Origin of the sequence: Colwellia psychrerythraea, from assembly GCF_000764185.1 — a bacterium.
Classification (GTDB): Bacteria; Pseudomonadota; Gammaproteobacteria; order Enterobacterales; family Alteromonadaceae; genus Colwellia; species Colwellia psychrerythraea_B.
Genome location: NZ_JQEC01000057.1, coordinates 230,686 through 287,500, shown reverse-complemented (window position 1 = coordinate 287,500; position 56,815 = coordinate 230,686). Strand labels below are relative to the sequence as shown.

Below are 56,815 nucleotides of genomic sequence, written 5' to 3'. Positions count from 1 at the left end.
CTGGGCCGTGTCTCAGTCCCAGTGTGGCTGATCATCCTCTCAAACCAGCTAGAGATCGTCGCCTTGGTAAGCCTTTACCTTACCAACTAGCTAATCTCACTTGGGCTAATCAAATGGCGAGAGGTCCGAAGATCCCCCCCTTTGGTCCGTAGACGTTATGCGGTATTAGCAGTCGTTTCCAACTGTTGTCCCCCACCATAAGGCATATTCCCAAGCATTACTCACCCGTCCGCCGCTCGTCAGCAGATAGCAAGCTATCTCTGTTACCGCTCGACTTGCATGTGTTAAGCCTGCCGCCAGCGTTCAATCTGAGCCATGATCAAACTCTTCAATTAAAAATCGTTTGTGTAACCTCATCACAAGTGATGTGTTACTGCTCAATGAATTCTGTCGTGCTACCTACCTAAGTAAATAGCGCATTACATAGTCGCTACCTAACCGAAGTTAAGTAACTATATTTATTTGCATGAACATCATTCATTAAGCGTTTTTGTTCTCCCAAAGGAAAACTATGTAAAACAACATTAATGTGAGTGCTCACACAAATTGCATGATAACTAATTGTTAAAGAAGAACTCCTAAGTAATCGCTAAGATTAAGTTGAAGTAGATGAGAGTCGCATTCGCTCTTCACCTGAACTGAAAACCGTGTGGTTAATCAGTATTGCTCGTTGCTGTTACCCCGAAGCAGGAGGCGTATAATACGCTTCCGAGTTTCGATGTCAACGTTTTTTTCTATTTAAAGTAAAGTATTTTAAAACACTTTAAAACGAGACGTTAAGTTAACTGGTTTAGCTTAAAAGCAAGTAGATAACTTATCAAAACGTCCAATTGGTAAAGGTTTTTGCCTGAACCCCTTGGAACTGGAGCGCATTGTAGAGAGTTTTGAGTTCAGTACAAGGGTTAATTTCACTTTTGTGTTTGTTCGCTTACAATTCAAACAAATCGCACCAAAAACCAACAACAAGAAAATAGTGTCAGCTTTTTTTACACACTAATGCATAACTACCCATACACACCAAAACAGTACAATTCCACATAAAAACAACTAGATACATAAAAAATATACAATATACCAAAGGGTTTTATGACTATAATTGCATCCTAAGCAAATAACTATGTAAATAAACTTTACATATTTTACAAAGTATCAACCTTATAACCCTTTGTACCTTCTCTCAACGTACCAGTACACAACTAATCATTAACATTTATGTAACAAAGGCACTATTATTGCTTATATATCTCACTCGCTATTTTTCATTGAGCAACAGCCAATGAAGATAATGAAAGTGTAATAAATATGCACAGCGAAGATATAACAATAAATCGGAGATACACATGCATTTCAAGAAATCTATAGTAGGGAGCCTGATTACATTAGCAATTGCCGCTACTGCAACCAGCACTGTCTTTGCTAATGAAGTTACAGGGGATATCAGTAAATTCAAATCTGTAGGTAGTGAAGTTAGTAGCAAACAAAAAACTACTGGTTATATTGTTCAATTAAAAGGTAATACTGCAATAGCTCAAGCGCAAGATATTGGTGAACTTTTACCTTCCAATCAGTTGGTAGCAAATACTGGTAATCGTTACAACGCGTATACCCCTGCGATGAAAGCTTATACTCAAGCACTTGAAAGTAAGCAAAATAAAGTGGCAAGTTCTATAGACTCATTAGAAATATTGCACTCTTTTAAACATACATATAATGGCTTTTCAGCGAAACTTAACGCAAAACAAAAAACGCAATTAGAATCTCACCCTGACGTTATTGGCGTATGGGAAGATAGATTAGAAATTATCAATACATCTAATACCCCTGAATTTCTTGGCTTAACGGGTCCTGGTGGTCAACACACCATGAACATCAAAGGTGAAGGCGTAATTATTGGTATTATCGATACAGGTGTATGGCCTGAAAATGATAGCTTCGCTGATGACGGCTCTTATACTGATCCTGCTGATCTAGGTTGGCAAGGTGCCTGTGATACAGGTACTGATGAAGACTTCAGCTGTAATAACAAATTAATTGGTGCACGTTATTTTGATGCGAGTTTCAGTAGTCAATATGAAGTTCAATACGCCTTAGGTGAATTTGATTCCCCTCGTGATGCTGATGGTCATGGTAGTCATACGGCTAGTACGGCAGGTGGTAACGAAGGTGTTTCCGCTATGCTTTCTGGTGCTAACGCAGGTACAGTTTCAGGTATGGCACCTCGTGCACGTATTGCTGCTTATAAAGCTTGTTGGAACAGTGATTACAAAAACCCTGAAGGTGGTGATGAAGCAGGTTGTTTCTACGGTGATACTATGGCGGCGATCGATGCTGCTGTAACTGATGGTGTTGATGTTATCAACTACTCTATTGGTGGAGATAGAGCGGATTTAACTATCCCATCTACCGCGGCAATGCTTAATGCTTCTGCTGCAGGTGTTTTTGTAGCTGTTTCTGCTGGTAATAGTGGTCCTGATAAAGAAACTGTTGGTACTCCTGCTCCTTGGGTAACTAGTGTTGCTGCATCAACTTATAATGGTACTTCTATTGTAATAGGTAAAGCACTTGATATTACTAGTGGTGCTTTAGCTGGTACATCTCTTATGTCAGTTCCTGCTGGTTTTTCTCCGGCAACAGTTGGCCTAACCGGTGAACTTGCTTTAGCTGAGCCAGTTGAAGCCTGTAATGACGCACCTTTGACTAATGCAGATGAATTAGTTGGTAAAATTGCACTTATTGCTCGTGGTTCTTGTGCTTTTACTGAGAAATTCCTTAATGCGCAAAATGCTGGTGCAATTGGTGCACTTGTTTATACCTACGATGGTACCTCACCATTTTCTATGGGCGGTAGTGATCCAGCAGTAACTATTACTGGTTCAATGATATCTTTTGCTGATGGTCAAGCATTAACAGCAAGTGTTCTTGCTGAAAGTACTTCAGTGATCTTTACTGACACAGCAGCTTCTGGTGAAGCGGTTGAAGTGGGTAATACCATTGCGTCGTTCTCATCACGTGGTCCAAACTTAAATACTTACGATATTATCAAACCAGATATTACTGCTCCTGGTGTTAAAATATTAGCGGCAACTACATCTGCACCAATGTTTGGTACACAAGGTGAAACATTTAAGTACCTTCAAGGTACATCTATGTCTAGCCCACACATTGCAGGTATGGCAGCATTATTTAAAGAATCTAATAGTTCTTGGAGTCCTGCACAAATCAAATCTGCGATGATGACAACTGCTCGTCAAAACTTAACTAAAGAAGATGGTTCAACGCAAGCTGACCCATATGACTTCGGTTCTGGCCATATCGCTCCAGTTTCTGCTTTAGACCCAGGTCTACTATTTGATACTAACCTTGCTGATTACCTAGCCTTCCTTTGTGGTCAAGACAAAGAAAGCTTTGTTGAGGGGTATGATACGAGTTGTGCTGAGTTAACAAGTAATGGTTTTAGTACTGATGCAAGCCAGTTAAACCTTCCTTCGATCGCTATTGCTGAGTTACTTGAACCTGAAACTATTTTCAGAACAGTATCTAATGCAACAAATGCTGCTTCTACTTATACAGCAAGTATTGAAGTACCCGCTGGTATAGAAGTAAGTGTGCAAACTTTTGATGTGAATGGTGATGAAACACCTGAAGCTACCTTAGAAATAGATGCAGATGGTAAAGCAAGCTTTGCTTTAACTTTCACTAAAACTGAAGCTGCGGATGTTGATACTTGGAACTTTGGCGCTATTACATGGACAGATACTGCTGGTCACTCTGTACGTTTACCATTAGCAATTAAAGCTATACCAACAGTTAAAATTGTTGTGCCTGAATTAATCTCAGGTGATCTTAACCGTGGTCGCTTCCGCTTCCCTGTTAAGATGCTTTACTCTGGTACAACAAGCATTAAACATGCTGGTTTAGTTGCACCATTTGGTACTGCTGGTAACGTAGAAGCTGATCCTGCACAAGAGTTTGAATTCTTAGGTGCCGGTACAAACTACCATATATTCCATATCCCTGAAGGTACACAGGTTGCTCGCTTTAGTCTATCTGATGCACTTGTAACTGAAGACGGAGCGGATCTTGATCTATACGTTTATCGTTGTGATAAATGGTCATGTGCTCAAGTTGCGAATTCACTTACCAGTGGTTCAAATGAGAATGTTATATTAACTAACCCTGAACCAAGAGCTGATGTGAACGTTGGTGATGTCTATGTAACTATGATTCATGGTTACTCAACAGGTGACGCTCCTGCCACAGATTACACTATGGTAGGTTGGATTGCAGATCAAGCTGAAAGTAGCACACGTGTAATGTCTAGCCGTAGAGCTATCAATGGTCGTTTTAATTACACTACTATTATGACAAGAGGTTTACCTACTGGCTCTACTTATATGGGCGCTGTAACTTACTTCAACGCCGATGGTGAAGCTGAAGGAACTACAGTACTTGAATTGAAAAACTAGTAGTACATACTATTATTCACTAGCTAACTTATTTAGTTAACTAGCTAGCTTAGTAACATAAATAAAGCCCTCTTAAAGCTGTTTAAGAGGGCTTTTTATTACTTGTAAATCCAATGCCTTAATATATTATTCGCGTACTTAGAGCGCAATAACACAACCATAGCTAATTCCATCTCAATAAAGCGTTGCAGCTTATTCTAAGTCAACTGCCACTTATTCAACTATACTTTCAGCCGCATCTCGAACTAAAACAAGCTTATGGGGATGTAACCTTAGCTATTCTTACAGAATTGTTACCCGTAATAAGCCCTGCTAAAAATTGAGTTCTTGTACTGTGAACAGTTTACTTAACCTGAACCCTGGACAATAAACACTTAATATTACTGTAAAAACAATAACTTAGGTAATTAAGAACAAAACTCACAAGATTAAGTAGAGATAGACTCTATCAATGTTTCAATTTATTTGGTTATCAAGGTAAAACATTTATGAATGACGGGTTCTTTATCGACGTTTAACGCTGAGAACCGGATAAAGGGGAGTATTTAGCAAGTACTGCTTGTCCAGAGTTCTGGTTACTTATTGTGTGAATAACAAAATGAAACTATACACAAATGACTTAATTATCTGCAATCGTTTGAACTAGCTTGTATGAGTTTACATATATTTGAAGTGACTTTTATCAAATTAGATTTAGATAATTAAGTTCTAGTAAATAGATGTAAATACAGGATATATAATGTTGACCGGGGATTTACTACAAGAGTATAAATGTATAGAAGCACAGAGAAGATTAAATACGATTGAGTCTAATTAAATATAACGAACCCTATGTGATAAATGTTATATGACAAACATCAAGGCATAAAAAAGGCCTTACCAAGGTAAAGCCTTTATCTACAAATTTACACCCTAGACCACGTAAATTGCCCAGTATAAAAATATATCGTTATAGTTTAGTTATTTTACGACGTGCCGCTAAACCAGCAACAGCAGTTAAAAACAATACTAAAGTAGCAGGAGTAGGAACAACAGTTGCTTGACCAAATGTTACGTCACCCCAAAAGGTAACTAAATCGTTAGATGCAACATCAAAAATATCAACAGTGCCGCCAAAACCGGCTTCAACAGAGCCATTGTATGCCCATTCACAGCCAGTACAGGTATCATTTACGTCAAAATTTAACGATTGAATTCCCGCGTAAAAATCCATAGTATCGATTACAGCTTCAAAAAATATTGGTGGTTGACTCATAGCATAACCACCAATTTCAAAAGATACCCAGTCCGTTACGATATCCCAGTCATCAGCCATTGCAGTATCAATAGAAACTGAACCAATAACACCGTCAGTGCCGGATATAAGGTCTTGTGTTATTAATGCAGCATTCGCTGCACCGGTAAAACTAAGAGCTAAAGTGATTGAAAAAAAAGCGCGTAAAATTAATTTATTTAACATGTTACTTCCTATTTATAATATGGCTATTTTATTTTTATAGTATTAATAGCGGCAGAGCTAAATTAATTCAATTGAACCAATTAAGCTAAAACCGACATTGCATAGCAGTAAAGCAATAATCACGCCTAAATAACATTTACCTTAAAGTACATATACTTACCACAATAGATACGACGCATTAACCTTAGATTAACAACCGAGTATTAAAGTGTAAAAAAAACTGACACTATTAGGTGTTAGCTCAACAGTACTAAGCATTTGTTATTCGAATAAGAATTTGCTAGCTTATGGTCACAAAAATAAATCTATACTAAAAACCGTAGGCTTACTTTCTAAACTGATGTATCAGTTGTATTATTATTTATAAGTTACAGAATAAGGTTTAACTATGAGCATTAAAAAAATATCTTTCACTGCCGCTTTATTAGCTACAACGCTAATCGCCCCATTACTATTCAACAGCGCTAACGCAAAAGATATCGCAATCTATCGTTGGATTGATAAGGATAATATTGTTCATTTTAGCCAAAACCTACCTCAAGGGTTTGATTATACCGAACTAAGTACAGTATCTTCATTTAAAGCTTTATCTAAAGCTGAGAGACAAGCACTTGCCGATGAAGATAAAGCTACACAAGCAGTTGCTGAGATGGAAAAACAACAAGATGATATTACAGCAAAGAACAAAGCTACCTTCGAGAAAAACTGTAAAGCAGCACGCCTTAATATAAAAATGCTGAACTCTTTAGATGATATACATATAAATGAAGAACAAAGCGATGGCAGTATAGGTAGCCGTCCACTAACTGCTGCTGAAAAAGAAGATAAGCTAACGTTAAGTAAAAAACATGAAGGACTTTACTGTAGTAAATAGAAAGATTTAATCTACGTAATCCTATTTTACAATGTTAATAGGATTACGTATTAAAGCTCAACGAATTATCTGCTTAGCCCCTGAATAGGTGGACTGTAAGTTACCAGATAAACTACTAGCAAGTGAAGGTCAATCCCTCCTCAACAACACTCACTTTAATAGTACTACCTTTCGCGAACTCGTTAGCGAGTATCTTTTGTGCTAATGGATTTTCAATTCCTTGTTGGATAGCTCGCTTCAGTGGTCTTGCACCAAATATAGGGTCAAACCCTGCTGCAGAAATTAACGAAAGTGCTTCATCACTGATATCTAAATGGAGTTCTTGCTCGGCTAACCGCTGTGCTAAAGCTTGAATTTGTATCTCAGCAATTTGCTTAATTTGCTCTTCAAGCAGTGGGTGGAAAACAACTGACTCATCGACACGGTTAATAAACTCTGGTTTAAAGTGCTGACCGAGTACGCTCATCACTTGGTCTTTCATTTGTTGATATTGACTATCACCAGCAAACTCTTGAATAATTTCAGAGCCAATATTTGAGGTCATAATAATCACGGTATTTTTAAAATCAACAGTACGACCTTGACCATCAGTTAACCTACCGTCATCAAGTACTTGTAATAAAATATTAAAAACATCTGGATGAGCTTTTTCAATTTCATCCAGTAATATTACTGAATAAGGTTTTCTACGTACAGCTTCTGTTAAATACCCCCCCTCTTCGTATCCTACATAACCCGGTGGCGCGCCAACTAAACGGGCCACCGAGTGTTTTTCCATAAACTCAGACATATCAACACGAACTAAGGCATCTTGAGAGTCAAATAAAAACTCAGCAAGCGCTTTAGTTAATTCAGTTTTACCTACCCCTGTAGGGCCTAAAAATAAAAAAGAGCCAATGGGCTGATTAGGATCACTTAAACCTGCACGAGATCGTCTGATAGCATTAGATACTGAAGTTACTGCCTCATGTTGACCAATAACACTCTGGTGTAAGTTATCTTCCATTTTTAATAACTTATCACGCTCTTGCTCTAACATTTTGGCGACAGGAATACCTGTGGCGCGGCTAAGAACATCAGCAATTTCAACATCAGTAACTTTATTTGCTAATAAGGTCATCTCTTGCATTTCTGCTTGGCTTGCTAAGTCTAACTGTTTCTCTAATTCAGGTAATTTTCCGTATTGTAATTCCGACATACGATTTAAATCACCCGTCCTTCTAGCGGCTTCCAATTCAAGACGAGCTTGTTCAAGCTCTTCTTTTATCGTGTGAGCGCCATAAAGTGCTGCTTTTTCAGTGGTCCATACTTCATCTAGTTCATCATACCTTTGCTGTTTGTCGGTAATTTGCGATGAAATGATAGCAAGACGTTTGATAGAAGCTTCATCTTCATCTTTCTCTAAGGCTCTTTGCTCAAGTTTTAGCTGAATTAATCGCCGTTCGAGTCTATCAAGGTCTTCAGGTTTAGAGTCCATTTGTAAACGAATACTCGATGCAGCCTCATCAATAAGATCAATAGCTTTATCAGGTAATTGTCGGTCACTTATATATCGGTGAGATAAAGTTGCTGCGGCAACAATGGCAGGATCGGTAATATTTACCGAGTGATGCAACTCATAACGCTCTTTTAATCCCCGCAAAATAGCAATGGTATCTTCAACACTTGGCTCTTCTATTAATACCTTTTGAAAACGACGTTCGAGGGCTGCATCTTTTTCGATATATTTACGGTATTCATCGAGCGTAGTGGCGCCAACGCAATGTAAATCACCGCGAGCTAACGCTGGTTTTAACATATTACCTGCATCCATTGCGCCGTCTGACTTGCCAGCACCAACCATGGTATGAAGTTCATCGATAAAAAGAATGACTTGCCCTTCTTCTTTCGACAATTCATTTAACACGGCTTTTAAACGCTCTTCAAATTCACCACGGTATTTGGCACCTGCAACAAGCGCGCCCATATCCAATGATAATACTCGTTTATTCTTTAAACCTTCAGGTACTTCATGATTAACAATACGTTGGGCTAAACCTTCAACAATGGCGGTTTTACCAACACCAGGTTGACCTATTAATACAGGGTTATTCTTGGTACGACGTTGTAAAACTTGTAATGTGCGACGAATTTCATCATCACGACCAATAACGGGATCAAGCTTGCCTTGCTCAGCAAGCTCAGTTAAATCGATGGTGTATTTATTTAAGGCTTGACGAACATCTTCAGCATTTTGTTCTTCGACATTTTGACCACCACGAATGTGGTCTATTGCCGATTTAATACGTTGTTGATTTGCGCCTAGCTCCGCAAGAATCTTTCCTAAAATACCTTTATCATCGATAGCAGCAAGTAAAAACATTTCCGAGGAAATATATTTATCTGACATTTTTTGCGTATGTTTATCACAAAGATTTAAAATTCTTCCAGAGGCTGATGATAATTGTACATCGCCGCTACTGTCCTGTACTTGCGCTAGTGAAGATAACGCTTCATTGATTTTCTGGCGCAAAGAACGTACATCAACCCCTGCACTCTTCAATAACGCGATAACAGAGTTACCGTTTTGATTTAGCAAAGCTAACATTAAATGAATGGGTTCAATAAACTGATGATCTTTGCCAAGGGCCAATGACTGTGCATCGGCAATAGATTCTTGAAATGATTGGGTAAAACGATCTAAGCGCATTTTATCTCCTTGTTACAAGTGGAGTAATAAACTAGTCCAATTGGGATAACTAAATTCTTTAATACATAACCTGAGATCTGGATAAGCAGCATTTGCTCAATCTTCCCCTTTATCCGATTCTCAGCGATAAAACGTCGATAAATAACCCATTATTCATAAACGTTTTGCCTTGATAATTGAAACATTGATAGAGCATATATCTACTTAATCTTGCAAATTTTGTTCTTAACAACATTAAGTTGTTGTTTTTTACTTAAACATGAAGCACTCATTATCTATGAGTTCAGGTTACCTAGTTAAGTTATAAGGCTAAAAGATTATTTTTCAATGTATTATCAAATATATGATTGATATAAAACAATAAGGGCTCAGTTTTTTAGAAAACTATTAACGTCGACAAATAAGACTCGCCATTCGACCCGTTTTTTGTTCTTTTCGATATGAATAATATTTCTTAGTTTCATGATAGGTACATTCTGCCAGAGTAGAGGTTTTACTCACGCCCAACATTTGTAATTGTAATAGTGCTATTTGATGTAAATCAGCAAAGTATTTGCCACTTTCTTGCTTTAAAAAAGCATTATTGAAAACAATATTCTGCTGAGTAAAAGCTTCTTTAACCTCACTGCCTACTTCGAAAGAATTTTTACCAATACAAGGGCCAAGCCAAGCAACAATATCTTCAGGCTTGCTGTGCATTTTCTCTAAGGTTTTTGTAATTATATTCGCTGCCAATGAACGCCAACCGCCATGAATAGCAGCAATCTCAGTGCCGTCTTTATGACTTAGTAAGATGGGTAGACAATCAGCTGTCATTATTGCTAAAGCAATATTTTTCTGACGAGTAATACTAGCATCAGCTGTGATAGCTAGCTCATCTACGGTTGTAACCTCCACAACTTCATTACCATGAACTTGCTCAAGCCACTGAATTTCAATGTTTTTACTTGCCTTATTCTCTGGCGATGGTGTGTTGGCTTGCAGCTGCTGATTAATGAAATATTTTAAAGTTTTACGGTTACAGATAACTTTTTTAACACTATCTCCAACATGTAGACCTAAATTAAAAGCACCAAATGCTGACTCTTCATTTTTTAAGCTTTCTCTTGTCAATGATTGTTCTAGTGAAGTTTGTTGATCTAGCACTGACTTTAAGGGTAACTGGGGGGCAAGGCGAGTTGATTGTAGCGCGAGAACCTTATCATTGATTTGATGTAAAGTGGCAGGTGTGTATTTAGATGTTGATAGGGATGGCCAATTAACCAACTCAAAAGTAGAGTTGGTCAATTGAAGCGACTCATTTTCAACATGAGCCGGTTTACTATTACAAATAATCGTCTTGGGCATTAAGCTTATTATCTTCTTGCAGCAGTTCAATTAGCTCAACAAAATCTTCTGGCAAGTCTGCATGCCAAGTCATTTCTTCGCCGGTTATTGGGTGAAATAAAGATAACATAGCCGCATGCAATGCTTGGCGCTTAAAGCTACGTAATTTCATTAATAACGCTTCAGTTGAGTTTTTTGGTGGACGAGGACGACCACCATAAACAGGGTCACCTACCAGCGGATGGGTAATATGAGACATATGAACACGAATTTGATGCGTTCTACCCGTTTCTAAACGTAAACGTAAACGTGTGTGTAAACGATATTTCTCCATAACTCGATAATGGGTAACAGAAGGACGTCCAATAAAAGAAACGGCCATTTGTGTACGCTTAGTAGAATGACGACCAATAGGCTCATCAACCAAACCACCTGCTGTCATAACACCACAGGCAATCGCTTCATACTCACGAGTAATTTCACGTAATTGCATCGCTTCAACCAAGTTAGTTTGCGCGGCAATAGTTTTAGCTATAACCATTAAACCGGTAGTATCTTTATCAAGACGATGTACGATACCAGCTCTTGGCACTACACCGATTTGTGGGTAATGATGTAACAAAGCATTAAGCAAAGTCCCATCAGGATTACCTGCACCTGGATGAACAACTAAACCTACTGGTTTATTTATTACTAAAATATATTCATCTTCATAAACGATATTTAACGGAATGTTTTGTGCTTCAAAACGTATCTCGGCTTCAACTTTGGCATTAATTTCAACAACTTCACCGCCATACATTTTCTCACGAGGACGGGTAAGTACTTCGCTATTAACCTGCACTTGTCCGTCTAAAATCCACTCTTTTATCCGTGAACGTGAATAATCAGGAAACATTATCGCTAATGATTGGTCAAAACGTTTACCTAAACATGACTCAGGCACTGTATCTTTATGTTGAATGATTTCTGACATTAAATTCTCTTTAAACTGGTTTAAACCTAGCGAATTAATCAAATTACTATTTGCACTGTGCAAGGTAAGGTTGCTAGGGTAGAATGCTTATACCAATTAAATTGGTATTGTTCTTAAATATAGAAACATTTTACCCGTTTACGCGGTGGTTTGATATTTATTTTAATTAAAACAAAGTAGCGATAATAAATTTCATGGAAAAATTGACAGTAAAAATTATTTTAACCGTTTTAGCATTAGCCTTAACAGGTTGTTCTTCATCTGAAGATGAGATTGATAAGGTTCCAGATAAGTCGGCACAAGCTTTATTTGTTGATGCCCGAACTGCACTTGATAATGGTGTATATCAAAAAGCTATTCAAATACTTAGTGCCATTGATTCGCGCTTTCCTTTTGGCCCTATCTCTCATCAAGTACAGCTAGACTTAATATACGCCTACTATAAAAGTGGTAATGCTGCTCAAGGTATTGCTTTAGCCGATAGGTTTTTACGCCTAAACCCCAATAACTCAAATATTGATTATGTCTATTATATGCGAGCTCTCATCAACCTTTCTACCGAAGAGAACTTATTTCAGGACATGGCAGGTATAGACCGCGCCGATCGCGATCCTGAAGCATCACGAAGCGCCTTTAATGATTTTAAAAGCATAGTCACTGATTTCCCTGACAGTAAATACGCTGCCGATGCGCGTAAACGCATGATTTCAATAAAATCACGTCTGGCGCAATACGAAATTGCCGTAGCTAAATACTATATTAAACGTGAGGCTTATGCTTCTGCAGCTAACCGTGGTCGTTATGTAATTGAATATTTCGCCCCTAGTCCTGAAATAGAACAAGCATTAGAAGTTATGATTGAAAGTTACGATAAGTTAGGGCTAAAAGATTTAAAGAAAAATGCTTTGCAAGTTCTTGCTGCTAATTATCCAAACAACCGTTTAGTGAGATAATAAGCTAAATTAGAAAGCTAAAAGATAAAAACGCTGAATCACCTAGGTAATTCAGCGTTTTTTTATTAAGTTAATTACACTGTTACTTCAAATAATCTCAACTCAAATTAACTTCACCTTGTTTGAAACCTATTACATCTATCATCAGTTAAACCTTATTAGAAACATGTGTACTTTTATAACGTAATACAAACAAGCCTAAAGCAAATAACGTTAACATTGTTGATTTTGGCTCTGGCATTTCAGTAATGATACTTGCAGGGTCCCTCGCTAAAACAGAGATATGAGAGATACCATGACCGTGGAAAGTATTAAACAAATCAAATCTTCCGCCTAAATTATAGGGGGATTGTAAGGCTTCTTCAGCATCACCACCTGGAAAACTATTAAATATATCTGCAAAATTAAAATCATAGATAGAAAATTGAGGCCCTGAAAATTCATCTATACAATCTTTCTTACCTTTTACCTCTTCTCCCTCTACTGAAGCTGGATGACAAACATTACCGGTTTTAAAAATGATTGCTAGGTGATCAAACACTCCTTCTCCAAATAGCTCATCTAATTTATCAACAATATCTACATCAGGCATAAGTGACCATGAACCTTGAGTACAACTTCTTTCATCACCAATATCATCACCTTCAGTAACAGTATCACCTAAATCAAAAGAACCACCTTCATCAATGCAAGTAAAATTTATGTTTAATAGGTTTTCAATAGCGATGCCAGTCAAGTTATCATAATTTTCATCTTCTGGATCCTCAATGAGATTATTAACAATACCAACACCAGTATCAGAATATTGAAAACCATCGCCCTCGCCATCCTTATTAGCATCAGCATCATCTTTACCTAAAAAAACCCACCCAGGATCTGTTTTGTTGGTATTACCATCAGTATCATCTAAGTCTTGTAAATCTGTTTCTGAATTAATAAATAAAATGTTGTTGTATCCATCACTTCCATCTTGTGCAAGCGGACCTTCTGAATCATAAAAAGGGTCAAATAAGGTATTAAATTCACTTAATCTAGAATCCGGACTTGGAAGCCATACTTGGCCATTAAGTAAACCGTCTTGATATTCTCCAATATTATGTCCTGTAGGCAGAGGCTGATCATTGCCTAATAAAAGTACACAATTAGTTGCTGGTATAAAAAAGTAATCTTCGGGATCTGGGGCGGGTGAAATTATTGGATCATCTGATAAATCAGCCAGTTGAACAAAATCTAATTTTACGTCATTAGGACTACACATGGCTGTAGCTTTAACAGGTGAGCTAATAGAAAGCATAATAACTAAAAGCATTAATTGAATAATATATTTCATAACGTTTCCTCATATTATTGAATAACCATTCAACTGCTTTGGTTTTATTCAAAATAAAAATTCGTTACTTAAAAAACTGCATAAACTGTACCATCGTACAACTTAACAAACTTATCAACCAGTTATAAAAAGATGAAATATCGTTAGGTATAAAAGTGTATAAAAAACTGACATATTTTACGGTTTACTGCAATTTGGGTTTTATTTCAAGTGTAGAAACATGGAGTAATGACTATGCAGTTAGCTTTATAAGTTTAGAAGGAAAGTAAAAGAAAAGCATTGTTTGACGAACAAATAATAGGGGGGGGGGTAGCTAGTAAACTTGAATAAAACGACTGCAAAAAACTTACAGTCGTATTTGAACTATTGCTATAGCTAAGGCTAAATTGCTTCGCGGTTTTCTTCACCCGTCCTGATACGAATAACACGCTCAACATCAGTAATGAAAATTTTACCATCACCAATTTTACCTGTTTGCGCAGTTTCTAAAATGGCATTAACACAACGTTCAACATCTTCCTTGGCAATAACTATTTCTAATTTCACTTTTGGTAGAAAATCAACCATGTATTCAGCGCCGCGATACAATTCAGTGTGACCTTTTTGACGACCAAAACCTTTAACCTCTGACACAGTCATACCAGTAACACCTATTTCGCCAAGGGCTTCTCTTACATCGTCCATTTTGAATGGCTTAATAATAGCTTCTATCTTTTTCATCTGCGTTGCTCGTCAGTTAATGTTGTGATGATTTCACTAATTAAAGATATTACAGCGTGTTTAATGCGATTTAGCAATATCCAATTGGCTTTTAATTTTGTTAAACTAGTTAAAAAGCCTCACTTTACCCACTTGCCAGCTAGGAAGTCTTATGGATCAGCAAACCATCATTGCAGAAATGAAAGTTTTACCTGAAATTGATGTTCAATTTGAAATAAACCGACGTGTTAACTTTATCAAAAATCAATTAACTCAATCTGGATTAAGTAACTTAGTGCTCGGCATAAGCGGTGGCGTTGACTCTTCGACATGTGGTCGCTTAGCACAGCTTGCGGTAAATGAACTTAATGAAGCCCAATCAAAAGAAAGTAATAGCAAACATTATCAATTTATAGCGGTTCGTCTGCCATACGGAGTACAAGCAGATGAAGATGACGCCCAACAAGCTTTAGAGTTTATTCAGCCAAGTCATTGTTTAACAACTAATGTACTTGCCGGCGCTGACGGTATTCATCATGAAGTACTGCAAGCAATGAGCAAAGCTCAATTATTAACCGCCAGCGACGCTCAAATAGACTTTTCAAAAGGTAATGTTAAGGCCCGAGCAAGAATGGTAAGCCAATATCATATAGCAGGAATAATCGGCGCTTTGGTGATAGGGACTGATCACAGCGCAGAAAACATTACTGGATTTTTCACTAAATGGGGTGATGGTGCTTGCGATTTAGCGCCACTGTTTGGCTTATCAAAAAGACAAGTCAGAGAGTTGGCTAAATCCCTTGGCGCGCCAAGTATCTTAGTAGAAAAAGCGCCAACAGCAGACTTAGAAGAACTAGAGCCAGGTAAAACCGATGAAGACGCCTTAGGTATTAGCTACGATCAATTAGATAACTTCTTAGAAGGTAAGCAAGTTACCACCAAGGTTAGTGAACACATCATCAATATTTATAAAAAAACGCAACATAAAAGACAAGCGATACCAACTATTTACGGTTAATCGCTTGGTACAGCACTGGGATTACTTAGCTAAATTCATTTTTATTATCTATAACTGAATAACACAGGGAAGTTAATAAAAATGGATTTTTATGCCTTATACTCAGTCAAATAGCCACAGTTATGTACCCGAAAAAACACCTTTAGTTTGTCACTCATTAAAACCATATCTAGGGGTAACATTAATTGAACTCATGGTCAGTGTAGGGATAACCTCGATACTAACTACCATCGCCTTACCTAACTTCAACGACTTTATCGTTAGACTTAGAGTCGATAATGAAATATCACGCTTAGGACGATTATTACTCACCGCTCGAAATCACGCGATTAACAGCCAAGATAACGTCATTATTTGCCCATTAGATAACAGCTCTACCTGTACATCAAACTGGCATGAAGAGCTTAGTGTTTTCATTGATAGCAACGGCAACCAGAAATTTGATAGCAATGAGAATGAATTAATGATTGCCAAAAAGAGTCCAGTAACCTCTGGTGATAAACTTACCTATGCCAAAAATAGAACTAAAATAACCTATCAAGCCACAGGCCATTTATTTGGTTTAAGTAATGGTACTTTACGGTATTGCCCTAAAGGTTATCAGGATAAATCAAGAGCGATAGTGGTTGCTCGCTCTGGTAGATTTTACGCCACTACAGGCAGTAAGTTTGATGGCATAGATGAGACTAGGAGTAACCAAGTAGTGAGCTGTGATTAAGAAAATTATTTTAATTCGTCATAGGGGAATTAAAGACCTCAGCTAGGCTCTCTATAGAAAAAACTAATGGCTGGGTTGATGATTGGCAAAACCGTGAAAAGTCATATCCATGTAATTTCTTTAGATTTAGCCGCTGAGTAAAATCATGGTAATAAGGACTTAAACTTGACTCAAAAATATCAAGTGCTTGGTGCCTGCTATCCATTTTAAGGCTGTTATTATCAATATCTTTTAGCATTACCAATGACTTTGCCCCTAAAGCAACATGTCCACCAAAAGATATATTCACCGGATAGTCACTATCATCAACATCCCAGTTAATACCACCTATATAGATTGGATGATCAATTTTTGCGGCTAACACAGCTTTTTTTGCACCAAATGCCATAGCGTCATTAGCGGCCCAAATAATATTAATATCAGCATGTTGCAATATACCCGTTACTTTTTCAAAGCTTTGTTTTTTAGACCAATTTGCGACTGTGCTATCAATCAAGGAGACATTGCTATTTGCTTTTAAAACACCTTTCAATCCTTGTTCTCGGTCCAGTGATGCCGGTGTTGTATAGTCTCCCTGCAAAGCAAGTACGCTTAGAGCATTCTCTTTTTCAACTTTTGCTATAGCTGATTTATTCTTTGAAAAATACAATGCCAATAATCCATCAATTAATTTTTTTCCAGCACTATAATTATTGGGAATAACACTACCTATTAGATAACTTCGCTCTTTAACAGTTAATAACGATAGATCTTGTTTATTTAAGTTATTCAATAACATAAATATTGCTATATCGTGTGTTGCAAGCTGTTTAATAATATTTAACGCCATGCCTTTTTCATTAACTAAAACAACATATTTAGGCTTTTGTGCCGCTATTTCTGCAGTCAATGATTTCATCAAAATATGATTGCGATAAGCATATACAGTGACAAGTTCAATATCTAAATCTGCAGCCGCTGCCTCCATAAACAGGGTGACATTAGCCCAAAAACTGCCAGTAGCATTTTCTTCTGGAAAGCCTGGGTTTAAAAAAACCACTTTGAAACTATTAGCAAAACTATAATTAGGTAGAAGCAGCAGTATTAGTAATATGAGGTTTAAAAATATCTTATACATAACTACCATTAACTTTAATTCATGAGTACTACAACAAGTTTAGCTCATTAAAATTAGAGCAGTTAGACTTCCCATCAATTCCCACCTATAACTATCGATTCCCTCCATAGGGAAACCCAATGGTTAACAAAAACATAAAAACCTTAAAAATCAATAATTAATATATTGGCACGCTTCTAGCTCTTAAGTATTTAATAACAATTTATTTATACATTATTGAAGACTACAGCATGGACTTAACCACTACACTGCAGAAAAAGCCCCAAGGTTTTAACAAAAAAAGCCGACTGGTGATTATAGCTTTATCAATTACAACATTGCTTCTGTGGGGAGCAAGCGCCCTTAACAGTGAAGCTCAAATATCGTTGAACACCTTACGAATTAGCGAAGTAAAACAAGGTGACTTCAAGGTTAATGTGGCTGGTTATGGCCGTTTAAAAGCCAAGTATCAACGTTTATTAACTAGCCAAACCCAAGCGATTGTCGAAAGCATTGCGCTCTATCCAGGGGCTAAGGTCAACAAAGATAGCATTATAATGACACTTTCCGATCCGCAACTTGAACAAGCAGTGATCAATGCAAGATTAGAATTAGCACGACAAAATGCTGAATTTAATCAACAACTTATTGCTCATAAAAGCCAACTATTAGAACACGACGCACAAATTTCTCTTTTACAAAGCGAATTGGAGAATGCGCAATTAAAGGCAGAGGCTGAGCAAAAGTTAATTGATAAAGGTATTGTTAGTGCTCTTGATTTTAAACGCAGTCAACTAGCAGTTCGTCAATTAAAGCAAAGAGTTGCCATTCAAAAGGTCAGGCAGGAACACTTAAAGGCCATGCAGATTGAGCGTACAAAAATAGCGCAAGACCTTATTACCCAATATAAGCACAACTTCACTATGATCGAAAAACGTTTTGATCGATTAACCGTTCGTGCTGGCCTAGATGGCATATTGCAAACCATGCCAGTTGAAATTGGTCAAAGTTTAACGCCTGGTACACAACTAGCTACGGTTGGCTCTGACAAAAAACTAGTGGCGCAATTAAGAGTACAACAAAACCAAGCCGACCAAATAGCTATTGGTATGTCTGCTTCCATTCAAACTTCGGGTAAAAATATATCGGCAAAAGTCATACGCATAGACCCAGTAGTTACCGATGGTCGGGTGATGATTGAGTTAGATTTAACCGGAGAGTTACCAGCCAATGCCCGTCCCGATTTAACAGTAGAAGGTAAAGTTCACGTTAAAGAAATAAACAATTCCCTCTATGTTGAACAACCAAATAATGTTTACGACTTTAAAGAAAAAAATATCTACCGCCTAAGCAGCGACGAGCAAAGTGCGCAACTTACCGCAATAAAATTTGGTACACTTTCGGGTAATCAAATTGAGGTGATTAGTGGAGCTCAGCGCGGTGACAAAATCATTGTTTCAGATATGTCTCAATGGCCGACAACGCAGAAAAACCTACTTATAAATCAATAAAGGAATGATAATGAATAACACAACAAGTCCAATAAAAGCAGTAGCAAGCAATAAACAAAAAACAATAATTGCCTTAAAGAACATATCGAAGACTTATCATTCTTCTAATATAGAAATTAAGGCCTTGGCTGATATCAACCTTGATATTATGCCCGGTGATTACTTATCAATTAGCGGCCCATCGGGTTGTGGTAAATCTACTTTGTTATCTTTACTTGGCTTATTAGACTCACCAAGTAGCGGTGAATACCTTATAGAAAATGTTGACACCCTCAACTTAACCATGGACCAACAAGCCGAATTAAGAAACCTACATATTGGCTTTGTCTTTCAATCATTTAACCTGATTGATGAACTCAGTATTTTCGACAATGTCGCTTTACCGCTTACCTATCGAGAAGAAACATTAACTAAAAGTGAAATAGAACAAAGGGTAATACAAGCATTAACTCAAGTTGAGATGGAACATAGAAAAAACCATAAACCTAACCAGTTATCTGGTGGACAACAGCAACGTGTTGCTATCGCCAGAGCACTTGCTGGTCAACCTAGTATCTTATTAGTCGATGAGCCGACCGGTAATTTAGACTCTAAAAATGGCGATGCAGTGATGGATATACTGAATAACCTCAACAAACAAGGCACTACCATTTGTATGGTTACCCATGATGTCAGATATGCTGGCCATGCAACTAAACAAATACACTTGCTTGATGGCAAAATTATAGAGTCGTCAAATGCACAAGATAATGTGACCAACCTATCTCAACAAGCCGTGGTGTAATTATGAGTGCTTTTATCAAAACTAAAACACAAGTTAACCTTGCGTTTAGATCACTACAAAATGCCCCAGGTTTTGTTGCCTCGGTTATGGTTACCATGTCACTTACATTGGCAACTTTATTTGTAGTCTTTTCTTTAGTTAATACCTACTTTTTAAAACCACTCAATGTATTAGATGAAAAGAAACTCTATGTGGTTGAACAAGAAGTCGATACACCTGCAGGCACACATAGTGGTTATCAAAGTTATAAATCGATTATTCACTGGTATAAAACTCAAAGCAGCTTTGACAAACTTACCCCGGTGAGTCCAAATAATATCATTTTAACAAGCCTACCCGGTGAACCAAAAGTTGTAGCCACCTTTGCTATGCCTGACTATTTTGACATCTTCAAAGTACCTATGTTATTAGGCAAAAGTTTTGCTCCAGATCTGCCATTAGAGCAAGCATCTGACAATGTTGTTATTTCAGAGCAATTTTGGCAACAGTACTTTGACCGTACACCCGATATTATTGGTAAAACAATCAATGATGGTGAGCGTTCTTTTACCATTATCGGCGTGGTAGCTAAGTCATTTGAATCCCCATATATGTTTTATAGTGGCAAAACCGATATCTGGTTGCACTTTGGCTCTGATCAACGTTTTTTTAATAATGGTGAATGGGACAATCCTTGGGACAATACTTATAAATCATTAAAGCTGGTCGGCACAGCAAAACTAGGCACAACAAAAGAAAATATATTAAAAGATCTTGATGATCGAATTGAAGAGATTCGCGCAGAGTGGCTGGAAGGTTACGAAACCTCAATTGATTTTAGACCTTTAGTCACGCCGTATAGAACTGTTGAGTTAGGCGACAAAGGTCATTTAAGTTTATTCTTATTAGCGGGTACTTTAGGTTTATTACTTATCGCCGTGGTTAATGTTTGTAATTTGTTTTTTTCTCGTGCTTTGGCACAACATAAAACCTTAGCACTACAAGCGGTGTTAGGGGCTAAACGCCGTTTATTATTCAATGCTATTTTAACGCAAACATTAATACTTATGGCCTCATCGGTTGCTGTGGCTTTGTTTCTATCGGCCTGGGGAATTAAGTTATTTAAGCAGCTAGCTACAGGTAAATTGCCCTTAGTACAATCACTCACCATTGATATTAATTTATTAGCTGTAGCTATCGCTTTAAGTTTGCTTTTAGCTTATTTATTTGCCTTAGTTACCTCACGTTTAGTTGATTACAAGGCATTAAAAAACCAATTACAATCCAGTGGTAAAGGCAGCGTTAACCAAGTTTCAGCTCGTACGGTTAAAGTACTTATTGCTACACAGATGACCTTTGCTAGTTTGTTAATTATCTTTGCTTGTTTAGCTCTCACTAAAACCCATCAGACACTTGAACGCCCAATGGGTAGCAAAGTTGACAACATGTATTCTTTCATTGCTTTTATCCGTGGCGAAAATGATGTCTTATCAGTTACTGAGCGCTTTGATAAAAATCAAAAGATTAAAAAAATATTCGAACAATTACCACAAGTTGAAAGAGTATCGACCGGTAATAGCCCTGTATCTTTGCGAATCACTAAATCAAACTTAACTGACATGGATGGTCAAGCCACTGATTTTATCCCACAAGGATGGGTTGGTAGCGATTATTTTGAGCATAGCGGCTTAAAAATACTCAAAGGCCGTACTTTTAGTGATGAAGCGCTTCGAGGTGAAAAAAATGAAGTGATGGTCACGCAAAGCTTAGCTTACTTGTTAGATCCAAGCGGCGATGTGCTTGGTAAAGTCTATGATGGTCATGAACCAAAAAATGAAATAGTCGGCATTACCGAAGACTTTAATCACCCCAACTACTTTGATCAAGATAAAGGCAGACATATATGGTGGCCAAGCAGACCGTTTAGCTACAACCTGATTGTTGAAACTAAACCCGGCTACACCTTAGATCAAGAAAAGGTATTATCTGTTTTACGTAAAGAAGATGCTCGCTTTAACCTTTGGGAATATCGTTCACTCAATGATGAGTATGAACGCATTATTTACATGGACATCATTACCTTATATTTGAGTTACATTCTCGCTGCGTTCACCCTACTGTTAGCTAGTGTGGGCATCTATGGTGTACTCAGTTATAACTTAGGTTTACGTCGCTTTGAATTTGGCATTCGTATGGCCCTTGGCGCTAAAAAAGCGAAGCTCTATAAATTACTAATTAAAGATGCCATAGTACCTTTATTGCTAGGGGTCGTTTTGGCAAATATCATTACCCTAGTGATTTATAATCAATTTAAAGCAAGCTTAAGCCCTTGGTTAAGTTTTGATATTAGCTTTGCATTACCCGCTATATTAATCAGCACAGGCATTGCCATCTATGCCAGCATTAGACCTATGCAAAAGATCATTAAAGCAAAACCAATGAAAGCGTTACGAAACGAGTAATAATAAAATAAAAGTAAAGCGTTACGGCATTGTCTGGGTTTTATCTACTAGCCAATGCCGCATTTTGCTATTCAGGAAAAATATCCGTTATGAATAAAATTCTGATTGTTGATGATCAACTTGATGTACGTATGTCAGCATCAATAGCCTTAAGCAACCATGGTTTCTCTTGCCTCGAAGCCGATAGTCCATTACAGGCCATGAAAATAGTTACCTCTGAGAAAATCGATCTTATCTTACTCGATATGAATTACTCCAGTGACACCACTTCAGGGCAAGAAGGCCTAACCTTTTTACAACAATTGCAAAGCAAAAATATCAGTGTGCCTGTTGTTGTTATGACCGCTTGGGCTAGTATCGACATTGCCGTGCAAGCAATGCAGTTAAATGCTATTGATTTTATCGAAAAACCCTGGAAAAACACTCGTTTGGTTGCCATTGTTAAACAACAAATTGATAGTGCTAAACTGCATAAAGAAAATGCCCGTTACACCGCTCTGAGTCGTCCTTCGATCAAACAAGAATATTTTGCAAAATCCCCCGCTATGCTTGAACTACTCGCTAAAGCAAAACGAGCAGCCCTTACCGATGCAAATATTTTACTTACTGGCGAAAATGGTACCGGAAAAAGCCTATTAGCCAATTATATTCATCAACATTCAAGTCGTGCTGATAATCGTTTTGTTAGCGTTAATATGGGCGCTATTCCTGAGTCTCTATTTGAAAGTGAATTGTTTGGCCATAAAAAAGGCGCCTTTACCGACGCCAAAGAAAATCGTTTAGGCCGCTTTGACATAGCCTCAGATGGCACATTATTTTTAGACGAAATAGGCACCCTAGGTGGTAACTTACAAAGTAAAGTATTACGGGTTTTAGAAACTGGTGAATATGAAGTTGTCGGCTCAAGTCAAACTGAAAAAACCAACGCCAGAATTATTTCAGCGACCAATGCTAACCTCGAGAAAATGATAAATGATGAGCACTTTCGCCGAGATTTACTTTTTAGGTTAAATACCATTGAATTACATATCCCACCACTTAGAGAGCGGCCTGAAGATATCACTTTACTCGCTGAGCATCTGCTTGATAAACATGCAGCTAAATATAATCGCAGTGGTATGACGTTATCAAGTGATGCCCATGCAGCTATTTTAAAACACCCTTGGGTAGGTAATGTCCGGGAACTTAGCCATTGTATTGAGCGCGCAGTGATAATGTCTGAACATAGCGAGCTAGATATTAATGCCCTTAGCCTGAACATAAGTCTAAATATAAGCCATCAAGCTGATACGCCACAAAAAAATTGGCCATTAATGACCTTAGAGGAAAGTGAAAAAATAGCTTTAATTACGGCAATCAAACACTTTCAAGGTAATGTCATTGAGGCTGGCGATTATTTAGGTATGAGTAAATCAGCCATATACCGCCGTCTAGAAAAGTTTTCCATCGATCCTAGAAATTTGGGGGTCTGATTGAAAAGCAAAGAGGATAAAAAGGTAAATAAAAAACTGAATGGTAAAGTGAGTGATAATTTGCCCGCTAAATCATCCCTTGAAAATAAGCTTATTTATCTTTTTTGCTTTTTGGCAATTTTACCACTTATCCCCAGCGCCTTTATTATTAGTTATCTACAACTCGAATTTCTGAGCAGTAGTACTTTAGTGATTGCCATGATTATCCCGAGTATTTGGGCGGCTAATCGCTGCTTTTCTTATGTTACCGACACCTTAGAGCGCATAGGTTTACAACTTGATACCTTAGGTAATGAAGAGTTTAATAGTTGGCATTTAGCTGAATTTAATAGTGGTAGAGTTAGTAACCTTAAGCGTGATTTTGAAAAGCTCAGTGTTAAGTTACAAACTAAGCGATTTGAGTACATGCACAACGAATCTTTTTTATCGGAGTTTATTAAAGAGTTAAACTTACCTATTTTAGTACTAGATCACCATCAACAAGTTTACTCCGCTAATCACGCGGTAGAAACCTTACTAAAAAGCCCAACGGCCAATTGGCTTGGTAAAAAAGCTAAAACATTAGGTTTAGTTTTTCAAGAAAACAAATGGCAGCAAACCAGTGATTCACAATTAGCGCAACGCTTTGAAGTCACTCATCACGTATTAAAACGCAGTGGCCGTAATTTTCAATTATTAGTGTTGTTCTCGATTGAACAGCAACTTCGAGCCAATGAAAAACAGGTGTGGCAACGATTGATAAGAGTACTTAATCACGAAGTGAGAAACTCCTTAACGCCGATTTATTCTATGACTCAGTCCTTACAAGAAATGAAATTAACAGGGCCTTTAACATCCGAACAAGAAAGCCTAGAAAAAAATATCTTACAAGTTATTGAGAAACGCTCATTGCAATTATTAGAGTTTGTCGAGAATTACTCTGCTTTTAGTAAACTAGCGCCAGCAAAAATGGCAAAGGTATATCCAAAAGACATAGCTCAGCGCATGCAAGCCATATTCCCTGCCCTATCAATAGAACTTAATGAAAGCGCTTTGCCTTTTCTCGCTGATGCCGGCCAATTAGAGCAAGCACTGATTAACTTAATTAAAAATGCTTTTGAAGCGGGTACAAACGATGAAGAAGATCCATTGGTACAAATGCAGTGGCAACAAGCTTCTCAAATAAATAAGCACCAACAAACATTCATCAACATTATCGACTCGGGCCAAGGCATTGCAAATATGGATAACTTATTTGTACCTTTTTACTCGACCAAACAACAGGGTTCAGGCATTGGTTTAATTATCAGTAGAGAGTTTATTCGAAACCAAGATGGTGAACTGACTTTAAAGAATCGTCCAGATAACAATGGGGCAATTGCTCAAGTTAGTCTAACGACAGTTAATGCAAATTAATTTTAAGCGTTCATTTAAGCGTTAAGTTGGCGTAAATAAGTTAACAGTAAGATAAAATAATGCGCTCAAAGTGCCTTACGATATGAAACAAAAGGAGTTAGCAACTAACATGAAAACGTTCTCAAGCCTGATATCTAAAGCAGCTTTAGTGACTGTGTTGGCATTCATCACTTCCTGTGGAACGACTGGATTTAATAATGAAGACAATAATGGTTTTCTAGCTGACTATTCAAACTTAAGAGCAAATAATAACGGCTCTGACACGCTTTCTTGGCAGTGGCATGATCAAAATGTTTCACTAAAAGATTATCGAGCCTTACATATTGAACCTCTCGTTTTTTATCCTGAGCCGCAATCAAGTAGCCAAGTCAGCAAAAATATATTGCTTAAGCTACGAAAATCCACCGATGAATTTTTAAGAGAAACAGCAAGTAAACAAGGGGTACCTCTCGTATCAGCAAGTGGCCCACAAGTGCTAATTTTACGTTCGGCCATTACTTCGGCAAAGGTTAAGCTAAAAGGTTTATCATTAATAGAACTGATACCTGTTCACCTAGCATTTTCAGGTGCTGAATTAGTACTAGGAAAACGTGATAGAGATTTTGAATTAGTATTCGAATATGAACTCATTGATTCGGTTACTAACAAGGTAGTTTTTCGTGGCATACAATACGCTCCAAATATTATGCTTGAGAACAATAAAGAGCAAATAAACAGTGAAAATACTAAGTTACTATTAGAGAAAATAGTAACTTATTTAGAGCGAAACTTTAAAAATTTAGCCAAGCAACTTAATAAATAACCTGAACTATGGATAATGATATTTTGATGTTTAAGTAAAAACAACAACTTAGCTTATTAGCAACAAAACTAAGTAGCGATAGACTCTATCAATGTTTCAATTTATTAGATCATCAAGGCAAAACGTTTATAAATAACAGGTTAATTTATAAACGTTTTAACGCTGAGAATGGGATAGAGGGGAATCTTGAGTAAGTGCGGCTTATCCAGAGTTCAAGTTAAATGCCCCCTAGTATTAACACCAACAATAGTTTTTCAGGGGAATTTACTTATAAAAAAACCAGCAACTAAGCTGGTTTTTCTTTGAGTGACAGCAAAAAATATGACGCTATAAAATAGCCTTATTGCGCTACTTTTACCCGAATCTTATTCTTAGCAACTCTTGTTTCATGCAAACTAGTTAGTGCTGTTTTTGCTTCAGCTTCATTAGGCATAATAACAAAAGCAAAACCTTTTGATTTTGCTGTAACTTGGTCTAAAACTAAGCTACATTCTGTCACTGTGCCATGGGCGGAAAATAATATACGAAGTTCTTGCTCTGTAGTTGAGCGAGAAAGGTTACGAACTAAAAGTTTCATAATGAACCATTGGATTGTTATCTATATGCTAATTGTCTCATAATTTGGCAAGAGACCAAGTTATATTATGCTTTTAAGGAAAATAACTTATCTTATAACTATCTTTACTCGTTACAGTTACACTACAAGGAAGTTACATTGAGATGAATGTTTACTTACTCATCGCTGGCTCATTAACTGCCATTGCCGCCCTTTTGCACTTAGCTTGTATTTACTTTGGCGCACCTTGGTATCGTTTTTTTGGTGCCGGTGAGCAAATGGCGCTGATGGCAGAACAAGGATATTTTTATCCCACTCTCGTTACCTTGGCCATCTTTTTAATATTATCACTTTGGTCAGCTTATGCTTTTTCTGCTGCTGGACTAATAATTCGTTTACCTTTTCTTCGTTTAGTAATGTCACTCATTACGCTCATATATCTTACCCGTGGTGTAGCTGGTTTTACCCTAATAGATAACCCAATGGGGCGTACTCCTGAGTTTTGGTTGTGGAGCTCCGGTATTTGCTTAACGATCGGTATTTTTCATGCGGTTGGTTTACAGCAGCTAAAAGATAAAAAGTAAATAAAACTTGTGCAAGTATTACTAAGTGATCGTACCAGATTGATTTTGTTTGATTATTTTAATTTTTTCACTAAATAAAATAACTATCTTCGCTAAGATAGCTTATGATAGTCTCGATATAAGACAATAAACTTCAAATTGCATTTAATACAGATTAAGGAAAATCGGACCATGGGAAAAAACGCTCAAACTAGATTAACAGAAACATTTAACTATTTAGATAAAATTACAGCCATTCCATCCGGCCCATACGGTAAGTTCAAAACCGCAAAAAAAACGGATACAGCTGCATCAGGTCGCATCAGCCTTGGCGGTGGACATCGTAGCACATCAACACCGGCTGAAAAACGAGAAACTCAACGACGTCATGCTTTACGTGGGTTGCTATTGTGTATGGACTGGGCCGGTGCGCAAGCCAAAATACCCGAAGCTAAAACTTACTGTGATAAGAAAAGCGAAGCAACAATAAAAGAAGCTATTCAAAGCTTCTTTCCTATAAAAGGTAAAGTAGCACAAGACGCAATTATCCAAGCAAAAGCCAATAAAATCACTATCTATGGTCGAGGTATCGATTTTAAAACTCTTCATACACACTCTAGAGAAGCCATAGAAAGTGGTAAAGTTAAATTAGGTGGTGCCTGCTATGAAAGTGTTTGTGGATGGATGTACTTAGCGGGAATTACTTCATTAAAGTGGATGATGGATAATGGCGGTCAGCCAAATCACGCTGTACCTCCAGCATGGAATTGGGGCCAATCTACCAGCTCTCTTGACACTGCTGCACAGATACCTGCCGGCCGTATTATTCGTTTTATTCGAGGTACGGGTGGGCTGCATTATGTAATATCCATTGGTAATGGTAAATGTATTGGTAATCATAATACAAGTGAAATTTGTGAGTTTTGGGAAGATGGCTACGGACCTGCTCCAACAAGGGATGGTCATACAAGTGAATTTTCTATTGCAGGCTACCTTGCTACCCTGCAAGCACGTAATAGAGCTACCACAACTCCTAGTTTGCGCCACGCACCAATTGTGCCAAAAGAACCATATTAATTTGCTCTAGGCTCAAGTAAAAATTACTATAAATGTTCAGATATATGCTTAATGGCATATACCTGAATTATTTTACTCCTCCTACCAAAAACGTATCAATAAATGTCCCCTCAAAGTATCAAATAAACATCCAACACAGTTTCCTAATACATAATGACAAGTAATTGATTTCATCAAAGTAACAGATGATACACTAAAGTAAATCAACACAAGCTTACCTTAAAGTTACCAAGGATCACTATGCGTTACAGTAGAGTCATAGCACTTACTCTCACCTTACTTATCTCAATCAATATTTATGCTGAATCAATAAGTATTGAAAGAACACCAAGTAGTTCCAACAAAGTTCCTACGGTTAATAGCAGCAATAAAAACAAGATATTTGCAGAGCAAACATGGGGCTTGGGTGTATTAGTCAGAAATGCAGAAATCCCTTTTGATACCGAAGCTGATAACGTCACCAGCTTTGTGCCGATGATGTTTTATCAAGGGGATACATTCTTTATTCGTGGTATTGAAGGTGGTGCTCACCTTTATCAAAACAATGATTGGCAGTTTAATGCCATGGCAAGAATGCGATTTTTTGATATCCCCGCAGAATATCAAAATGAAGTGCAAGGCGATACCATCGACCTTGGCTTTCAAGCTCGAAAAGCATTCAGTAAAGGAAACTTTCTTGATTTTGAACTTTTCAGTGATCTTGAAGGAAATCCATACGCTAATTTAAGCCAAAGCTGGCACTTTCAGCACAACAGCTGGGAGTTTATGCCTAAAGTGAGTGCACGTTATAAGAGTGCTAGTTTTAATAGCCACTATTACGCCTTAGCAGATATACCAAAGTTAAATGGACAAAGGATTGGCGCTGGCATTGAAGTAACTGCCGGCGTAGAAACCCGCTATCATGTCGCCAGTAATTTCTATTTATTAGCCTCAGTGAACGGTACTTTACTTGATAATAATGCTTATAACAGCACAGCGGTAAGCCAACGGTGGCAAAGCGAAGCTTATTTAGGTTTTGCCTTTTTTAATGATATTAGTAAAGCTAAAAAGTCTGACTTAACTAATCATGGCTATTTACGTCTAGCCCATGGATGGGCTACACCATCAAATATTGGCGATATCCTCGCCGGTGATACAGTGAAAGATGAATATAATAATCAGCTCTCTTCTATTTTTTATGGATTACCACTCACCGACGAACTTTTTTCATTACCGTTAGAAATATTTTTGACGCCTGGTTTTGTATGGCATTGGAATTCAGAAGTACAAGATTCTGGGCAAGAGTATGTGCTTGCTATTAAAGCCTACTACACCATTAATTGGCCTGTTCGCTGGCGTTTAGGTTTAGCTGAAGGTTTATCTTATGCATCAAATGTTACTTATATTGAAGCTTCTGAAATGGAGCGAAAAGGCTATCGCCCGAGTGAGCTAATGAATTATATCGACTTTACCGTAGATATAAATTTAGGAGATATTTTTAATGTTAATGCCCTCAATGAAACTTGGTTAGGTTATAGCATCCACCATCGCTCAGCTATATTTGAATCGGCATCACAATTTGGCCGCATTAAAGGTGGCAGTAATTATAATACCGTTTATATACAGTTCGATTTCTAAATTATTTATTTGTCATCGAAGGATGACTACGCAAGTTAATTTAGCTGAATAATATTAGATGTGAATAAGTACCTAAATGAACATTAATGCCACATAGCGAACCTTAAACAGAGGCTAATTCGACAACCTGTGCCTAAAGTAGTTATTTCAAATTTGATGAGAATAGTACTGTTAACCGATTTAGTAAGTAACCTGAACTATAAAAATTATCGGATTAAATAGCGATATAATCTATCAATGTTTCAATTTATTCGATTATTAAGGCAAAGCGTTTATGAATAACGGGCTATTTATCGACTTTTTAACGCTGAAAATTAGATAAAGGGGTATATTGGGAAAATTCTGTTTATCCAGAGTTCAGGTTAAGTATGTTACTCAAACATTTAAAAATAAGAAAGCACCTAAACAAGGTGCTTTATATGCATTCGAAAATTATGGCTATTTATAGGTTATTAAGTCGACGCGACGCTAAACCAAGCAAAGCTAATGCAAAAATTGTAAGTGTTGTTGGTGTAGGAATATTAGTTACGGCTAAAGTAGCATTGTTCACTTGTAAACGGTGTCCGCCACCACCACCAACCCTATAACCAAAGTTTAATGTTGCTGCTTGAGTAAATGAAGCTAATTGACTACGAGTTATTGTAACCATTTGCTCCGTAAATACGTGCTCAGCTAATAAACCGAAGCTTATCCAACCTGTATCTGAAAGATTATAAAAAAGTTTTCCCTTTCTATTTCCCCAACCTTGATCTTTCCAGTTGAAAGAGAGAGTAAAAAAATCAAACTCATTTGAAATTTCCAGGCTAAACCAGTCTTTAACAGAATTTGAAGAAACACCTGAATTTACATCTGCTAGGTCGTAGTTAGTAATCAAACCTGCTTGTGCATTTGTGATAAAGCCAAAACATAAAACTAATGGAATTAGAGCCTTTAAAAAATTGAATTTTATATTCATATATTACTCCATTGAAGCCTTTATAATAAGAACAAGTAGGTTGAAATTGAATCAACCATATTCTAATAAAGCAATAATCGAACCATATGGGATATGGCGCATATTTTTAAAACCGTAAATTTTATAAAGTAACCTGGTATTTCAACATATAAAATACCCGACATATCTTGATAGATTTAAGATACAACATGACTTAAATCATGAAAAATTCCCAGCAGCAATATTTACTATTAATTGGCCAGTGCGCTGCCACTTGGGCCTAGCTGAAGGATTGCCTTACGCCTCTGAACTCACTTACATTGAATATTCTGAAATGGAGAGAAAAGATTACCGCTCGAATGAGTTAATGAAGTATATCGATTTCACTGTAGATATTAACTTAGCTGATATTTTTAATATCAACGCACTCAATGAGTATTGATTAGGTTATAACATCCACCATCGCTCTGCTATTTTTGAATCTGCATCGCAATTTTCGCCGCATTATAAAGTGCAAGTAGTTATAATACCGTTTATATACAGTTAGTATTTTTAGCTATTAAACTGTTATTGCCAATGACTAGGCATATGGTTTGAGGTTATTAAGGGGTAAACAAAATTAAGTTGTCAAACAAAGTATTGTTATTTTATTACGACCGTTGTCTTTACTTTTATAAAGCGCTTCATCAGCCTTTGATATAAACATTTCAGGTGAACAGTTTTTTGTTGGTACAGATGAAAAAACACCATAACTCATGCTGATATAACCACCCGATAGCGAAGTTTCATGCAAGATACTTAGTTTTTCAAGGGCTGTTTGAATATGCTTGGCAATCAATTCAGCCTGTGAAGAATTGGTTTGTGCTAGTATTAATGCAAACTCTTCACCACCATAACGACAGCCTGAATCACCTTCTCTAGCGGTTATTTCTTTTATAGATTGAGCCACTAACTTTAAGCATTTATCACCTTCCACATGACCATAATGGTCATTGTACAACTTAAAATAATCGACATCACACATCAACAAAGATAACGGTTTATTATGTCTTCTGTGACGGTTTATTTCTTTAGATAGCGTGCTATCAAAATACCGACGATTAAATAACCCTGTTAAACCATCTTTAAAACTTAACGCCTCTAACTCTTTATTTGCAATACGTAACTGTAAAGTCTGCTTACTTAATGAGGAGGTTTTTTCAGCTACTTGCTGCTCTAGTGCTTTAACAAATTGTTGTTGCTGCTTAATAACTCTCTGCTGTTTCAATGTATGTAAACGAATAAAATACATAATGAGCAATACAACTAAGATAACGTAACTAAGTAAGGCCCACCATGCTCTCCAAGGAGCAGTGGAGATTGTAAGGTTTATTGTTAAAAACTTGTCACTCCAAACACCGTCGCTATTTGTCGCTTTGACTTGAAAAATATAATCGCCGCCAGCTAAGTTAGTATAAAATGCGCTATTGCGCTGATTAATATCAAGCCAGTCATTATTAAAACCAAGTAAACGATAAGCATATTTATTTCTTTCCGGCGCATTATAATCTAAAGCTGCAAACTCAAACGAAAATGCATTATCTAAATAAGATAACTGAATATTTTTTACATATGAAAATGGCACAGCTAATGTAACTTCTTTTCCCATTTTAGAAAACCCAGTAAGAACAACGTTAGGCCGGTATTCATTGTCTTTTATTTTCTTTGGGTTAAAAAAGTTAATTCCCCTAGGGCCACTAAAATAAAAGCTATCGTCATTAGTTTTACTAAGGCTATTTGGGTAATATTGCACACCAAGCAAACCATCGTGTGGGTCATAGTTTTTAATTATACTAGTAATGGTGTCGACACTCGATATGCCCTTACTGGTCGTAACCCATAAATATCCATTGTCAGCCTCATTAATTGCTCGTATCAAATTACTGGCTAAGCCATCTTTTGAGGTTATGGTGTGAAACGTGCCCGTGGTCTCATTAAACTTGTTCAAGCCTTTTTCAGTACCTACCCAAATAGTGCCGTCTTCAGACTGAAATATTGCTAAAATAATGTTGCCTAAAATTCGACCTGAAGTTTGATTGTCATCTAAAAAGTGTTCAAATTCTTTTGTTTTTTCATGCCAAAGGTTTAGGCCCTTACCTGTGCCAACCCACATGCGATCATTTCGATCTCGATAAATTACATTAACTTCTGGATGACTTAAACTATGCAAGTCTTGACGATTGGCAATGAATGAATTCGAAGCATTATCGTATACGTGTATACCTGCTTTATAAGTACCTATCCACATCTGCTCATTTGGCGCTTTTGCTAATGCTCTAAACTCGCCAAAAAGATCATGATCAGGATGAGACTTTTGGTACTCAACATTACTTATTACTCCTGTTCTCATATTTAATTGAATTAAGCGGGACTGTTGTGCCACCCATAAAATATCATCGGAGTCTTTGGCTATTATGGGGATGTCGGCGCTTCTACTCATTGAGATTGAATCGATACTACTGCTAAAAACCTTATTTATAACTGTTTCAAGTTTTTGTGTACTTGTATTCCACTTCAATATTTCAGACGCCGCTGTAACGATAATTAAATCACCGTTTTCATCCGTTAAAACACTATTAGGGGACTTTAAACGGACATCATTGACGGCCATAAATTTACGCTTTTTATATATTTTATAAATTCCGTGTAAAGGGCTAGTTACCCATATAGCGCCGGAATTATCTTCAAATACAATCCGAACTCCGCCTTTTTTAGGTAGAGGTACCGCTTCAATTATTTGTTCTTGCTGTTCAAATTGATAAAGTCCAGTGTCCGTACCAACCCAGACAACACCAAAACGATCTTCTATGAGTGAGTATACTTTTCCTATAGGAGTATTTTGATGACTTTCAAGTAGAGTAAACTCTTGATATGATTTATTAAAACTTAATACTCCTGCCGCAGTACCAATATAAAGCTGACCTTGCTTTGTTTTTAAGACATGCCTGACTTCATTTTTTCCCGTCGCTGATTGGCTATTAGTATCAGGAAGAAAGTGAGTGAAGACCTGTGTTTTCTTATCAAATAAGTTAATGCCATAACTTGTCGCAATCCATAACTCATCATCACTAGCAGCGGTAATACCCCAAACACGATTGTTTGATAAGCTATTTTTTTTGGGGTCATGTTTAAATCGTTTGAAATTATTGCTTTGACTTTGGTATTGATTAAACCCGTCGGCATAAGTGCCTATCCACATTATATCGTTAATATCTTGATAGAAGCTTTGAATACGATTTGAGCTGATACTCGTAGATTTATTAGGATTATGCTGAAAATGTTCAAAAACACCTGTGTCAAGTTGATAGCGATTAGCCCCGCCCCCCCAGGTACCTATCCATAAGCTGTTACTCTGGCCTAAACTCAAGTTGCCTGCACTAGTATGAGATAGGCCGCTAGGGTTACTCATATCATATTCAATATGAGTAACCTTATTACCATCGTAACGCATTAAACCGTGCTCACTGGTACCAAACCAAAGAAACCCCTGCCGGTCTTGCACAATTGAGTACACTTCAAACGAAGTAAAACCATCTTCTTCAGTTAACAGATCCGCTTTATATTCACTGGCTTTAGTAAAAAAAGCAGATATTAATAGGGAAAAGGTAAAAGTTAACAGTAAGCGCTGAAATAAAAGCATAAATCCCTAATGGCATAAAAGTTAAGTTCGTTCTATTTTTATGATCTTATGTCTATAAAGTATTTTAGCGTGTTACCTTTCAATAACTAAAGAAAATATTTTTGGTTAGACTTACCTAACCTGAACTCTGGATAATGAATAGTTGATGTTTAAGTAAAAACAACCACTTACAAGATTAAGTCGATGTATGCTCTATCAATGTTTCAATTTATGCAATTATCAAGGCAAAACGTTTATGAATAACAGGCTATTTATCTACGTTTAACGCTGTGAATAGGATAAAGGGGAATATTGAGCAAGTTCTGCTTATCCAGAGCTCAAGTTACCTACTTAAATAATAGACTTTATTGAATGTTAGTAAAGAGTTATAAAGCCTGAGCAGGCAGTTTTTTAACCTGGCGTATTAAAAGTATGTAAGCCATACCTGCTGCAACTTCAATAACGGACTTTAGTAGTATGTGCTCACTGACATTTATAGACATAAGCTAAGCTTTGAACCGAAAAATGTCCCTTTATGTTATGTCCATACAAGTATCAAATAACACTTGGAACATAAAAAAGCCCCTAACAAATCAAGTCTGTTAGGGGCTTTTATATTTATTTCTTTTTTACTGAGTAAACTTACTTATTGCTTATAACTAAGTTTACCTTAATACAATTATTGAAGTTTACCTTGCTGCTCAAGACTTTCAATTTCATTAGCAATAGCTTGTGGTGAGCCTGTATTACGACATAACCAGTAATATGCACCAGGCACTATAAACAGAGTAAATATACTCGCTAGAGATACACCAGCAAAAATAACCACCCCAATAACCATACGACTTTCTGCCCCTGGCCCAACCGCTAATACTAATGGAATGGCACTGGTTACTGTGGTAAAAGTGGTCATTACGATAGGGCGTAAACGCTGCTGAGAAGCACTAATTAGTGCTTCTTCAAAAGCAATGCCTTTGTCACGTAATTGGTTCGCAAATTCGACGATTAAAATACCATTTTTTGCTGCTAAACCAATGAGCATAACAATACCTATTTGACTGTAGATATTTAAACTCATGCCCATCAATTCGAGCCCTGCGAGTGCACCTACTAATGCTAGTGGCACAGTAAGTAGAATAACAAAAGGATGAATAAAACTTTCAAACTGTGCAGCTAACACCAGATAAGTAATTAGTAAGGCAAGCAAGAAAACAAACAAGATAGAGTTGCCCGATTCTTTAAGTAATAACGACTCGCCTTTATAATCAATCTGCACATGTTCTGGCAGTTTATTTTTGGTGACATCCACTAAAAAGTCTAGTGCTTCACCTAGGGCATAACCATCAGCTAAGTTAGCTGTGATGGTTATACTACGTAAGCGGTTATAACGATTAAGTCGTGATGAAGTAGCATTTTCTCCGATGTTTAATAAGTTAGCCAGTGGAATTAATTTATCGGTAGTGCGTGAACGAACATAAAGATTATCGATATCCGCAGGACTCTGGTATTGCTTTTCATCACCCTCAACAATAACATCATATTCTTCACCTCTATCAACAAAAGTAGTGACGCGGCGTTGGCCCAACATAGTCTCTAAAGTTTCGGCGATATCACCTACTGGTACACCTAAATCATAAGCACGTTCACGGTCAATTTGCACAAGTAACTGTGGATAGGTTTCTTGATAATCACTATTAACATTTGATAAATTAGGATTTTTTTGCGCTTCAGTGATCAAAATATCACGCCACTCGGCCAATTCTGCAAAGGTATTTCCTTGCAATACAAAAGAGACAGGGGCATTACTGCCACCACCGCCACCAATGCCACGACGCATAATAGCAAAAGCGCGCACATCGGTAACACTTTGTACATCTGCATTTATTTTATTAATAAAACTGAAGGTATCAATGCTGCGTTCATCCCATTTTGGTAGCCCTACAATGGCAATACCACCACTCCCACCAAAACCTGGCACTCGCACTAAGACACGATCTAATTCGCCCTCAGCTTGATAACCTAATAGTTTTTCTTCAATTTTATGCATGTTTTTAACGTTATTTTCATAACTCGCACCTTCAGCACTTTGCATAATTAAGAAGAAATTACCGCGATCTTCTTTTGGCGTGTATTCAGACGGCAGTTTATTAAACAGTAAAAATACCGCAGCTAGCGACAAGCCCAGCACAAGTACAATAAGAATGGGCTGATGAATACTGTTTTTCAGGGCTCGACCATAAGCAAGCTCAAAACTGGCGAAGGCACGATCAAGCTTTTGACCAAATGAAGAACTACGCTCCCTGTGTTTTAACATTTTTGAGCACAACATTGGCGTTAGAGTCAAAGCGGTTAGGCTTGAAAAGACAACGGCTGCAGCAATAGCAATGGCAAACTCAGTAAATAAGCGTCCCATGTTGCCTGATAGAAATACCAAAGGAACAAATACAGCAACCAATACTAAAGTAGTGGCAATAACGGCAAAGGCTACTTCTCTGCCACCTTCATAAGCTGCCATCAATGGTGTTTGACCATTCTCTATGCGTCGATAAATATTTTCCAGTACCACAATGGCGTCATCAACCACTAAACCAATAGCCAATACTAAGGCCAGTAAAGTTAATAGGTTAATTGAAAAACCAAACCAAGATAACGCCATTAAAGAGCCAATTAAAGCAACGGGGACAGTCACCGCTGGAATTAAAGTAGCACGAACGTTACCTAAAAATAAGAAGATAACCAATACCACCATTAACATAGCAATAATTAAGGTGTTATATACCTCATCAATTGAGCCTTGAATAAAGACCGAGCTATCATAACTATTGGTAATGGTTGTGCCCATAGGCAAAGTGCTACGTATGGACTGCATTTCTTTTCTAGCGGATTTAACTACATCGAGTGTGTTGGCTTTAGATTGCTTGATGACGCCCAAGCCGACCATGTTTTTGCCATTACCTCGGAACATATTTTCATCATCTTGTGCGCCAATGAATACTTCAGCAACATCACCTAAACGTACTACAGAGTTTATTTCTGAGCTACTTTCTGAATTGCCTACTGAGTGACTAATTACCATGTTGGCAAAGTCTTGCTCAGATAAATAACTACGCTCTACCCGAATAGAAAAATCTCTATCTATTGACTCAATTCGTCCTGCCGGTAATTCAACATTTTCATCACGTAGGGTACTTTCGATATCTTGCACAGTAATATTACGTGCTGCCATAGAAACACGGTTAAGACGTATTTTCATGGCATAAGTACGGCCACCACCTACTTGTACACGGGCTACACCATCAACCACAGCGAAGCGATCAACGATATAACGGTTAGCATAATCGGTTAGTTCTAACGTGCTCATGGTTTCGCTTTGTAAAACAAACCAAACTATTACATTTTCATCATCATTGGCTTTTGAGACTTCAGGTGGATCAGCCTGCTCTGGTAAATTATTTAATGCTCGAGAGATACGATCACGAACATCATTTGTAGCTGCATCTATATCACGGTCTAAGTTAAATTCAATGGTAATGCTTGAACGACCAACACGACTATTAGAATTGATGGTTTTAACCCCCTCAATACCACTAATTCTATCTTCAAGTAATTGGGTTATTTTGGTTTCAACTATGGCGGCAGAAGCCCCCGGGTAATTGGTACTGATGTTAACAATAGGCGGATCAATATCAGGGTATTCTCTTAATGGCAGCATTAAAAAAGCAACAATACCAAAGGTGATAATAAGTAAGTTTATTACCGTGGCAAAAACCGGTCTCTTTACCGATAAATCAGATAATATCACTAGGTTTGACTCCCAGTTTCAGCCGAAACTGACTTCTCTTCAGTTTTATCTTCTATAACTTCTTGACCAATAATACTCACTGCTGAGCCATCACGTAACTTAAGCGCGCCTTCAACGACTACTTGTTCACCTTCAACTAAACCTGAAACAACTTCCACCACACCAGGGTGACGACGACCAATCTTTATCGCTTTACGAACGGCTTTACCTTCCTCTTCTAGGAATACATAGTGTTTATTTTCAATAGGTATAATGCTACTTTCAGGTAATTGCAGTATGTTTTCTACTTGCAATAAGACGCTTATATTAAGCAACATGCCGGGGTGCAGTTTTAACGATTTATTACTGATAGTAGCGCGAACTTTGATACTACGGGTAGTTGAGTCTATACGACTATCAATAGCAGAAATTTTACCAATAAACTCTTTATCTCGATAAGCGGTATTAGCAGCGCTCACTTTCTGACCGACGTGTATATGGGTTAATAACCGCTCAGGTAAATGAAAGTCAACTTTGATCATACTCAAATCGTCTAAGCTAGTAATAGTATCACCAGAATCAATATATGCACCTTTACTCACCTCTCTAAAGCCAAGTACACCGGAAAATGGCGCACGAATGGTTAAATCGTTTAACTTAGCCTTAGCACTTACTAGCTGCGCTTCTATCGCTTTAGTTTTCGCTTCTTGTTGTTCCACTAAAGATTTCGATGTAGCTCGACTAGCAAGTAACTCAGATAAACGCTTTAAATGTGCCCGTGATTCTGACAAATTTGCTTTTAACTCACTCACTTTTGCTAATTCTTCTTGGTTATTCAGCTTAACCAATACCGCACCTTTTTTAACCCTTTGCCCATCTTCAAAGAAGACTTCATCAACAATATCTGAATATTTACTGGTAATAACTACTTGTTCGTTGGCTCGTGCTGTACCAACCGCTTCTACACTCTCAACAAACTCAGCCAATACAACTGACACCATTTTTACCGCAACAATACGTTTGTATTTACTTTTTTCTTGTTTCGCTTCTGGCCATTGCAAATAAGTAATTAAAGCAACAAGAATAGTAAGTATAATGAATAAGGGTAAACGGCTGGTAACAGCCGAAGTGCTTGAAGTCGTTGTTGACACAGACTTATTTGTCATAAAGAAGTTCTCTAATAGCATAGTAATGGTGTGATAAAATAGTGCATTTCACACCTAATCTGGCGGATAATTGCACACAAATACTATAACCTATAGACCATTTAATAGCATTTACCTAGACCGTAACTTAGCTTAAAATATTAACCACTTAACGCAAAATAGCGCAAATTAACGTAAAAGAGAAAAACATTGAATAAATTAGCTGTACTAGCCTTTACCCTATTAGTATTTTTAAGCTCCATGTTATGGTATCTCGCCAATGGCTCATTAAATGATTACCTGAAAAGCCAAGTACTGTTACAAACTCAGTATTATAGTGGCCAAGAATCACACTTGCTGAGTGCTGATTTTTCAAATAATACCGGCATTACTAATTTTCTAGATTTCTCCCTTAGTAATATAGATGGCTTAACCCAACCGCTGGTATTTAATGTCGATAAAATAAGTGTACAGTTGGGTGAGCTTGCTACCAGCCAGTTTGACGCCCCCAGCGTCGCAAAAAAAACCACCACGTTAGTGCATGTTAAAGAGCTTCGTTTTAGCAAATTTCAAGCTTGGTCAGAGCTTACTAAAACAAGTGAAACAGGTGTAACTAATCTGGACATTTTAGTTAAAAAAATTGAGAAACAACTAGCAACTGATTACCCCGCTTTATACCCACAACTCAGCGCTGAACGCTATGCAAAAATGTATCCTGAGCGTAGCGAAAAATTAGCATTAGAAAATATAGATAGCAGCCAAAAAATAGCCAAAGTTGAAACCAACCAAGCGATAATAGCCTCCAAAGAAGCTAAGCAAAAAAAGCGTTTGTTAGGTAAAGCAATAACCCGTGTTCGCATTAGCTCAGTACTTATTGAAGAATTAAGCCTGACTATTATTAAAAATAATAAGGTGATAACCAAACGTTTTGATAATATCGAGCTAGGCAGAATTGGTAATGAAGATGGCTTAGACAGTAATCAATTAGGCGGCGAACTACTTAGACGATTACTTAAAGAGTTAATCCGTATTGAAAAAGCTAACACTATGGAAAACTTGGCTAATTAACTTAAACAGCAAAAATCAATAAATCTTGTAGATGATTAAAAATAACTAAAGTTCGCTCATTATTGCCGATATAGATCAAAGCGATAATTTTATCTTACTGTTAAAGTTATCATAACCCTCTTTATGTTGTGCAAACTATGTCATCTACTATGAAACAATTAATTTCTGTTACCGATTTAAAGGGTAATTATACCTATGTTAATCAAGCGTACTGCCAAACCACTGGCTACCAAGAAAATGAACTACTTAATGCTGATACACGCAGTTTAACCCATTCTAAAATGCCTAAAGTAGTGCTTGATGAATTGTCAGCGACTTTATCAAAAGGTTTTTCATGGCAAGGGTTATTACAACTAAAAAGTAAAGCGGGTAAAATTGTTTGGCTTGATGTTTTTATTACCCCACAATATAGCCAAAATAAAGTTATCGGTTTTCAATGTATCAGTACCGTTGCAAGCACTAAACTTGCCCGCGATGCTGAACACATCTACCAAGCGCTCAACAAGCAAAATAACTGGGTAACTTTTGAATTTACTAAGAACCATAAATTTAGTTTTTTAGTATTGCTCTCAGTTTTAGCTCAAAGCTATATTTTTACTCAGCTTGGTCTACTTGCTTCAGTTATTGCTGGCATAAGTGCTGTTACCCCTATTATCATATTTTGGTCAGATATAATCCCTACGGCTATGCGTGCTCAGCGCATGCAAACTGTATTCGACTCAGTATCACGTAAAGTTTATTTTGGTAAAGGTAGCGCCAGCGTATTTGATTTTAACTTCTCCCTATTAAAAACTAAAATTAAAGCCATTATTGAGCGTACGCTCGACGCCGCTAAACCAATAAAAGCGGTTATGGCCAAAGTAAGCCAAGGTTTGACCGATACTCGAAGTACACTAGCGCAACAAAAAAGTGATTTAGAGCAATTAAGTACCGCAATGAGTCAAATGCAACAATCAACACAAGACATTGCCCAGAACACTGTCGATGTTGCCAGCGAATTAGAGGTGACTTTCGAGCATTGTGAGCAATCACAAAAAAGTATTTATGAAACCAGTGACAAAATAGGCCAATTAGCAAAGGCGGTCGAGAGTGCTTCAAGCTCTGCCGATAGCTTAACGAAATCGGCTAATAATGTTGGCGAGTTAATGGAAGATATTCAGTCAATTGCCGACCAAACCAACTTACTGGCTTTAAATGCTGCCATTGAAGCAGCACGCGCAGGTGAACATGGCCGAGGTTTTGCTGTAGTAGCTGATGAAGTACGTAACTTGTCATCACGTACACAAGAGTCAGCTGAAAAAATTCATCAACGTTTGACCATTATGCTCAATACCATAGAACAATGGGTTGCCTTAATGAATAAAAATAAAGATGAAGCTCAGTACTGTGTTGATAGCGCTCAAGCATCGCATCAGCAAATTGATTTAGTGGTAGAAAAAATGCAAAACATTAACCAAGCCGCGATCCAAATCGCTACGACCGCAGAACAGCAATCATGTGTATCCCATGAAATTAATAATCACTTAACTGATATTGCCGACAATACTGAATCTACTTGGCAGCAAACCGATAGTGTTGCTGAGCAAATGCAAGAGTTGGCTAAAAGTGTTGACGATATCGCCGATTTAGCCAGTACTTTTGTCCCAAAATCAAGGTAAGTAGTTAGTCAAAAATGAAGAGCTAGGGAACTAGCTCTTCATTGCTCTCAATAAATACTGTTCTACTACCGTCACAATGTAAGTCGGCAATCAAATGTGGTGAGCCATCATCATTAAGCTCTAAATACCCTAAGCCACTTTTCGGCTGCAACCTTTGATGACCTAGTTTTAGCTTTTCAGCCTTAGCTTGTGTTCCAGCTGGCCGCTCTCCTTGAGCATCGGTGCTAAGCATTAATTTACGACCTTTAATACGCATAGAGCGGCGTTTGGTAAATAAATTTAACGGTGAATAAGGCCCATAAAACCAGCTGTTCATTCGGTCAAAGATAGTTATAAGTGGCTGCGGAAATTGGTTCTTAATACCACTGGAGGTAATTTGCCAAATATGGGGTGAGTGATGACGAAATCTTAACTCAACATCGTAAACAAAAGAGTAATGTACATCGCCGGAAAGAATCACAAAGTGTTGTGGAGTTTTTGGGTGTTTAAAAATATTCAATAAGGTACTGGCAGCGCCCGGATGCGCCATCCAATTTTCGGCATCTACCGCCAATGGCTGACCTGCTATAGTGGCAATACGCTGAATGGCCTCTATGATCTTAACACCGAAAATAGGTGCTGGTGACACCAATAATATTGACTCATGACCTATCAACTCTTGTTGCAATTCACATAAAGCCTCCCAGTCCATTAACCCTGAGGGTTCATCCAAGGCATGCTCTGAGCGCCAGCGTCTTGTTCGGCTATCAAGCACCACTAATTTAGGCTGACTATCAAGAGTGTATTGCCAATGGGAAAATTTCAATAAATAATCAATAAATTTGTCTTGCTGATTACTTCCTTCTAGAAACTTACCTTTTAGACCGTTTTCTTGTTGTGGACTAGCTGGTTGTACGGTTTCGAATTGTTGTTGATAAAGATCGGCCTCTCGCCAAAAATCACCTTCAAATTGTTTAGGATCATTACCCCACCCCTGACACAGCCAATAAGCAAATAAGCTATTGCCAATAATGCGTTTTGCTAACGGGTCTTGATAAGCCGCTTGCTCCCAAGCAGCGGTTAAATTCCAATCATCGGTGACATCATGATCATCAAAGATCATGTAAGTGGGGATATGCGCGAGTAAACGTTGAACTTTATGTAAACCACTAACAAAGTTTTTAATTGCCGCCAACTCTTGCTGATGAATTGCCTGGTATTTTCCAGGGACATTAAAGCCCTCTAGCTCAACATGCTGCCATAAAGTCTGTGACCATACTAAAAAGTACATTGCCATATTTTCGGCAAAGGTCATCACATGGTTATGGGCATAAGTAGAGGTAAAGATGTTCTGTTGTTTAGTTGATTTAAGGAAGGTGGATCTAAACCAAGTCGCTGTAGAAGTACTTTTAGGTAATAGTAATTCCCGTTGAAAATATTGATCCCTAGACTGATAGAGCTCATTGCCACAGGTGATGCCCTGCTGAGCTAAATTGCTATCAGTAAAACTTTCATCATTTAAGCCCAAAAGAGTAATAACTTGATGAATAGCATAAAGCGTAACACCTGCAACATGATCAGCATAAATTTGATCGCCAGACATCATCAATAACGCTGGCCTTTTCTCTACATCCGTTAAGTTTTTTTCAACGAGACGATCACCGGCAATTAAGCTATCTTGGCTAGCGTGATGAGGATTTCGACACGAGCCGTGCAGTAAGTTAGTAATAGTTTCTTGAATTATAAATGAAGGTCTATTGCAATCACCAAATATCAGATGCGGAACATGATCAACTAATCCTCTCGTGTTATCTTTTACTTCAAGGGGATTAGTGAGCAGCAAATCATATTCAATATATGTCTCAACAGGAAAGTTAATGCTTACATCGAGAAGATGAACAACGGCTTTTTCGCCAACACGAAAAGTCGTTAAATTAGTAGAGTTTAACGCTGCAATAAAAATAGCATTTTTTTTATCATTTAAATAGCAACGAATTTCGCCGCTGCACTCAAAGGGACTAAGCCACCACAAGACTAACTGCTGTGAGGTTAAACGCCGTAAAATTGGTCCTACTAATATATCTGCTAACACTTAAATCTCTAATTGTTATGGATGAAACAAATGTTTATCTCGTAAACAAGCATTAATAGCAAGACGAAATTGTTAACTATTATTTACTATAATATAGGCTTAATCACTTAACACACCATAAAGCGCTTTCATTACAATATTCAAACCTTGCTCTACTTCCAATTCATTCATTGCAGCAAAACCTAAGCGAATAAAACGATACTCGGTATTAGGCAAGCGCTTAATCATGTTAAATTCTACTTCCGTTTGTATGTAGACCCCGTTAGACATTAGTTTTTCTTTCAAACCAACAACGGATTTACCGGTATCAAGCCATATAGCCATGCCGCCAGCAGGAATTTCAAAGTGTATTGGCAAGCCCTGGCTTTGGTAATCTTGTAGCAGTAAAACCATAAAATCACGACGTTTTTGATATAATCGAGTCATACGGCGCAAGTGCCCTTCAAAACCTCCTTGCTGCATCCACTTAGCCACAGATTGTTGCACTAAAACATTACTCTTGTGGTTCATCAACACCTTATAAGCAGCCAATTGCTCAATTAATTCATCATTTGCCACGACATAACCTATGCGCGCACCGCCAAACATAAGTTTTGAAAAGGTAGAAATATAGATAACTAAACCCGCGGGATCATCGCTAGCCATAGGGGCAATGGGCTGGCTATCATAATGAAACTCATGATCATAATCATCTTCCACAATAGCAACACCATATTGCACAGCTAACTGATAAATTTGCATACGCCTAGTGATATCTAGTGATACTGTCGTTGGGTATTGATGTAACGGCGTAAGATAAAGCAACTTTACTTTACCTTGTGCAAATACTTGCGCTAAATGCTCAGGGTCTAAACCGCGATCATCTTGTTTGATGGCAATTAAGCTCGCGCCGCTACGTTCAAAAGCAGCCCAAGCGGGTGGATAACCAAGTTGCTCAACTGCAACTTTATCACCAGGTTGTAACAGCAGTTGTGAGATCATATACAAGGCTTCTTGTGAGCCATTGCAAATCATCAACTCTTTATCGGTAATCGAGCGAACACGCCTTAGATAAGTGGCGATCTCTTCAATCAGTTCAGTTTCGCCTCGACTATCACCATAACTTAAATCATCAATTTTAGGTCGCTGGCAAACTTGAGAGAAATGACTTTTAAATTCAAGAAAAGGAAATTGTCTAATATCAGGCTGACCACCGGAAAAATTATAACTATATTGACTGGCTTTAACCTTTGCCGTGACTGGTAGATCTTGTTTGAAGCGAAATTTCCAATCAAAACTTTGTTGTGTTTGTCTAACCTTATTTACTTGCCGGCTCGCTTGAATTGGTAAGTTTTTTACCACCCGATAAGCCGAGCGTTCTTTTGCTTCGACCCAACCTTGTGCTACCAATTCAGCTAGCGCCGCCATAATCGTATGACGATTGACAGACAACTGCTGAGCAAGTTTACGCGCTGAAGGCAATACTTCAGTAGGTGTCACTTGTCCTTCTTTAATGGCTTGTCGCAGTGCATCGGCAATAGCTAGGTATTTTGCTTGCTTAACTGCTGACTTATTTCTAGCTAAGCTATCAGAACACAAAGTTAAATTTAGGGTTAACGCTTTCAATCTGGTCTATCAACTTTTAACAATCTGGTTGTAGTAGTTATACCAAAGGTAATCATAATAACAACCACAAACTAGACCTTTTATGAAACAACTTATGCTAACTACTGAAAAAATTAATAATAATGCCCTTACAACTACATTAAAACCGATCACGCTAGAGACGAGTTTAATAAAATTGATTCCTATGACCTTAGATCACCTTGATGGTTACTGCCTAGCTGGGAACTACTCGCAAGTTTGGCAACACATGCCCATCAATCGCTGTGAAAATTATGATATTGCCAAGTCTTGGATGAAAGAGGCCATCAATGAAATGACGCTAGGTCGTGAAATTGCCTTTATCACCATTGATAAACAAACGGATAAAGTTATCGGCTCAACAAGACTGTTTCGTTACAACAACAAAGATAAAACAATTGAACTTGGCCACACCTTTATTACCCCAGATTTTCAACGCAGTTATGTGAACTCACATGCCAAGTTCCTAATGCTTAAACATGCTTTTGAGCAGTTAAAAATAGCTCGTGTGGAAATATGCACCCATGAAAACAATCAGCAATCACGTACCGCTATTACCCGTATTGGTGGGCATTTTGAAGGTGTTTTAAGAAAACACCGCCGCAGCCCTAATGGCGATTATAGAAATACGGCATTATTTAGCATTATCGATGATGACTGGTCTCGGGTGAAACAGCAGTTATTATCAACAACAAGCAATCCCGAGGAATTCAATCATGTGTCAAGTTAAACAACACATTGCGCCGAAGTATCCAGCTGAGCACTTTGTTAACATCAAACAACAGCTTGCTTTACTTGATGTTATTGAACAAAGGCCATTAGCAACATTACTTTACCTTGATAGCAACGTTGAACTTCAGATTAGCCATATTCCTTTTCACTTTAACGAAAGTACAATAACGAGTATTAAAGAAAAACCGCATCAAGAATTAATAGGCTATGAGTTAATGGCCCATGTTAGCAATCAACACCCATTAGCGCAGCACCTTAGCCCTACAGGCCTAGGTGAAAGTAAAAATATAGCGCCATTAATTATCACACTAATATTTCACGGTGAAGATGATTATATTTCCCCTAATGATGTCAGTGATGAGCAAAGTACCCAACAAAAAGTGCCTACCTGGAACTATGCCAAAGTTCATGTTGTTGGCCACGTTACTGAGGTTAGCCACAGTGATGAAAAATATCAGCATATGTCAACTAGCAGTGACTATTTTGAGCAAATAAAAGTGCAACAAGCACTAACATCTGCAGATAAAAATACCCCTTGGTCACTCAACGATACACCAAAACAAGCCATTGCCCACATGCTTAACGCCATAACTGTTTTTAAACTCACTATTAGCCATATTGAAGGTCGCTTTAAACTAAGTCAAAACAAGCCCATACCAGTAAGAATAGAAATTGCCGAACAAGTGGCGAGGCGAAAAAAAACTTTTTTAGCACAACAAATTCGTCAGCTTTAAATGAAGGGTAATTTTATCCCTTTGTCCTAAATTGCGAAGCCTTACTTTTGCTGATATCTTATTTACCAATGGTTAACACTTTTACACAAGTATTGACCTTTCTTATCAAAATAAATAAATAAAATAGCGATATAGCCACACGCAATAATAATACAAAAAGGACGTTACGATGAAAAAGACATTAGTATCTTTAACCGTGCTCATAGGGTTAATGGGGTGTAATAACAGTAATAGCTTAAACGCCGAAAATGATGAAAATAGCAGGCCGGTTCTTATTTCCGGCCTTGATATTAGTTCGATAGACGCCACGGTAAAACCGGGTGATGACTTCAATCTTTATGCTAATGGTAACTGGATAAAAAAAACCGAAATTCCAGCTGACAAGTCATCTTATGGCATTGGCACTATGGTGCACGAGCAATCTCAAAGTGATGTTAGAGCCATTATCGAAGCAGCTTCTAGTGGTGATTTTCCGCGAGGCTCTAATGAGCAAAAGGTTGGTGACTTATATCAATCTTATATCGACTGGGATACCCGTAATGAAATTGGTTTAACCCCTATTCATCATGAATTTAGCCAAATAGATGCTATTACCAACTATGAAGAGTTGGCAATACATTTTGCAGTAGCAAATAAACTCGGTTATTCCATTCCTTTTAATCTTGGTCAATATGTCGATTTTAAAGATCCAAGCTCATATATGCGCTACACCTGGCAATCAGGTTTAGGTTTACCCGATAGGGAGTATTACTCTTTAACAGACGATATTTCAAAAGAGCTTAGAGTAAGTTACCTTCTGCATATAGAAAAAATGCTAACCCTCGCTGGTTTAGCTAATCCAGCTGCAGCAGCTAAAGATATCTTTGACTTAGAAACTAAGCTGGCAAACCAGCAGATGAAAAAAGAGCAAACCCGCGATATGGTTGCCCTTTATAATAAAATACCAACAGCTAACCTAACTGAAATAATGCCTGATTTTAACTGGGATGGATTTTTGGCCCAATCTGGCATTAGTGATATTGATGGCGTTGTAGTTACGCAAATGGACTACATGAAAGCGCTAAATGACATCATCAAAGACACACCAATATATACCTGGCATGTTTACTTAAAGTGGGGCGTTGTTAATAGTACCGCGACTAGATTGAACCAAGCCCTTGATCAACAAAACTTTGAGTTTTATGGCAAAACTATGCGCGGGGTAAAAACTCAGCAACCAATGTGGCGCCGTGGTGTTAATATTGTCAATCAAAATATTGGCGAAGTTGTAGGTAAAGTATATGTTAAAAAACATTTTCCACCGCAAGCAAAGGCGCGTATGGAAGAGTTAGTAACTAACTTGACAAAAGCCTATAAAGTTAGCATTGAAAACCTTGATTGGATGACACCAGAAACCAAAAAACAAGCATTAGATAAGCTTTCTAAGTTTACCCCTAAAATTGGCTACCCTGACGTCTGGAAGGATTACTCTGCCTTAACCATAAAAAAAGATGACTTATTTGGGAACTTAAAGCGTTCAGCTTTAGTAGTTTATCAACAAGGTTTAGATAAACAAAATGGTCCGGTGCAAAAGCATGAATGGGCAATGACACCACAAACAGTTAATGCTTATTACAATCCACCATTAAACGAAATAGTGTTTCCTGCAGCAATATTACAACCACCATATTTCAACTTGAATGCTGAAGATGCCGTTAACTATGGTGCTATTGGCGCAGTTATTGGCCATGAAATTGGTCATGGTTTTGATGATGCTGGCAGTGCTTTTGACGGTAATGGTGTATTGCGTAACTGGTGGACCGATGCTGATAAAGCAGAGTTTAAAAACAGAACGGCTAAGTTAGTGGCACAATACGATGAGTTTGAACCCCTTAAAGATGTCCATGTTAATGGTACTTTCACCTTAGGTGAGAACATTGGTGACCTTGGCGGATTAAGCATTTCACTAATGGCGTATAAGATGTCATTAGCGGGTAAAACTGCACCAGTGATTGATGATTTTTCTGGTGAGCAACGTGTGTTCTTAGGTTATGCGCAAAGCTGGAGCAAAAAATATCGCGAAAAAGCGTTAAAACATCAAATAAGTACTGACCCACATTCACCTGCGATGTACCGAGTCAATGGTGTTGTACGTAATGTACCTGAATTTTATCAACTTTTTGATGTGAAAGAAGGTGATAAACTTTACTTAAATCCTAAGCAACGTGTAAAAATTTGGTAAGGTTATTTTAATATAACAATTAATTATAATTACTAATAAAATAGAAAAGCGCAGAGTTATGTTAAGCAACTCTGCGCTTTTCTTATATGAAGGACTGGAAAATTTAGTTCATTAGTTAGCGCTAACTCAATAACTGCTTAGCGATAATTTTTACAGCAGTTAATTTATTTAATACCTGACTCCAACGGATAGGACTTAGGTTTTAAATTTTTCGACAATTTGTTGTAATTGTTCAGCTTGGTTATCAAGGTTATCTGTGATGCCTTTGATATCACTGATACTCTTAGTACTTTCATCAATCGCTGTCGACATATGCTGGATATTCTGATTTATCTCTTCAATCGCACTAGACTCTTCTTCAATAGAGGTGGCGACTAGTGAGGTTTCACTGGCAATTTTTTCACTTGAAGTGGTAATGTTTTTCAGCAAATCGAGAGACTCTTGCCCTTTCTCAACACTCTTTTGAATTTTTGAATTTAACAAAGTGATATGCTCATATGATTCGTTCGATTGTAATTGCACCGTTTGAATAAGTTCACCAACTTGCGTCGCTGCACTGGTTGTTCTACCTGACAACTCTCTTACTTCATCAGCAACCACTGAGAACCCACGACCGGCCTCTCCTGCCCTTGCCGACTCAATGGCGGCATTTAATGCTAATAAATTGGTTTGATCGGCAATGCCCGTGATAAGTTTAATTATTTCGTTAATTTTTTCAGAAGAGTTTTGTAAGTTATTTAAAGTCGCTTTTAGCGAGGTCATGTCCTCGGCGACACTACTCATTAATTCGATAGATTCTGAGATGGTTTTGCCACCAGCTATCACTTCTAATTTTGAATTTTCAGCTAAATCTTCTGCACCTTTCACCGTCGCTGATATTTGTGCAGAGGTAGTAGATACTTCATGTAACGCCGCAGCCATAGTATGTGATTGCGTATTTTGCTGCTCAGTTGTTGTAGCTAACGATTCACTCGCTTGTGCCACATGGCTAGACAATTGATTAACACTATCAGCATTACTCTTTACTTCGATAACCAGGTCGCGAATTTTCTCAACAAAGTCATTAAAGGAACACGCTAACTCTGCCGTTTCATCTTTCTGGCTACCAACGTTAATTCGGGTAGTTAAATCACCGTCACCCGAGGCAATATCTCTCAAGTTGTCTTTAATATGTATGATGGGGTCAGTAATTAATTTAGCTACCTGCCAAGAAGCGACAATAAAGATGATTAACATAATAATTTCAATCACCATCATTCGGGTAATGATGGCATTGCTCATCATCAATATTTCATTTTTTGGAACAAAGCCCACAAACTTCCAACCAAGGGCAGCTGAGGTGATGATATTTACTTCATAATCAACATCACCTAATAATATACTCAGTTGACCTGAATCTTGTTTCGCTATTTCTTTAAAACCCTCTTCAGCAAGAGAATTAATATTTTTAAAGGTGTTTTCAGTATTATTTGGATCGACTAAAATAGTGCCATCATCTTGCAGCAGCATAATATAACCTTGCTCACCCAATTTAATCTTCCTGACAATTTCAGTTAAGCCTTTTAAACTTACATCCATACCTTGCACACCTATAACACTTCCGTTGGCATCATTAACCGTAGCTACGGTACTTATAATGGAGGCATCGTCTGAGGCAAAATAGTAGGCACTGGTTCGAGTGATTTCACCACTATTTTCCATCGCAGTCTGGTAAAAAGGCCTTTCTCTTGGATCATAGTTAGCGCCAATATTCCCTGCGGGCCATTGCAAATAACCACCTTCACTGTTGGCAAAATAAACATAAGCAAGGTTTTTATGGCTATCACCAAAGTTTTCAAACATGGAAAAAATTGCAGACTCTAAACCGCCATTTTTTGCTGGTGTCATTAACACGCTGTTGGCATTCGATTTATAACTGGTGATACCTTTATTAGCTGAAATAATCTTAGGATGATTAATCAAGTACTTGACGTTATCCTCTATGCCTGTAAAAAATATTTTCATGCCATTTTCAACTTGTCTGATTTCTCGTTCAGAGACATCATAAAATTGCTCATAAGCTTTATCTGTAACAAACATGGCTAATATTACAGAAATAACAATACCAGGAATAACGACGGCAGACAGCACGCTAAGTTGTATTTTCACTCGGATATTCATAAGTTTAACCCTTTCCTTTAAACAACTTTAAATTCACTTAACAACACTCTAAAAGTAATAACCAAAGTTAATATTAAACCTAGTTTGCCAGTCATCACTATCACCGGCCATAGTGCCGCCAACGAATGGTTGGTTCTGTGCTCTGACTAAATCGACATAGGTATAAAGCCCGCCTGCAGAAATAGCTATGCCTAAGACATTCATAATAGTGTCATTATTAAAGTTGCCTGATTTATCCGTCATCATGTTGTAGTTATTATAGAAATTTAAGGATGTGATAGGGCCGAATTTAACCGGCTGTAAATAGGCAACATTAAAGGTATAAAGCTTAGCTTCGCTCGGAATAGAATCATAAAAGCTGTAAGCTCCAACGGCTATTTGTGGCGAATAACTATCAAAGTCATAATGATAATCAGTATATTGCAGCTTTACATTCCAGCGATTAAATTGCGCATCAGTATGAACAGCAAAAGCCGTTCTATCACCAATCGATGAAGTAGCACCTCGTATATCTCCTGATAACCAAGAAAAACCCAGTTCAACGTTATCTAACTGATAGGCATAACGTAAACTCAAAGTATTGTGTTCAGCAGCTTCTAGATTAGGTTGATCATAAATTCCTTCATCCGCTGCGCGAACGCCAACAATATCATAGGAATACCTATCGCTTCTGTTATCTACGTAACCGTCTATACCGCCCATTTCATCGGTGAAGAAAAAGGCAATCCGTAAGTCATGTTTATCATTTTTTCTAATAAACTTAATACCGGCATCGTAATCATCTTCTAAACCTACATAATAATTACTGCTAAAAAAGTAGTTGTGAGAGTTATAATTTAAATTACCAAATGGTACGCGAGTTATGCCTATTTGCCCTTGCCATTGCTCATCAAAATCGTAGCCAACCCAGGCGTGATGAATAACATTCATATATTGAAACCAACGATATTGCGCCGACAATATCACCCCGCCAACTTCGCCATTTAAATCAAGACGAAATATATCAAAGTCTAGGTCGCCTCCTCGACTGCTATTATTATCATTGTAATCTTCATATACATATTGAAAACGCACAGCCCCCCCCAAAGTAATGCCAGCATCTTCTTTTTCAACGACTTTGTTAGCCGCAGTACTTTTATCAACTGCATGTACTGCTTTTTTTAATTGCTGTATTTCTATTTCAAGTTGCTTTACTTTGTTGATCAATTCTTCTTGCTCAGCAGAAAAACATGCCTGAGAAAAGCATAAGGGTAGTAAAATTATTGTTGATTTTTTCATAATATAGACCTAATTACCTCGCAATAAAATTATATATTTGCCAAAAACCTATAGCTTTTATGGCTTATGATCTAACTGATTAATTAATTTCAACAGGCCATGTTTTGCTGTTAGTATCAGGAATATAATAAGAAATGGGACGCAATTTTTTTAACTTGGTAAACCCTTGGTTAAACTTGTCTCTGAAGTACTCGGCATTAGGATGGTCTTTAGAACAGAGTAAATAGTTTAACTGTGTTTTGAGTGGTTTAGAATGTGTGGTAACCTGCTTAATTGCTGCTTCACTATAAAGCTGCCGCAATTGATACCAACCGGTTTTTACACTAGGAAATATATCAATTCTACCTCCCATTAGCATTTTCCAGTTTTGTTCATCTCTGGCAACCCAGTGCACACTTAATTCTTGTTGATCAGCCAACTTATGAAATTCCTCACTATAGGTGTAGCTTAGTGTGGCCCCAATGATATAACGAGATAAGTCAGTTAGTTCTTGCCACTTAACAGGGGTGCTTTTTAAGTGAAAAAAAAGCCACTCTTCTTCAAATAGTGGCTCACTAAAAATAAATGATTTAATTCTATCAGGGGTTTTTGCGTAATACATAATACAAGCTTCATGGCCCAACCTTATCATTCGCAAGCCTCTAGCCCAGGGCACAAAAGTAAATTTAGTTTTAATTCCCTCTAATGCAAAAGCATCGGCAACGAGTCGAGATACGTAACCTTTATCCTCATCAGCCTCATTGATGGCTGGTGGGTAACTGCCAGTAACAATAATGACGGATGTTAAATCTTGCTCAGCAGCAACACCCCTCACTGTCGGAATGAACAACAAAGTAATAAATAACAATAACTTAAAGTGTTTTTTCATAAATGAAATTACTCACTGCTAACTATAAGGAAGTTATCAATCGACAAATTTATATCTGAGTTAATTATTTTAACCAATATAACGATTGCATATATTTTTATAGCTTATATAGCAGAATTTGCAATGTTATCGTATGGATATGATGGCTATAACGCCCTATAAATAGAGTGTCATCATCAACTTTAATATGACAAAATACCCACATCAGCCTATGGTGCAAAGTGATTTAGATAAAGTTTAGTGCCCGCTGTAATATGTTTTATAGACCGAGTTCGGTTAAACTTGCATGATCTGCCGGTCGTCTGCCTTGAGGGCAATGTAACTTGCGCTCTTGTTCTGTAATTTTAAGGTCATTTATACTGGCATGACGTTCAACCATCAGTCCTTTGTCGTTAAATTGCCAGTTTTCATTACCATAGGAGCGATACCATGCCCTTGGGTATCTAACCATTCATAAGCAAAACGTACTGTCATCAAAAGCCCATAACTCCTTAATCAAACGATACTCCTGTTCTCGTTGCCACTTTTCAGTTAAAAATTTAACAATGGCAGACCTACCTTGTAAAAAAGTATCTCTATTGCGCCAAACACTTTGTAAACTGTAGGCGGTTGCTACCTCATACCAAGTCCATTAAGTTAGTTCCCACTCAGAGCTTGCCAACGGTTTGAGAACAAATATAATTTTTTTGCATATAGTCACTCTATATGAAAGAAATTCTGTGCGGTTATCTAACCGCTGGAAAGCTCCCGAAGGGCGAGTTTAAAAGGCTTAGATGCTGCGTTATTGATTTTGATAAGGGAATAACCATTATCCACAATCAATGCCTTGCCTCTAAGACTTTTAACTGTCGCTGAGTGGGAAGAAACTTAGTGGAATTGGTATTAACTGGATCTTGGCTATTCCAACCATCTTCTGCCTTTCTTACTTTTTCTTGTGCGGTAATCAAAGTGAATGATGGCACTGGCAAGCGAATTTTTTCTTGTTCGAGGCTTATCTTTGGGGTCGGGTTCGTGCTCATAAACTTTCCTTATTTTAAAGCTCTAGTTCTAAGGTGTCTTGCGCTGCTCTAGAAACGCATAGGCACATTAATTTATTCGATTTATCAGCTTCGGTTAGGCATTCATCTTTATGAATGACATCGCCTTTAACAACAGTAACCACGCATGCTCTACACGCCCCGCTTTTGCAGCTATAAGGCACATCAATACCTTGTGCTAAAACAGCATCTAAAATAGACTCTTGGACTGAAACCGTAATTTTTTTTTGTGAACTATTAAGTTTCACGGTAAAAGGTTGTGCAGTAATATCTTGATTACTGACAAAACGCTCAAAATGTAATTGGCTCTTGGCAATGCCCAGCGCTTGTGCGGTACTAAGTATCTGGTCTATTAATTTTTGTGGACCACAAAAGTAAAAGTGAGCCTCTTTTGGCGAGGTTGTTAAGAGTTTCTTTATATTCAGTTTATTGCCTTCATCAGCTGCGTATAAAGTTAATTTATTGCCTATTTGTCTTGTTAACCTATCGCTAAAAGCCATTTCATCAATTGAACGACCACAATAATGCAATGAAAACTCACCTCCCTGACTAATTAACGTTAAGGCCATCGCTTTAATAGGTGTAATGCCAATACCACCAGCGATCAAAACAATAGGAGCCGTTGACTGCTCCAGGTGAAAGTAGTTTCCCGGCATTGAACAATCTAATCGAAGCCCAAGGGTGAAATGTTGATGGATAACCGCAGAGCCACTTTGTCTAATTTGTTCTTGGTTTGGCTCATTTAGCACTGCAATTTCATAACTGTTGCTTCTGCTCGGATTTGAGCAAATTGAATAATGTCGGTGGGTGAGCTTGCCATCTTCTAATACCACAGGGATCGACAAATGTGCTCCAGCTGCAAAAGCAGGTAGTGCATCTCCGTTTGCATGTTTGAGTTCAATCGCTCTAATACGAGGAGTCAGTTGTCTGATGCCACTAATAACTAGCGGTAATTCCCCCTCGCCTGATGTTTGCGGATAGCTCTGTAAAGTTGACTCTGGCTGTAGCTTTTCTTTCAAGTGTTCTTTTAACTCGCCTATCTCATTGGTCAGTGGCGCAATTAATGACTCAAGCTCACTTTCACTATATCTAGGGGTGATATGTTGTGGGCAATTCCAATCAAACGCCTCTACTTTTATAGTAAATCCACGCTCTACTTTGGCTCGGTAATGATCATCCTCAAGACTAGCAAGAGTTTGCCAATCATCTTCTGCTACTAGGCTAATTCTCCCCATCAATTTTAAGCGACGTTTATTTGGATAGTCAACAAAGATAAGCGCTACACGATCATTATTGCGAAAGTTACCAGCACTGACATATTGACGGTTACCTTTATAGTCAGCGAAACCTAGTGTCGAAGCATCAAGCACTTTTAAGAAACCTTTAGGGCCGCCGCGATGCTGAACATAGGGCCAATCGGTTTCACTAACACTGGCCATATATAAGCTATCGCGCTGGCCAATAAAGTCTGCTTCAACATTGGAGAGAAGAAAGTTGTAATCTTCTCCTTGATCCATGCTGGCATAACCTGCTCGGCTATTTTGCTCTTTCTGCATTGCTCTTACTGTTTCAGTAAATACTAGTTGCGCATATTTATGTGCCATTGTTTGACTCCTAAAAGATCTCTAGACTTCACTAATGTCTTTTCTGCTAATTTTATTTTCTAATAACTTGTTTAACGTATGATGCAAACAATTGCTAAACGAGTCCAAATCAACGGCCTATTCATTTGGACTGCTTAAGACTTTATGCTGGTTGCAATGCCACTTTAGGGAAATCGATAGCAACACGACTCGCTTTACCCAAAATATTAGTCATTATACTCATGCCAACATGAGTAATAATTTCAACAATCTCCGCATCTGAATAACCAGCATTACGAATCTCTAGTAACTCAGCCGTTGTTACTTCGCCGTTGTGCTCAGCTAACGAGCGAGCAAATTTAACCGCGACTGCCGCTTGTGCATCTTGACTACCACCAGCTCTATTTGCAGTCATTTCATCTGCGGTTAGACCGACACCTTT

General features: G+C 37.7%; 39 protein-coding genes, 1 rRNA gene and 1 pseudogene (2 of these 41 running past the window's edge). 19 read left to right on the top strand and 22 right to left on the bottom strand.

The window, feature by feature from the left end; all coding sequences use genetic code 11:
• A 16S ribosomal RNA gene (locus GAB14E_RS02940) occupies nucleotides 1-335 on the bottom strand (it extends 1,208 nt beyond the left edge of the window).
• 1,005 nt (nucleotides 336-1,340) lie between these two features.
• On the opposite strand from GAB14E_RS02940, the gene GAB14E_RS02945 reads away from it, so the two are divergent.
• Entirely contained in the window at nucleotides 1,341-4,466 is a 3,126-nt protein-coding gene (locus tag GAB14E_RS02945) for a S8 family serine peptidase (RefSeq protein WP_033084080.1), read from the top strand.
• Nucleotides 4,467-5,415: 949 nt separating this feature from the next.
• On the opposite strand, the gene GAB14E_RS02950 is transcribed toward GAB14E_RS02945, so the two are convergent.
• On the bottom strand, nucleotides 5,416-5,925 hold the full coding sequence (locus tag GAB14E_RS02950) for a PEP-CTERM sorting domain-containing protein (protein ID WP_033084079.1): 510 nt from the start codon (nucleotides 5,923-5,925) through the stop codon (nucleotides 5,416-5,418).
• Nucleotides 5,926-6,313: 388 nt separating this feature from the next.
• Here GAB14E_RS02950 and GAB14E_RS02955 point away from each other — a divergent pair, with 388 nt between their 5' ends.
• On the top strand, nucleotides 6,314-6,799 hold the full coding sequence (locus GAB14E_RS02955; protein WP_033084078.1) for a DUF4124 domain-containing protein: 486 nt from the start codon (nucleotides 6,314-6,316) through the stop codon (nucleotides 6,797-6,799).
• A gap of 115 nt (nucleotides 6,800-6,914) precedes the next feature.
• On the opposite strand, the gene clpB is transcribed toward GAB14E_RS02955, so the two are convergent.
• The 3 genes from clpB to rluD form a co-directional block, all read right to left on the bottom strand.
• Entirely contained in the window at nucleotides 6,915-9,488 is a 2,574-nt protein-coding gene (clpB, locus tag GAB14E_RS02960; RefSeq protein ID WP_033084077.1) for an ATP-dependent chaperone ClpB, read from the bottom strand.
• A 387-nt stretch (nucleotides 9,489-9,875) separates the two neighbouring features.
• Nucleotides 9,876-10,835: a peptidoglycan editing factor PgeF gene (gene pgeF, locus GAB14E_RS0123440; protein ID WP_052094034.1), complete on the bottom strand. Its 960-nt coding sequence runs from the start codon at nucleotides 10,833-10,835 to the stop codon at nucleotides 9,876-9,878.
• Nucleotides 10,813-11,790, bottom strand: a complete 978-nt coding sequence (rluD, locus tag GAB14E_RS02965; protein ID WP_033084076.1) for a 23S rRNA pseudouridine(1911/1915/1917) synthase RluD — start codon at nucleotides 11,788-11,790, stop codon at nucleotides 10,813-10,815. Before rluD ends, pgeF begins: the two co-directional genes overlap by 23 nt.
• Before the next feature lie 194 nt (nucleotides 11,791-11,984).
• Between rluD and GAB14E_RS02970 the strand changes: the two genes are divergently transcribed.
• Complete coding sequence (locus GAB14E_RS02970) at nucleotides 11,985-12,743, top strand: outer membrane protein assembly factor BamD (RefSeq protein WP_033084075.1); 759 nt, start codon at nucleotides 11,985-11,987, stop codon at nucleotides 12,741-12,743.
• A gap of 148 nt (nucleotides 12,744-12,891) precedes the next feature.
• Here the strand turns inward: GAB14E_RS02970 and GAB14E_RS02975 are convergent, their stop codons facing one another.
• Together GAB14E_RS02975 and glnB are read right to left on the bottom strand one after the other, a co-directional pair.
• On the bottom strand, nucleotides 12,892-14,073 hold the full coding sequence (locus GAB14E_RS02975; protein ID WP_033084074.1) for a hypothetical protein: 1,182 nt from the start codon (nucleotides 14,071-14,073) through the stop codon (nucleotides 12,892-12,894).
• A gap of 381 nt (nucleotides 14,074-14,454) precedes the next feature.
• Nucleotides 14,455-14,793 carry a nitrogen regulatory protein P-II gene (gene glnB, locus GAB14E_RS02980; protein ID WP_011044661.1) on the bottom strand — a complete coding sequence of 113 codons (339 nt, stop codon included), beginning with the start codon at nucleotides 14,791-14,793 and terminating at the stop codon, nucleotides 14,455-14,457.
• 151 nt (nucleotides 14,794-14,944) lie between these two features.
• Between glnB and nadE the strand changes: the two genes are divergently transcribed.
• Both nadE and GAB14E_RS02990 read left to right on the top strand, forming a co-directional pair.
• Nucleotides 14,945-15,790, top strand: a complete 846-nt coding sequence (gene nadE, locus GAB14E_RS02985; protein ID WP_033084073.1) for an ammonia-dependent NAD(+) synthetase — start codon at nucleotides 14,945-14,947, stop codon at nucleotides 15,788-15,790.
• Between the two features lie 91 nt (nucleotides 15,791-15,881).
• Nucleotides 15,882-16,508: a GspH/FimT family pseudopilin gene (locus GAB14E_RS02990; protein ID WP_033084072.1), complete on the top strand. Its 627-nt coding sequence runs from the start codon at nucleotides 15,882-15,884 to the stop codon at nucleotides 16,506-16,508.
• A gap of 10 nt (nucleotides 16,509-16,518) precedes the next feature.
• Here GAB14E_RS02990 and GAB14E_RS0123435 read toward each other — a convergent pair whose 3' ends face one another.
• Nucleotides 16,519-17,547 carry an ABC transporter substrate-binding protein gene (locus tag GAB14E_RS0123435; RefSeq protein ID WP_197061242.1) on the bottom strand — a complete coding sequence of 343 codons (1,029 nt, stop codon included), beginning with the start codon at nucleotides 17,545-17,547 and terminating at the stop codon, nucleotides 16,519-16,521.
• Between the two features lie 308 nt (nucleotides 17,548-17,855).
• Here GAB14E_RS0123435 and GAB14E_RS02995 point away from each other — a divergent pair, with 308 nt between their 5' ends.
• From GAB14E_RS02995 to GAB14E_RS03020, 6 genes are all read left to right on the top strand, one after another.
• Nucleotides 17,856-19,115: an efflux RND transporter periplasmic adaptor subunit gene (locus tag GAB14E_RS02995; RefSeq protein ID WP_052094031.1), complete on the top strand. Its 1,260-nt coding sequence runs from the start codon at nucleotides 17,856-17,858 to the stop codon at nucleotides 19,113-19,115.
• Between the two features lie 10 nt (nucleotides 19,116-19,125).
• Complete coding sequence (locus tag GAB14E_RS03000) at nucleotides 19,126-19,899, top strand: ABC transporter ATP-binding protein (protein ID WP_052094028.1); 774 nt, start codon at nucleotides 19,126-19,128, stop codon at nucleotides 19,897-19,899.
• A 2-nt stretch (nucleotides 19,900-19,901) separates the two neighbouring features.
• Nucleotides 19,902-22,340 (top strand): ABC transporter permease, encoded by a 2,439-nt coding sequence (locus GAB14E_RS03005; RefSeq protein WP_033084071.1) that lies wholly within the window; start codon nucleotides 19,902-19,904, stop codon nucleotides 22,338-22,340.
• 89 nt (nucleotides 22,341-22,429) lie between these two features.
• Nucleotides 22,430-23,812 carry a sigma-54-dependent transcriptional regulator gene (locus GAB14E_RS03010; RefSeq protein WP_033084070.1) on the top strand — a complete coding sequence of 461 codons (1,383 nt, stop codon included), beginning with the start codon at nucleotides 22,430-22,432 and terminating at the stop codon, nucleotides 23,810-23,812.
• Nucleotides 23,813-25,207, top strand: coding sequence for a sensor histidine kinase (locus GAB14E_RS03015; protein ID WP_231562109.1), 1,395 nt, complete (start codon nucleotides 23,813-23,815; stop codon nucleotides 25,205-25,207).
• 109 nt (nucleotides 25,208-25,316) lie between these two features.
• The gene (locus GAB14E_RS03020; RefSeq protein ID WP_197061241.1) at nucleotides 25,317-26,009 is read left to right on the top strand and encodes a DUF3313 domain-containing protein; all 693 of its coding nucleotides are present in this window, start codon (nucleotides 25,317-25,319) and stop codon (nucleotides 26,007-26,009) included.
• Nucleotides 26,010-26,349: 340 nt separating this feature from the next.
• Here the strand turns inward: GAB14E_RS03020 and GAB14E_RS03025 are convergent, their stop codons facing one another.
• Nucleotides 26,350-26,586 carry an RNA recognition motif domain-containing protein gene (locus GAB14E_RS03025; protein ID WP_033084068.1) on the bottom strand — a complete coding sequence of 79 codons (237 nt, stop codon included), beginning with the start codon at nucleotides 26,584-26,586 and terminating at the stop codon, nucleotides 26,350-26,352.
• Between the two features lie 143 nt (nucleotides 26,587-26,729).
• Here GAB14E_RS03025 and GAB14E_RS03030 point away from each other — a divergent pair, with 143 nt between their 5' ends.
• From GAB14E_RS03030 to GAB14E_RS03040, 3 genes are all read left to right on the top strand, one after another.
• The gene (locus GAB14E_RS03030) at nucleotides 26,730-27,149 is read left to right on the top strand and encodes a hypothetical protein (protein WP_033084067.1); all 420 of its coding nucleotides are present in this window, start codon (nucleotides 26,730-26,732) and stop codon (nucleotides 27,147-27,149) included.
• 171 nt (nucleotides 27,150-27,320) lie between these two features.
• Nucleotides 27,321-28,205, top strand: a complete 885-nt coding sequence (locus GAB14E_RS03035; RefSeq protein WP_033084066.1) for a hypothetical protein — start codon at nucleotides 27,321-27,323, stop codon at nucleotides 28,203-28,205.
• A gap of 240 nt (nucleotides 28,206-28,445) precedes the next feature.
• Nucleotides 28,446-29,822 (top strand): MipA/OmpV family protein, encoded by a 1,377-nt coding sequence (locus tag GAB14E_RS03040; protein ID WP_081967902.1) that lies wholly within the window; start codon nucleotides 28,446-28,448, stop codon nucleotides 29,820-29,822.
• A 442-nt stretch (nucleotides 29,823-30,264) separates the two neighbouring features.
• Here GAB14E_RS03040 and GAB14E_RS03045 read toward each other — a convergent pair whose 3' ends face one another.
• From GAB14E_RS03045 to GAB14E_RS03060, 4 genes are all read right to left on the bottom strand, one after another.
• Nucleotides 30,265-30,777: a PEP-CTERM sorting domain-containing protein gene (locus tag GAB14E_RS03045; RefSeq protein ID WP_033084065.1), complete on the bottom strand. Its 513-nt coding sequence runs from the start codon at nucleotides 30,775-30,777 to the stop codon at nucleotides 30,265-30,267.
• A 598-nt stretch (nucleotides 30,778-31,375) separates the two neighbouring features.
• Nucleotides 31,376-34,435 (bottom strand): ligand-binding sensor domain-containing diguanylate cyclase, encoded by a 3,060-nt coding sequence (locus GAB14E_RS03050; RefSeq protein WP_052094027.1) that lies wholly within the window; start codon nucleotides 34,433-34,435, stop codon nucleotides 31,376-31,378.
• A gap of 658 nt (nucleotides 34,436-35,093) precedes the next feature.
• A complete protein-coding gene (locus GAB14E_RS03055; RefSeq protein WP_033084064.1) occupies nucleotides 35,094-38,216 on the bottom strand; it encodes an efflux RND transporter permease subunit in 3,123 nt (1,040 codons plus the stop codon).
• Nucleotides 38,216-39,361 (bottom strand): efflux RND transporter periplasmic adaptor subunit, encoded by a 1,146-nt coding sequence (locus GAB14E_RS03060; RefSeq protein ID WP_052094043.1) that lies wholly within the window; start codon nucleotides 39,359-39,361, stop codon nucleotides 38,216-38,218. Before GAB14E_RS03060 ends, GAB14E_RS03055 begins: the two co-directional genes overlap by 1 nt.
• 189 nt (nucleotides 39,362-39,550) lie before the next feature.
• On the opposite strand from GAB14E_RS03060, the gene GAB14E_RS03065 reads away from it, so the two are divergent.
• Both GAB14E_RS03065 and GAB14E_RS03070 read left to right on the top strand, forming a co-directional pair.
• Nucleotides 39,551-40,408: a hypothetical protein gene (locus GAB14E_RS03065; RefSeq protein ID WP_033084063.1), complete on the top strand. Its 858-nt coding sequence runs from the start codon at nucleotides 39,551-39,553 to the stop codon at nucleotides 40,406-40,408.
• A gap of 137 nt (nucleotides 40,409-40,545) precedes the next feature.
• Nucleotides 40,546-42,066, top strand: a complete 1,521-nt coding sequence (locus tag GAB14E_RS03070) for a methyl-accepting chemotaxis protein (protein WP_033084062.1) — start codon at nucleotides 40,546-40,548, stop codon at nucleotides 42,064-42,066.
• Nucleotides 42,067-42,088: 22 nt separating this feature from the next.
• Here GAB14E_RS03070 and GAB14E_RS03075 read toward each other — a convergent pair whose 3' ends face one another.
• On the bottom strand, nucleotides 42,089-44,137 hold the full coding sequence (locus tag GAB14E_RS03075) for an alkaline phosphatase D family protein (RefSeq protein ID WP_033084061.1): 2,049 nt from the start codon (nucleotides 44,135-44,137) through the stop codon (nucleotides 42,089-42,091).
• Between the two features lie 99 nt (nucleotides 44,138-44,236).
• Nucleotides 44,237-45,742, bottom strand: coding sequence for a MocR-like pyridoxine biosynthesis transcription factor PdxR (gene pdxR, locus GAB14E_RS03080; RefSeq protein WP_033084060.1), 1,506 nt, complete (start codon nucleotides 45,740-45,742; stop codon nucleotides 44,237-44,239).
• Nucleotides 45,743-45,824: 82 nt separating this feature from the next.
• Here pdxR and GAB14E_RS03085 point away from each other — a divergent pair, with 82 nt between their 5' ends.
• From GAB14E_RS03085 to GAB14E_RS03095, 3 genes are all read left to right on the top strand, one after another.
• Nucleotides 45,825-46,490, top strand: coding sequence for a GNAT family N-acetyltransferase (locus GAB14E_RS03085; protein WP_231562107.1), 666 nt, complete (start codon nucleotides 45,825-45,827; stop codon nucleotides 46,488-46,490).
• A complete protein-coding gene (locus GAB14E_RS03090) occupies nucleotides 46,477-47,226 on the top strand; it encodes an FMN-binding negative transcriptional regulator (protein WP_033084059.1) in 750 nt (249 codons plus the stop codon). The genes GAB14E_RS03085 and GAB14E_RS03090 overlap by 14 nt, the downstream gene beginning before the upstream one ends.
• Before the next feature lie 169 nt (nucleotides 47,227-47,395).
• Nucleotides 47,396-49,447, top strand: a complete 2,052-nt coding sequence (locus GAB14E_RS03095) for a M13 family metallopeptidase (protein ID WP_033084058.1) — start codon at nucleotides 47,396-47,398, stop codon at nucleotides 49,445-49,447.
• Between the two features lie 195 nt (nucleotides 49,448-49,642).
• Here GAB14E_RS03095 and GAB14E_RS03100 read toward each other — a convergent pair whose 3' ends face one another.
• From GAB14E_RS03100 to GAB14E_RS03125, 7 genes and pseudogenes are all read right to left on the bottom strand, one after another.
• Nucleotides 49,643-51,607 carry a methyl-accepting chemotaxis protein gene (locus GAB14E_RS03100; protein WP_033084057.1) on the bottom strand — a complete coding sequence of 655 codons (1,965 nt, stop codon included), beginning with the start codon at nucleotides 51,605-51,607 and terminating at the stop codon, nucleotides 49,643-49,645.
• Nucleotides 51,608-51,655: 48 nt separating this feature from the next.
• On the bottom strand, nucleotides 51,656-52,885 hold the full coding sequence (locus tag GAB14E_RS03105) for a porin family protein (protein ID WP_033084056.1): 1,230 nt from the start codon (nucleotides 52,883-52,885) through the stop codon (nucleotides 51,656-51,658).
• A 79-nt stretch (nucleotides 52,886-52,964) separates the two neighbouring features.
• Nucleotides 52,965-53,753, bottom strand: a complete 789-nt coding sequence (locus GAB14E_RS03110) for a substrate-binding periplasmic protein (RefSeq protein WP_033084055.1) — start codon at nucleotides 53,751-53,753, stop codon at nucleotides 52,965-52,967.
• 259 nt (nucleotides 53,754-54,012) lie between these two features.
• Nucleotides 54,013-54,360, bottom strand: a pseudogene (locus GAB14E_RS24605) (DUF1348 family protein); the annotation flags it as partial.
• 211 nt (nucleotides 54,361-54,571) lie between these two features.
• Nucleotides 54,572-54,772, bottom strand: a complete 201-nt coding sequence (locus tag GAB14E_RS03115) for a DUF1348 family protein (RefSeq protein WP_033084054.1) — start codon at nucleotides 54,770-54,772, stop codon at nucleotides 54,572-54,574.
• A gap of 14 nt (nucleotides 54,773-54,786) precedes the next feature.
• On the bottom strand, nucleotides 54,787-56,394 hold the full coding sequence (locus tag GAB14E_RS03120; RefSeq protein ID WP_033084053.1) for a 2Fe-2S iron-sulfur cluster-binding protein: 1,608 nt from the start codon (nucleotides 56,392-56,394) through the stop codon (nucleotides 54,787-54,789).
• A 142-nt stretch (nucleotides 56,395-56,536) separates the two neighbouring features.
• Nucleotides 56,537-56,815: the 3' portion of a carboxymuconolactone decarboxylase family protein gene (locus GAB14E_RS03125; RefSeq protein ID WP_033084052.1), read on the bottom strand. Its footprint extends 264 nt past the window's final position; 279 of the gene's 543 nt are visible here — the last part of the coding sequence; the start codon falls outside the window, past its right edge — the gene reads right to left on this strand; its stop codon occupies nucleotides 56,537-56,539.

Excerpts from the sequence above, each read along its gene's own strand:
- GAB14E_RS02945 (WP_033084080.1), top strand. The coding sequence starts at position 1,341 with ATGCATTTCAAGAAATCTATAGTAGGGAGCCTGATTACATTAGCAATT.
- GAB14E_RS02950 (WP_033084079.1), bottom strand. The coding sequence starts at position 5,925 with ATGTTAAATAAATTAATTTTACGCGCTTTTTTTTCAATCACTTTAGCT.
- GAB14E_RS02955 (WP_033084078.1), top strand. The coding sequence starts at position 6,314 with ATGAGCATTAAAAAAATATCTTTCACTGCCGCTTTATTAGCTACAACG.
- clpB (WP_033084077.1), bottom strand. The coding sequence starts at position 9,488 with ATGCGCTTAGATCGTTTTACCCAATCATTTCAAGAATCTATTGCCGAT.
- pgeF (WP_052094034.1), bottom strand. The coding sequence starts at position 10,835 with ATGCCCAAGACGATTATTTGTAATAGTAAACCGGCTCATGTTGAAAAT.
- rluD (WP_033084076.1), bottom strand. The coding sequence starts at position 11,790 with ATGTCAGAAATCATTCAACATAAAGATACAGTGCCTGAGTCATGTTTA.
- GAB14E_RS02970 (WP_033084075.1), top strand. The coding sequence starts at position 11,985 with ATGGAAAAATTGACAGTAAAAATTATTTTAACCGTTTTAGCATTAGCC.
- GAB14E_RS02975 (WP_033084074.1), bottom strand. The coding sequence starts at position 14,073 with ATGAAATATATTATTCAATTAATGCTTTTAGTTATTATGCTTTCTATT.
- glnB (WP_011044661.1), bottom strand. The coding sequence starts at position 14,793 with ATGAAAAAGATAGAAGCTATTATTAAGCCATTCAAAATGGACGATGTA.
- nadE (WP_033084073.1), top strand. The coding sequence starts at position 14,945 with ATGGATCAGCAAACCATCATTGCAGAAATGAAAGTTTTACCTGAAATT.
- GAB14E_RS02990 (WP_033084072.1), top strand. The coding sequence starts at position 15,882 with ATGCCTTATACTCAGTCAAATAGCCACAGTTATGTACCCGAAAAAACA.
- GAB14E_RS02995 (WP_052094031.1), top strand. The coding sequence starts at position 17,856 with ATGGACTTAACCACTACACTGCAGAAAAAGCCCCAAGGTTTTAACAAA.
- GAB14E_RS03000 (WP_052094028.1), top strand. The coding sequence starts at position 19,126 with ATGAATAACACAACAAGTCCAATAAAAGCAGTAGCAAGCAATAAACAA.
- GAB14E_RS03005 (WP_033084071.1), top strand. The coding sequence starts at position 19,902 with ATGAGTGCTTTTATCAAAACTAAAACACAAGTTAACCTTGCGTTTAGA.
- GAB14E_RS03010 (WP_033084070.1), top strand. The coding sequence starts at position 22,430 with ATGAATAAAATTCTGATTGTTGATGATCAACTTGATGTACGTATGTCA.
- GAB14E_RS03020 (WP_197061241.1), top strand. The coding sequence starts at position 25,317 with ATGAAAACGTTCTCAAGCCTGATATCTAAAGCAGCTTTAGTGACTGTG.
- GAB14E_RS03025 (WP_033084068.1), bottom strand. The coding sequence starts at position 26,586 with ATGAAACTTTTAGTTCGTAACCTTTCTCGCTCAACTACAGAGCAAGAA.
- GAB14E_RS03030 (WP_033084067.1), top strand. The coding sequence starts at position 26,730 with ATGAATGTTTACTTACTCATCGCTGGCTCATTAACTGCCATTGCCGCC.
- GAB14E_RS03035 (WP_033084066.1), top strand. The coding sequence starts at position 27,321 with ATGGGAAAAAACGCTCAAACTAGATTAACAGAAACATTTAACTATTTA.
- GAB14E_RS03040 (WP_081967902.1), top strand. The coding sequence starts at position 28,446 with ATGCGTTACAGTAGAGTCATAGCACTTACTCTCACCTTACTTATCTCA.
- GAB14E_RS03045 (WP_033084065.1), bottom strand. The coding sequence starts at position 30,777 with ATGAATATAAAATTCAATTTTTTAAAGGCTCTAATTCCATTAGTTTTA.
- GAB14E_RS03050 (WP_052094027.1), bottom strand. The coding sequence starts at position 34,435 with ATGCTTTTATTTCAGCGCTTACTGTTAACTTTTACCTTTTCCCTATTA.
- GAB14E_RS03060 (WP_052094043.1), bottom strand. The coding sequence starts at position 39,361 with ATGACAAATAAGTCTGTGTCAACAACGACTTCAAGCACTTCGGCTGTT.
- GAB14E_RS03070 (WP_033084062.1), top strand. The coding sequence starts at position 40,546 with ATGTCATCTACTATGAAACAATTAATTTCTGTTACCGATTTAAAGGGT.
- GAB14E_RS03085 (WP_231562107.1), top strand. The coding sequence starts at position 45,825 with ATGAAACAACTTATGCTAACTACTGAAAAAATTAATAATAATGCCCTT.
- GAB14E_RS03090 (WP_033084059.1), top strand. The coding sequence starts at position 46,477 with ATGTGTCAAGTTAAACAACACATTGCGCCGAAGTATCCAGCTGAGCAC.
- GAB14E_RS03095 (WP_033084058.1), top strand. The coding sequence starts at position 47,396 with ATGAAAAAGACATTAGTATCTTTAACCGTGCTCATAGGGTTAATGGGG.
- GAB14E_RS03100 (WP_033084057.1), bottom strand. The coding sequence starts at position 51,607 with ATGAATATCCGAGTGAAAATACAACTTAGCGTGCTGTCTGCCGTCGTT.
- GAB14E_RS03105 (WP_033084056.1), bottom strand. The coding sequence starts at position 52,885 with ATGAAAAAATCAACAATAATTTTACTACCCTTATGCTTTTCTCAGGCA.
- GAB14E_RS03110 (WP_033084055.1), bottom strand. The coding sequence starts at position 53,753 with ATGAAAAAACACTTTAAGTTATTGTTATTTATTACTTTGTTGTTCATT.
- GAB14E_RS03115 (WP_033084054.1), bottom strand. The coding sequence starts at position 54,772 with ATGAGCACGAACCCGACCCCAAAGATAAGCCTCGAACAAGAAAAAATT.
- GAB14E_RS03120 (WP_033084053.1), bottom strand. The coding sequence starts at position 56,394 with ATGGCACATAAATATGCGCAACTAGTATTTACTGAAACAGTAAGAGCA.